Genomic DNA, 42,057 nt, shown 5'->3' with positions numbered 1-42,057 from the left:
TCCGAAGCCCTCATCAGCGTCCGCCGCGGCGCCCACGGCGGCGCCCGCGTCCACACCCCCAACGGCCACGTCGCCGCCCGCTACACCGCCCTCGTCCTCGAACACCAACACACCACCCTCGCCGACATCCACACCGCCCACACCCACCTCGAACCCGCCGCCATCCGCCTACTCGCCACCACCGCCACCGACACCCACCTCACCCACCTCACCACCCACCTCACCACCACCGACCACGCCCTCGCCACCCCCCACCCCAACCCCACCGACATCCACACCCACCACCTCNACTTCCACACCCTCCTCCTCACCACCCCCGCCAACCACACCCTCACCATGATCAGCAGCATGCTCCGCCACATCCTCGACGCCACCACCCCCGACACCCCCACCCCCGACCTCACCACCCTGCGCCACCAACACACCACCCACCACCAACTCCTCACCCACCTCACCAACCACGACCCCGACGCCGCCGAAACCCTCTGGCGCCACCACCTCACCACCACCCCCCACACCCCCCACCAACCCACCACCCCCCTCGACCTCCTCGGCGACTAGACCCCACACCGAGTCACCTACAGTCACCGAGCCACCCGGACATCGAGGCACCCGGACATCGAGGCACCCGCGGATCACGTGCCGGTCCCGCGGGGCTCGGCCAGGCCTGGGGAGGCCGTGACCGACCCGGCCGGCCGGGTCGGCCGGGTCGCCGTGACCGGCCCGACATTCCCGGCGCGCGAAACCGCAGGCCCGAAGCACGCGGGAGTCTCGGGCCGGACGTCGTCGTCAATGCGGACTTTTTTGCAGATTCCGGGAGCGGCCGCCGACTGCTCCGGCCGCCTTCCCGTAGCCGGCGGAGGCAATCCCGCACCGGATCGACCCGGCCCGCCGGGGCTCCGACCTGCATGAACGCCGACCGGATCGGTGGAACCACGCAGCGGTGGGGACGTCAAACGCGTATACGAGAGAAATTCGCCCGCAATGCGACGGTGTTCGCGGTATCGTCGTGAGCGTTCAGACTCGGACCATGCGTCGGCGTTCGGCCGAAAGGGTTCTGATGGTCGATCTTGCCCGGCTCAGCTTCGGCGCGGCCGCCGCGGAACGAGACATCCGTCGGGGGCTCGACTCCTATTTCATCGAGTCCTCCGCATACAACCAGGTGAACTCGGGGACGAAGACGATCCTGGTCGCGAACCGGGGCGCCGGCAAAAGTGCGATCTTCAAGACCATGGCGCATCGACAGCGGGACGCGGGCCGCTCGGTGATCGAGCTGGCCCCGGAGGATTACTCCTACGAGTTCCTCAGCTCCGCCATGACCCGGGAGCTGGACGGCGCGTGGGCGAAGCTGGGCGCCTATGCGACGGCCTGGAAGTACCTGATCCTCATACTGATCATGAAGGAGCTGACCCGTCGCCACGGCCGGCTGCGCCGTGGCGCGGAGAGCCAGATCCACACCTACCTGCGGGACCATCACGCGGGCGGCACGACAAGCGCCTTCGATGCCTTCGTCTCCTATCTTCGCCGGATCGAGTCGGTGAAGATAGGCCGGTACGAGGCGGGTGTGCGCACCCGGGAGCTGCAGTACCTGTACAAGCTCCAGGAGATCGAACATCTACTGCCCCCGCTGGTCCGCCTGTGCGAACGCAGCCGGGTGACGGTGCTCGTCGACGAGCTGGACCGCGGCTGGGACGCCTCCGAGGACGCCCAGGCGTTCGTCGCCGGCCTGTTCCAGGCCTGCATGTCGATCAATGATCTCTCGCCGCACCTGCGGATCTGCATGTCGCTGCGACAGGAACTCTACGACAGCATTCCCGCGATCTACGACGATGCCCAGAAGTTCCGCGATCTCATCGAGGTGATCTCCTGGGATGAGGAAGGGCTCTGNAAGATGATAGCCGGCCGCATCCGGCATACGGTCCCCGACATGAGGAGNCGCACCGACAATGACTGCTGGGGCGCGGTCTTCACTCGGCCACTGTGGTCCTTCCGGTACATGACAGACCGTTCACTGTGTCGCCCCCGGGAAATCATTCAGTACTGCAGCCACGCGCTCGACCACGCCCGTACCCACAGCCCCCGCAAGTCGGTCAGAATCACCCCGCGGGACATCCAGGCAGTCGAATCGACGTATTCGGCCGAACGGTCGCGCGACATCGCGGCCGAATACCGGTTCCAGCATCCCGGCCTGCTCGGTGTCTTCCAGACGTTCCGCGCCGGGCCGCCCGTCTGGGGCCGCGCGGACCTGGAACTGTTCCTGCTGGACCTGGCCACCGGGGCGGTCCACACGGCCCCGGAGGCCCGCTCCTGGGTCGACAGCCGAGAACCGGAGGTGATCCTCGAGGTGCTGTGGAACGTCGGTTTCCTCGTCCCCGTCGGGGACACCGCCGCCGATCCCGAGCGGGTGCCGGTCGGCGCCGCGCCCCAGCCGGCGGCCGGGACTGGCGAGGTCCGCCGGCCCCGGCGTCCGCGGCCCGCCCTGCACAGCGTCACCGAGTTCACGATCCACCCGATGTTCCACCGCTACGTCGTCGATCGGTGAGTCGATCGGTGAAAAGTCGGCGTCCGCGAATGGGCGTGCATGACGGCGAGATGACGGTGCCGGATGCCGACGGGAAGAAAGGGCCGGGGCGGCCGCACAACCATTTTCACACCGTGCAGCCAACACCCTGGTTTAGCCTTGTTACTGGGGTTACCGTGGGCCGCATGCCATCGGCGGGTCTGGCCTGGCAGACCCTTTCCGACCCCGGGGCGCTCGCGCTCGTCGACGCCGACTCCGGCCGAGCTGCCGCGCTGGCCCGGCCCCATCCGGCCGACCTGCCGATGGTCCAGATCGTCGACATCGAACGCCTCGCCTGGGGCTGGTTGGCGCCGGCGAGCCGGCCACAGTCCGAGCGGCACCTGTCCGAGCAGGTCGCCGCCGATCCGCTGAACACGATGCGCGGGCTGTGCTGGCTGATGGCGATGTGGGTCGTGGCCGTGCATCTACGCACCGGCCGCCAGCCGACCGTCCTCGTTGCGGAACTGCGCGTGCCGGGGATCTGGCAGGGACCCGAGACGCCGGCGAGCACGGCGGTCTGGGAGGACCTGGAGGATCGCATCAGGCTCGGCATCCTCGCCGCGCTCACCAGCGACGCCGACGCCGACACGCGGTTTGTGGAGACCCTTCGCCATCCCGCGGGCATCGCGCCCGTGCTGCTCGGCTACGCGCTGCGCATGCTCACGGATCTACACCGGCAGATGCTGGACCACGGCATCGATCCGCGGGAGATGGCGGGCACCCTGGCGCTCTACACCGTCGATCCTCAGGACCGCGCGACCGCCTGCTTCCGTCCGTTGACCTGACCTCCCGCCCGGCCGGCCGGGCCGAGGGGGTCCGGCGGCGTCACCGTGGAGCGCGCAGGAGGAGCCTGGTCGGCCGCGTCGATGTAGACCACCCGGGTCGTCCCACCGTGCCCGTGGATGGCGAGCAGGGTCTCCATCGTCGGATAGATCGCGATGGAGTCGTGCTCGGAGTCCCACCACAGCACGCAGGTGCCGTCGGGCGCCTGCGCCCCAAATGCCACCGCGCCCGTCCCGGACACCCCCGAGACGTCGACCTCACGCTCCAGCTCGAACCGCCGCACCTGGCGAGCAGACATCGCCACGACCTCCTTGCGGGGCACCGCACCGTACCCGTAGGCATCGCCCGTGATCCGGTTCGGCGGGCGACTCGGGCACCGGGTCCGGGTGAGGCGCCGACGCGATCGGATCAACCGGCCGACGCTGCGCATCGTGACGCCCGCCGGCCGGTTGGCCAACGGTAGCCGCTGATGTCGGGGGGGGTCACCTGTATGCCTTCATAGCACCGTCCGGGTAGCCCGACCGGGGTAGTACCTCCGGGGAAGGCCACCGGCCGGGCCTGCACCCGGCGACGCCGACCGCCTCCCCCGCGCGACGGTCAGGGACTCGAGCGGACGGTCGCCAGCCGCGCGTCCCCTGCCTCCGGGGACGTGAGGTAGCGCGCGTAGCCGGGTTCTCCCCGCAGGTGCAGCGCGAGGAAGGCCACGGTGTAGCGGTCCGCGAGCCGGTGGGCGTCGGCGGGGGCGATCCGCGGCCACCAGCAGGTGGCCGCGGAGGTCAGCGCGACCTGCATGCCCAACACGGCCGGGATCCCGGCGGCGCCGAGCAGCCCGGCCTGCCGGCAGATCTCGGTGAACGAGTTGTGCACGGCGCCGGTGACGGCGACGGTCATCCGCGGGTGGGAGTCGACCAGGAGGTTGAACGCCCGGTCGACGTTCCGGGCGATCGGCACGTTCACGTCCCGGGTACCGCCGATGAGCAGCGTCGGCACGCGCACCTGGGCGAGTGACGCCGCGGGCAACGGGGAGGTCGCCGCCGCGATCCCCACGGACGCCCGGATGCGCCTGTCCGCCGGCGCGGACAGGACGCCGATGCTGGACACGACCGCGGTGAAACCGCCGAAGGAGAAGCCCACGACGCCGATCTCGTCGCGCCGGACCCGCGACGCGACCAGGCAGGACCTGGCGGTCAGCGCGTCGATGACCGCGGAGACGTCGCGGGGCCGATCCGTCGCCAGGGCGAGCTGGCGCTCCTCCCGGCCCGCCGCGGCGTCGGTCATCGTGTCGCCGGGATGGTCGGGGGCGGCGACGAGGAAACCGTGGCTGGCCAGCGCCTCCATCAGGTAGGCCGACTGGACCCGGCTGCCGGCGCTGCCGTGGGAGAACACGACGAGGGCGAACCGACCCGGGGCCGGGGCGGCGTCCGTCACGGCGCTCGCCGAGGGGAACCCGACGTTTCCGACCAACGGGTAGAACGCCGGCCGGCCGGGCCCGCCGAGACCCGCCGGGCCGGCGGCCGCGACCTCGGGGCAGGCTCCACCGGCGCCGGATTCGGTCGCCGCGCGCGGCCCGCCGCTCGGGCCGTTCGTCCCGTTCACCCCGTTCACTCCGCTCGTCCCGCTCGTCCCGGGAAGGGGCGTGCCGGGGGCGGCGGACGCGTCCGGGCGGGCCGGGTACCACAGCGAGGTCACGAGAACACGGCCCGGGCGGCTGGAGTCGACGATCCGCACCGTGCGGTAACCGATCTGCCAGGGCCCAGGCAGGTCCGGGTCGGGCCCGGCAGCGTCGGCGGCGACCGGCGGCGGATCAGCCGGAGCTGCCGCTGCCGCTGCCGTTGCGGCTGCGGCTGCGCGCGGATCGCGGTCGCTGCCGGGCGGTCCGCCGCCTGCGCTCGCCGGCGCCGCCGGGCCCACCACGCAGCCCAGCAGGGCCAGCAACGCCAGCAGGACGACGGGCAGGGCCGCCGGGCGCCTCGCCGACGGCGTCGCGGTCCGGCGCGTCACCACGCATCCGATCACGCTACGCATCATGGCGATGACACTACCGAGTGTGTCGGAACGTCGCCGACGCATCGCCTGGGCCGGTGGCCGCATGTCGCTCGACGCACGGATTCACCGGATCCTCGTCGACGTCACCGAGCCTTCGGCGCCGCTGTGCCGGCGGCCCTGGACGGCCAAGGTCCTACGTGGTCCGTGGGGCCCTTTACCTGGTCCGTGGCCCTTTACGCCCAGCTAGCTGGCCCTGGCGATCAGACGGGCGCAGCGGGGGGCGAAGGCGTCCAGCAGGTCCTCGATCTCCTCGACGCAGCCGCCGCAGCCCGTGCCAGCGTCGCAGCGCGCGCCGATCTCGTCCACGTCGCGAGCACCGGCGGCGATCACTGTGCGCAGCGTCCGGTCAGACACCGCGAAGCATGAACAGATGAGCACCGCACCTCACCAGCCCGAGGCGGCCAGCCCACCCGGGGTTGGCCGGCAGTTGGCAGATCCTGCCGGGAGGCCGCGGCGCCAGCCCAAGCGGACCGATGCCTTAGCTAAGGCTTCCCTAATTGCAGGGTGCCATGCGGCGCCCCCTCGGCGCAAGACGGCCGTATCGCCCGTCACGGCCGGGCGCAAAGGCCCCCGCGGCCCCGGCGCGACGGCCCGGCGCGGTGCGACACGGGGGACGAACGGGCCGTCCGTCCCCCGTCCCACCATCGGCTACGCGCCCCCGGCGGCCGGCACGAGCGCGACGGCCGCGTCGGGCTCGGTGACCCGGAAGGTGAAGCTCTCCTCCAGGTACAGGTCGACGGTGTCCGCAGTGTGGGCCGCATACCCGATCGAGAGGTCCTGGCCCGACTCGAGCACGAAGTCGCCGCCACGCAGGCTGAGCACGACCGCTCCGGTGACGCCGGGGGCCTGCACGACGGGCCCGTCGAGGATGTGCTGGAGGTGGGTGAGCAGCAGGTAGCCGCCGTGCTCGGCGGTCTCGATCACCGCGGTGTAGCTGTCCGGCTCGAGGGCCAGGGCGTACGGTCCGGCGATGCCGGCGCGGCGCAGCAGGGCGACGGCCTTGGCCACGGTGCGCGGGTAGGTGTCGGTCCCCGCCGCCAGCGGGAGCTGGGGATGTGCCGACGCCTGCGTGATGCCGACCAGGCCGGCCTCCTGGTAGCCGTGGAAGACCACCGAGTTCTCGGTGACGGCGATGCGGCGCACCGCCTCCTCCAGCGGCGCGAGATCGAGGTCGTCGGCGCCGCGGTCGGCGTCGGCGAGCTGGGCGCGATCGAGGGTGAAGCCGACGCGCAGCTCGATGACCGGCTGCACCTGGCGGACCCGGGCCTGCACCCCGGCCGCCGGCGGCGAGGACAGCGCCGCCACCCGACCCAGCGGGGTGGCGGAGTACTCCCAGCCGTGCGGCCCGGCGAAGTCCACCACCTTGCGGGCGGCCAGGTTCGTCGTGAGGCGGGCCTTCGCCTCGTCGTCCACCGCCTTCCAGGCAGCGTCCGTCAGCGGGGCGTGGCCGCGCAGCAGATGATTCACTCGCCTACACCTTTCAGACTGCCGATTCCGAGGGAGCCGTCACCGGGCCCCGCCGCCTGCCGCTCCGTCACCGCGCCCGGGTCGCCGGAGCCGCCCCGATCCATGGCCTCCTGTTCGACCTCGGTCACCGGTCCGGAGGTGAACAGGTAGGTCCGTAGCTGGGTGTCCAGCACGGGATCGTGGCGACGCAGCCATTCCAGCGTCATCGCCGCGTGTTCCTTCTCCTCGTCCCGGTTGTGCGCCAGCACCTGGGCCAGTTCCGGGTCCGTCGCGGCGTCGACCCGCTGGTCGTACCAGTCGACCGCCTCGAGCTCCTCCATCAGCGAGACGATCGCCCGATGTCGGTCGACCGTCTGCGCGGAGAGCTTGTCGGGCTGCTCGTGCAGCCCCATGCTTGAGTCGCCCATGGCGTCTGCCTACCACGCCGGCCCGGCGTTACGCCGGCACGGGTGCGGTCTCGCACCCACGGTCACCGCCGTCAGCGCGACGGCAACGGGATGATCTCGACGCGACGGTTGGCGGCGCGGCCCTGCAAGGTGCCGTTGCTCGCGACCGGTTCGCGGGAGCCGAAGCCCGCGACCCGCACGAGGTCTGCGGGGACACCCCGGCTCGTCAGGTAGTCGGCGGCGGCCTGGGCCCGGTTCAGTGACAGCGCCTGGTTCAACGCGGACGGCCCCGAGGTGTCGGTGTAGCCGCCGACGAGGACGGCGAGATCCCCGCCGCGCAGGGTGCTGGCGACCTTGTCCAGGCTGGCCTGCGCCGACGGGCTCAGCCGCGCCCCGGACACCGGGAAGGTGACGTCGTGACCGTCAAGGACCGCCCGCAGGGCCGCCAGGGTTCCGGCCGTCCCGGCGGACGCCCCTGAACCAGCGGACACCCCTGAACCAGCGGAGGTGTCGCCCGGCGCGGCCGATCCCGACTGCCGGCTCCCGGCCACGGCGCGACCCGGCCTGGCGGCGGCACCGGACCCGGTGCGGGTGACGACCAGATGGTCCGCCAGCGTGGCGCCGGGGACGGTGGCGGCGGTCGCGGCCAGCACCGCCGCGCCGAGCCGGCGGCGGGCCGCCTCGTCGGGAGTGCCGCCGGCGAGGGCGACGGTCGAGCCGGACACTGTCGCGGAGTGCTCCCCCGCCACCCCGCGCAGCGCCGTGGCGAGGGCGGCAACGGCCTCCACCGGCGGCTCGGCGACCGCCGGGTCGACGAGCACCTGGCCGCGCACCGTGCCATCGGCGGCGTCGGCCACGGCGGCCAGCAGCGCGGCGCGGCTCGCCGCGTCCGGCACGGTCGCGGTGACCGACAGGCCCTGCCCGGCCACGGCGAGCACCAGCGGCCTGGCCGGCTGGGTGGCGATGACCACGTCGTCGCCGAGGCGGGCCGACGTGGTGCCGGAGACCGCGGCCGAGGCCCGCGCCTGCTCCGCGGCCGCCGCGCTGGGGAAGCGCCCGGTGACGATCGCCTCCCGCCCCTCGATGCGCACCTGGGCGTGCACACCGCCGACGGCCCGGACGGCCGCCGTCGCCCGGGCGGCCAGGTCATCCTGGATGGGCCCGCGGCGCAGCGCGAAGGCGATCAGGGCGAGCAGCAGCCAGGCCAGCACCAGCGACACGACGAACGCGAGCGGGCGAGGACGGTGCAGCCGCGCGGCCAGGGACGGGGACATCGATCGGACTCCGAGCGGGATCGGACCGGACGCGCAACCCGGGGACGGCGCGGAAGGGTCGGACGTGCATCTTTCGCGACGCTGCCCGGACAGGCGAGGTAGGGAGGGTGCGCGGCCGACGCCGGCCGCGGCACAACCTTCGCACATCGCCCACCCAGGCAACACACCGGGGGTCGCAAACCGCCCATCCTGGACACCCCGCCACGGCGTGGCCCCACCGGCAGGCGGGGCGCCGCGCCGCTTGGTCGCCCGGACGAGGCCCGTCCGAATCAGACCGCGCGCGCACCGTCCGGACGGATGGCCCGGTCCGATCGCAGGGAGTGCTCAGGCGCGGCGGGGGCCGGCACAGGGGGCACGGGCGCTGTGGCCGGTGGGCCCTGCCGATCGGGGGCCGGCGCCGCCCGTGCCGAGGAAGCGGGTTCCGCCGGCGGGGCGGGCTGGGCCGCGGTGGGCTCCGCCGGCGACTCCGGCGACTCCGGCGAGGGGGGCGACTCCGGCGAGGAGGGCGACTCTGGCGAGGGGGGCGACTCGGCCGCCTCGACGGCGCCCGAACCGGCGGTGGGATCGCGGCCGGCCGCCGTCGAGGCGGCGAGCACGACCGGCACCGGGCCTGACCCACCTGCGTTCGCAACGGCGACCGGGGCCGCCGAGCCGGCCGGTCGGGCCGACTCCCGCACCGGCACCGGCACGGCACCGACCGGGACCGTCGGGACCCGCCGCCGCCAGGCGAACACCAGCGCGACGGAACCGGCGGCGACGCCGAGGACCATCCAGCCGGCCACCGCGTCGAGCAGATAGTGGTTGGCGGTCGACATGACGACGAAGAACGTGGCCGCCGGGTAGAGCACCCCGAGGATCCGGGTCACCGGCCGGCGCCCGAAGCGCACGAGCAGGAACCCGCACCACATCGACCAGGCGCAGTGCAGTGACGGCAGCGCCGCGTACTGGTTGGTGATGCCTTCCAGTCCGTTCGGGGCGGCGCTGGCGGTCCCGGTCCACCAGCCCCAGCCCGCGAAGTGCGACATGGTGTCGGTGTACGAGGTGCCGGTGAGCAGGCGGGGCGGCGCCGTCGGGAACAGGAAGAACCCGACCAGGCAGATCAGCGTGGTCACCACGAGCGTCCAGCGGATCTGTGCGTAGTGCCGGGTGTGCCGGCGGTGCGTCCACACCAGCAGTCCCGGCGTCACCACGAAGTGCAGTGTCGCGTAGTAGTAGCAGCACACCACCGCCAGCACCGGGACGCTCTGCAGCCACCGGTTGAGGCTGAGCTCGATGTCGAGGTGCAGGAAGGTCTCGAACCGCACCAGGTCGTGGCCCATCCGCATCGCCTCGCCGGCCGAGGCGTCGGCGACGGAGCGGGTCCCGGTGTACGAGTAGTACAGGACGGCCAACATCAGCAGCTCGAGCCACCAGACCGGCAGACCGGTGGCCTGGTTGCGCAAGCGCCTCACGATGCACCTCTCGAACGTCGCACTCTTCCCAGCCGTCGCACTCGTTCGCGACGTCGTACTTTTCCCGGACGCCGCGGCCATTCCGGACGCCCCACTCTTCCCGGAGGTCGCGATCTTCCCCGAGCGTCGCGACAGCCGCAGCCGCCTCGGCGGGCACGGCCGCCGCGCGAGCCGCGGACGTCGGCCCCACCCGGTCGCGGCCCGCCGGGGCGCCGCGCCAGCGCGCACTTCATGCTTCCACTCAACAGCATGGGCCGGTTGGTGCCGTCACGGGCCGATGCGTGACCGGGTTCGGCGGGAAATTCACCGACTTCTTGCGTGCCCGTCGCCACGGCCCGTGCCTTCCCGGCCGGGTCCGCCCGCGTCGACGGGGCACGTCCCGGGACGGCGCGGGACGCCCCGGGACGGCGCGGGACCGGTGGGCCGGCCGGGCTCGCCGCGACGCCGGCGCACCCCGCAGACGCCGACGAGCCGGTCACCACCCGCGTGGGCGGTGACCGGTCGGCGCCGAGGCGGGGCCGGTCAGGCGCCGCCGGCCGCCGAAGCACCGGGGCCGCCGGCCGCCGAGGCCCCGGGGCCGCCGGGGGCGCTGGGAACGGCGGTGCTCGCCGCCGGCGGAGTGGTGGGAGCCGCCGTCTCGGGCTGGTCCGACACGGGCAGGGCACTGCCCGCCTTCCAGACCGACCACGGTACCGACCAGAAGTTGCCGAGCTGGCTGGTGTCCGGCGGGCGGCCGCTGTTGACGATGTCGACGATGTCACCAAGCCGGCTGATTCCGTAGAACCACTGGGCGTCGGCCGGGGAAGCGTTCACGCAGCCGTGGGAGACGTTCGTCCGCCCCTGAGAGGCCACCGACCAGGGCGCGGAGTGCACGTACTGCCCGCCGCTGGTGTAGTTCACCGCCCACTGGACCTTTTCGTAGTAGTAATCCGGGTTGCCCTTGGGGATGCCCACCGTCGCCGAATCCATAATCACCTCGGGCGACTTGCCGAGGACGTTGTGGGGGCCGTCCATCGACGGGGTTGTGGGCTTGCCGAGGCTCACCGGCATCGTGCGCAGCAACTGACCGTTGCGGAACACCTGCATGATGTGGGTGGCGGCGTCGACCTTGGAGATCTGCGCCGAGCCGACGACGAAGTCCATCGCCCGGTCCTTCACGCCGAGGCGTCCCCCGCCCGCGTCGTACCCGGCGAGGTTCGCCTCCACGTGCACCTTCGTTCCCGGCGTCCAGTACTGCTGCGGGCGCCAGACGACGAGCCGGTTCGAGATCCAGTTCCAGGCGCCGAGGACCGGCGGGTCGGTACGCACGGACAGCATGCGCTGCACGGCGGCGCGGTCCGGTGCGGGGGCGCTGAAGGTCAGGCTGATCGGCGCGCCGACCCCGACCGTCTGCCCGGCGACCGGATCCCAGGAGACCTTGAACGCCTTCTCCGGCACCCCGGTGACGAAACTCGTACGCACCGACTTCGTCCCGACGATCCCCGCCGCGGGGCTGGTGGTGGCGGTGACCTGGTAGCGGGAGTCGGAGTACAGACCGCCCGCGGACGTCCAGGTACGCCGGTCGGCCGAGAACGTCCCGAGCAGCACCCCCGGCTCGGTCTTCTCCGACGCGCTCGCCTCCCGGGCGACGCTCACGTCGGCCAGCGGGGCGTTGGCGTGGACGACGACGTGATCGGTGAGGGTGACGCCCCTGGTGTCGTCGCCCGGGAAGACGGTCACGCTCGCCGCGGGATCCGGCACGGCGACGCCCGCCGGCTTCGACGACCCGCCGCCGGGCGAGCAGGCGGCGACGGTCAGCGCCGTGACGAACGCGAGCGCCCCGCCGACCCACCGGCCACGCCGATGCCCGAAAGTGCCGGCCGGCCGCCGACCCGGACGGCTCGGGTCCCACCCACGAGAAACACGTGAGGGAATCATTACCGAGCGAGACATGTAATGCCCTCTTCCGAAGAACGCGACCGGCATCGTCGCCGGACGGAAGCCTAGGTCTGAACGGTACCCAGGGGTCGGCACCTCGTCCCGTCGATCACCGGACTGGCCGGTGTCAGCCGCCCGACCATCACTCCGCGTCGAGCATATAAATACGGAGGGTAGCACCCTCCGGGCATTCCCCATAAACCCCTCCCCTTTCCCCTCTTCCGACGCGCGGACACCGGATGAGGTTGCCCCCCGGGATGACAATTCGCCGACCCGTCGAAAGCGACGACCTGGACCCATCGCGCCGCCAAAGACGGCGCAACCGGTCACGCCGACGGATGGTTTTCCGCAACTCGGGGACGACCAGACGGGCCATCCGGTCGACACCAACCCAGGACCATCACGGATGATTGCGATGTCGATGGAATTCCGGCGGGAAACGCGGATTCGTTGGGTGATCGGTGATCGATGACCCGCGAACCCGGGGGTGGTGGGGCCGGCGGCGGACTGCGCCCACCCCGGCCACCACGGACCCTCGGGTGGACCCCCGGAGGATCACTGGACGGCCTCGGCACGGACGGCTCGCGGCCGACCGGCGGAAACGGCCACGAAACCCACGGACGGCCCGTGCCGTCACACCGCTGCCGCAGGATGGGCGGGGCCACGGGCCGGGGCTGGGCCACGGGCGGGGCGTCCGTGGACACCGTCGGGCCGCGCGGGTCGCGGCGCCACGTGCCGGGCCGCGCCGGGCCCGGCCGGGGACCGGACCAGACTCGTCGCTGGGCGACCCTCACCGCGAGGGAACGCACGTCCCCGCGACCAGGGAGGCTCGATGGCGATCGTGCTTGGACCGAACCAGTTCGGCAAGGCGGAGATCCGTCTCGTCCACGTGGACCGCACAGGTCCGGTGCATCACCTCACCGACCTGAACGTGTCCACCGCGCTTCGCGGCGACTTCGCCGCGGCACACCTGACCGGTGACAACTCCCACGTCCTCACGACCGATGCGCAGAAGAACACCGTCTACGCCTTCGCGCGGAAGCATGGCATCGGCCAGATCGAGGATTTCGCGATCCGGCTCGGCCGGCATTTCGTCGATTCCTTCCCGTGGATCGACGGCGCCCGGATAGAGATCGAGAAATACCACTGGAATCGGATCCTGGTCGGCGGGACGCCGCACGACCATGCGTTCAGCCGGGCCGGCGGGGAAAGACGGACGACGGTCGTCACGGTGGACGGCGACGCCGCATTCGTCGTTTCCGGACTCGCCGGGCTGGTCCTGCTCAAGTCGACCGGTTCGGAGTTCTGGGGATTTCCCCGCGACGACTACACGACGCTGGCCGAGACCACCGACCGCATCCTCGCGACCGAGGTGACGGCCCGCTGGCGTTACATCGGGGCCGGTCATGACTTCGGGCCGCTGTTCGACGGCGTCCGCGAAACCCTGGTCAGCACGTTCGCCGACGTCCACAGCCTGGCGCTGCAGCAGACGCTCTACCGGATGGGCGAGGCGGCCCTGACCGCCTTCCCGCAGGTCGCCGAGGTACGGATGTCGATGCCGAACAAGCATCACTTCCTGGTCGACCTCGAACCGTTCGGTCTGGACAACCCGGACGTCGTCTACCAGGCACCGGACCGTCCCTACGGGCGGATCGAGGCGACGGTGCTGCGCGACGACGCGCCCGACCCGGGCCCGAGCTGGCAGGCCGTCCCCGGCTTCTGCTGACCCGCGAACGGCCCGGACTGGCCCTGACGCCCACCCAGGCTCGACGCCCGCTCAGGCTCGACGCCCGCTCAGACCCCGGTGCCCGCTCAGACCCCGGTGCCCGCCCGACACAGCGCGAGCCGGTCCGCCGGGGCGACGGCCAGGGTGCGGGCCGCGTCGCCGTCGCGGACCGCGATCGCGGCCATGCCCGCGGCGTCCACGTAGAGCACCAGCTCGCCGGGCGCCACCGACCCGAACGTCACCCCGACCGCCAGCTCCGTCACGGGTGTTCCACCGGCCGCGCCGAGGGATGGGCCGGTGCCGGGGGCGGCGGCCCAGACCAGCGCCCGGCCGGGCGGCCGCAGCCCGGCATCGGCGAGCAACGCCCCCTCGGCCGCGAGCTGCACGTTGCCGAAGGTGTCGACGAGCAGCACCTCGGCCTCGAGCGCCCCGTCCGACCGCAGCCGGGCGTGCAGGGCGGGCAGGCGGACGAGCGTCGCCGGGTCGAGCGGCGCGCCGAGCGCGGTCAGCTCCGTCCCCCGGGCGAGCTCGGCGGCGGCGGGCGCGAACACGTCGCGGCCGTGGAACGTGGCGGGCACTGCGGCCGGCACCGGCAGCGTCACCGCCGCCTCGACGCCGCCGAGCCGCTCGGCCGCCGCGATCAGCAGGCCGTTGTCGGGCCCGACGAGGTCGCCGCCGGCCGCGCGCACCGCCACCGCCCGGCGCGCCGTGCCCACCCCCGGGTCCACCACCGCGAGGTGCACCCCGCGCGGCAGCGAGCCGACGGTCTGGGCGAGCACCGCCGCCGCGCGGCGCACGTCGCCCCGCGGCACGAGGTGGGTAACGTCGATGATGCGGGCCGTCGGCACTGCCCGCAGGATCACCCCGTGGCACGCCGCGACGAAACCATCCGCGAGCCCATAGTCCGTGGTGAAGCTGATGAAGGTCACCGCGCCGGGGCGTCGGCCACGGGATCAGCCCGCGCGGAGGCTTCGGCGGGCCCCGGCGGCTCGTTGCCGGGTGTCGACGAGCCCGAGGACGACGAGCCCGAGGACGACGAGCCCGAGGACGACGCGTCCGCCGGATACTCGGAGGCCGCGTCCGCAGTCGCGGACCACGCGCCGCCCGGCGCCGCCGAGGGCCGGCCGTGGACCCAGCCCGCGTCGTCGACCCAGCCCTCGCTGTCGACCACGCGGTGGGGATCGGCGGTCAGCGCCGCCGGCGCGTCCTGCACCGCCCGCACCGGATCGAAGGTGGCGGGTCGGTCCCGCTCGGGGGGCGGGCCACCGTTGGCGACGACGACCGCGACCCAGGGCAGGATGACGGCGATCGCGACGGCGATGAACCGCAGCCAGCCCTGGAAGGCGACCACGGCGAGCACGAAGCAGATGACCCGGAACAGCATCGAGGCCAGGTAACGCCGCTCCCGGCGGTGGATGTCGGACTGCCGCGACCGGCCGGCGGACGTGATGAGAACCGTCTCCCGGCGTTTGAACATCATCTGTGCACCTCGATGGTTCTCCCTGTCCGGTTCGTCCCCGCCCGCGCCTGCCCTGCCCCTCCCAATATCCTCCTCACCGGGTCGCGGGGAAAACGGCCACGATCGGGCACCGCACTGCGCCAGGGGCCCCGGACCACCCGGACCGCGGCCACCCGGCCCGCGGCCACCCGGCCTGGGCGACGCTTTCCGGCACGAAGCTGTGCGGGAACGTTCACGTAGCGGTCGGCTGGCCGTCCGCGGGACGGCTCCGTGCCCTGCCACCGTGCTCGGTGTGCGCGTAGCCGTGATCACCGAGTCGTTCCTCCCCCACGTGGACGGGGTGACGAACACGGTGTGCCGAGTCCTGGAGCATCTACGCGACCGCGGGCACGAGACGATGGTCGTCGCGCCGGCCCCGGCACCGGCCGCCCGGCGCACCGCCCCCCGCGCACACGCCGGCGCGCCCGTGCTGTGGGCGCCGTCGGCGCCGATGCCCGGCTACCCGGCGTTCCGCTTCGCCGTCCCGTGGCCCGCCCTGCCCGCGGCGCTGCGCGAGTTCGACCCGGACATCGTTCATCTCGCGGCGCCGGCCGGGCTCGGCGCGCAGGCGGTGTTCGCGGCCCGGCGGCTCGACGTGCCGAGCGTCGCCGTCTACCAGACCGACATCGCGGCGTTCGCGGCCCGCTACGGCCTGGCCACCGCCGAGCGCACGATCTGGCGCTGGCTCGCCACCGTGCACCGGCTGGCGGCGCGCACGCTCGCGCCGTCCTGGGACTCGGTCGACGCCCTGCTGCGCCAGGGGGTGCAGCGGGTCGCCCGCTGGAGCCGGGGCGTGGATCTCGAACGTTTCGATCCGGGGCACCGCGACGCCGACCTGCGCCGCCAACTCGCCCCGGGCGGCGAGCTGCTCGTCGGCTACGTCGGCCGGCTCGCCCGGGAGAAGCGGGTGGACCTGCTGGGTGCGGTCGCCGACCTGCCGGGCACCCGGCTCGTCGTCGTCGGTGATGGCCCGTCCCGACTGGCCCTCACCCGGACGCTGCCGGACGCCGCCTTCCTGGGCTTCCGCAGTGGCCGCGAGCTGTCCGCCGCGGTGGCGAGCCTGGACGTGTTCGTGCACACCGGCGTGCACGAGACGTTCTGCCAGGCCGCCCAGGAGGCCAAGGCCAGCGGGGTACCGGTGGTCGCCCCGGCGGCCGGTGGGCTGCTCGACGTCGTCGAGCACGGCCGCACCGGCCTGCACTACGCCCCGGGGGATCCGGCGGCGCTGCGCGCCCAGGTCGCCGCGCTGGTCAGCGACCCGCAGCGGCGGGCCACCATGGCGCTGGCCGCGCGGGACTCCGTCGCCGGATGCGGCTGGAGCGCGGTCGGCGACGAGCTGCTCGGCCACTACCGCGACGTCCTCGGCACCGGCGGCGGACAGACCGCGCGTCGCGGCGGACAGGCCGGCCATCGCGCCGGGCCAGGCGCGCACGGGGCGCACGGGGGGCGCGGGGCGCACGGGGGGCATCGGGAGATCGGCGCGCGCGGGGGGCCGGACGGCCGGGCCGGGACGCCCGGACGGCCCGGCCCGGGTGGGTGGGCGGCCCGGCACCTGCAGGCAGGGTCCGGCGGTGGTGCCCGGCGGGGATCGGGGGCGGCCGGGTGGCCGCCGGCAACGGGGGCGGGCGGCCGGGACGCGGCCCGACGAGACGACAGGCGGTCACCATGAAGATCGTGCAGGCGGCGAACTTCGTCGCGCCGGCCTCCGGCGGCATCCGGACGACGCTGCGCCACCTCGCCGCGGGCTACACGGCGGCCGGTCACGAGGTCGTCCAGATCGTGCCCGGGGAGCATGACGAGGTCGAGCAGCGCCCCGACGCGCTGGTGCTGCGGGTTCGGGCCCCCCGCCTGCCCGGCACCGGCTACCGGGTCATCACCCAGCCGTGGCGGGTGGCGGCCCTGCTCGACCGGGAGCAGCCCGACCGGTTGGAGGTCCACGACCGGGCGACCCTGCGTCCGCTGGGCGGCTGGGCGCGCCGGCACGGCGTGCCGTCCCTGGTCGTCAGCCACGAACGGCTCGACCGGCTGCTCGGCACCTGGACGCCGCCGGCGCTGCGGGGCGTGCTGCCGGTGACGGCGGCGGCCGACCGGGCGAACGCCTCGCTCGCCGCCGGGTTCGACACGGTCGTCACGACGACGGCCTGGGCCGCGGCCGAGTTCGTCCGGCTCGGCACGCCGAATCTGTGCCACATCCCGCTCGGCGTGGAACTCGACCGGTTCCACCCCGATCACCGCGACCGCACGCTGCGCCGGGCGTTCGCCCGGGACCGGGAGGCGCTGCTGGTCGTGGCCAGCCGGCTGGCGCCGGAGAAGCGGGTGGACACCGCCGTCGACGCCGTCGCCGAGCTCGTCCGCCGGCGGGTTCCGGTCCGCCTGGTGATCGCCGGCGACGGGGCCCACCGCGGCCGGTTGGAACGGCGGGCCGCCGGGCTGCCCGTGACCTTCCTCGGCTTCGTCGCCGACCGCGAACGGCTCGCCGGCCTGCTCGCCACCGCTGACCTCGCGCTCGCCCCGGGACCGGTGGAGACGTTCGGACTGGCCGCCCTGGAGGCCCTCGCCAGCGGCACGCCGGTGGTGGTCAACCATGCCAGCGCGCTGGCCGAGCTGGTGGTGCCGGGGGTGGGCGCGATCGCCGCCGGCAGCGGGTTCACGTTCGCCGACGCGGTCGTCGACCTGCTGTCGGTGCCGCCGGCCGGGGAGGCCGACCGGCGCGCGGCGGCGCGGGCCCGGGCCGAGCAGTTCACCTGGTCGGCCGCTGTCGCCGGCTTCCTCACCTGCCACGCCGGGTCGCCGACGGCCGACACCGCCACGGTCGCCGCGCCGGCCCCGGTGCCGCCGGCACCGCCCATGGCCGCCTGAAGGCGGCCCACCGATGGCCGCGGCCCGGTCAGGCCGGCGCCCCCCACCGGCGACACGCTTCGTCGCACTGGGCGACAGCATCACCGTCGGGCTGGGTGACGGAGTCACCATGGGCCGCGAGCACCGCCGCACCGCCACCCACGGCCGTGGCTTCGCCGCCCGGCTCGCCGAACGCCTCGGCCCGCCCGACGCCGTCGACTACACCAACCTCGCCACGACCGGCGCGACGGCCCGCGACGTGCGCACCCGCCAGCTACCGGTCGCGCTCACCTGCGACCCGCAGGTGGCCACCGTGATCGCGGGCATGAACGATGTGCTCAAGCGGACGTTCGACCCGCTGCGCGTGCGTCAGGACCTGGTCTGGACGGTGAGCCGGCTGCGCGCCGGTGGGGCGGTCGTGCTTACCGCGACCCTGCCCGACCCCGGCCGGCTGCTTCCGCTGCCGGCGCCGCTGGCCCGCGTTCTCGCCTACCGGGTCGGACGCCTCAACGCCGCCGTGCGCGCCACCGCCCGGGCCGATCCCGGGGTGCTCGTCGTCGACCTCGGCCGTCATCCGGCCGTGCGCCACCGGTCCAGCTTCGACGTCGACCGGGTCCATCCGGGGCCGCACGGGCACCGGCTGATCGCGCAGGCGTTCGCCCACCGGCTCGCCCAGGCCGGGGTACCACTTGTCGGCGCGCCGTCCGGGCCGGATGCCGCGGGCGGCGCGGACGCCGAGGTCACGGCCCCGGGTGCGCTCCGGCACTCCTACTGGCTGCTCAGCGTCGGCCTGCCCTGGCTCGCCGGTCGGTGCCTGGCCGGCGGCGACCGGCACGCCTATCACACGGAAAATCGGCTCGTGAGCCACCCTCGGCGCGCCTGAGACCCCCTCGATTGCCTACGGTAGGCAATGTGCTTCCCGCCCTGTCAGCCTCGCCCCGGTCCGGCGTCCTCACCGGCTGGGGCAACGCATGGCTTGCCGGGCTCGTCGGACTGGACGACGTCATCACGCAGGTGCACCGCGCGCTCGGCGGCGAGGCGGCGCCGCACACCCTCGGCGACGAGCCGCTTGTCCTCGGTCTCGGCGCCCTGCGCACAGCCGGCGCGCAGCGGCTGCGCCTCGTCCTGCCCGCCCCGGGTGACGTCGCCGGCCTGCCCGGCCCGCCGGAGGTGAACCGCGACGCGATCACCGCGGGTGAGGCCGTCCTCGTCGTCGGGCCGACCCCGCCGCTGCTGCTCGTCCCCAGCGTCGTCGTGCACGGTCCGGCGCTGGAGGGCCGGCTGGAGTCGGTGCACTGGCGGGTGCTGCCCGCGGCCAGGGTGCCGCCGCCCGGCGCCGGGCTGCGCGCCGCCGAGCACGACCTCAGCGACGCGATCCGCACGACCACGGCCGCCCTGGTGCATCTGGACATCGCCAGCGCCCGCCCCGAGGTACTCGCCCTGCTGCGCGACCGCGGCGAGGAGGAACCGGGGCCGGGGCTGGGCCCGGGCCACCCGTCTGCCGCCCACGCCCTGCTCGCCCGGGCGGAGCGGCTGTCGACCCTGCTGGACCTGGCGGCCCGCGACGACGGTGCCGCGGTGACGGCCCACGAGATCGCGCGGCGGTCCGCGGCCCTGCGCAGCCTGTCCGCGGCGGTGCGGCGCGCCTACGAGGCCGCCTACGACGCGTTCGACCCGTCCTGCGCGACGGTGCCGCCGCCGCATTGAACCGGCTCGGGCGCGGGCGCGGGCAGCGCGGTCCCGAGGTAACACGGCCTCAGGTGAACCGGGCCGGGAGGACCGGCGCCGCAAGGACCGGCGCCGGGTGAACCGGTGGGGCCGGTCAGTTCAGCCGGGGGCAGAAGTGGCCCGCGGGGTCGTCGGGGCGACCGCACAGGACGCACGCCGGGCGACCGGCGGCGACGATCGTGCGGGCCCGTTCGATGAAGGCCCGGGCCTGCCGGATGGACAGGCCGACCCGCAGCGAGTCGAGCTCGTCCTCGCTCTCGGGCAGCCGGATCTCCCCGGGCGAGATCCCGGCCGCCTCGACGAACACCCGGTGGCCGTCCCAGGAGACGGTGAGCTGCCCCAGGTGGAAGTCCTCCTGGAACGGCGCGTCCAGCGGGGCGAGATCGATCTCGACGTCCGAGGCGGCCGGAAGCGGTATCCCCTGGGTCTGACCGACCTGGCCGAGCAGCGTGTTCAGCCCCTCGGCGAGCGCCGTGACCTCGGTTTTCTCCAAGCCCACGGTCACGACCTGCCCCCGGCCGGCGGCCTGCAGGAAGAAGACCCTGTCACCGGGCTGGCCCACCGTTCCCACCACGAACCGCTCCGGGGATTCGAACACGTAGCGCTGCATATCTCCGATCGCTCCGTTACCTTCGTTCGCCTCGTCGTCCGGTGCTGGTTGCGTCGTTCCCCATCAGTATCGCCGCATCCGCATGCCGTCCACCCTTCGCGGCGTCCTGGATGGCGCCAGGTGACCGCCGCGGCGGCAGGCAGCAGTGCGCGGCGCACCTCTGCGGCCATGGTCCGAACTCGGTCAGCGCCCGGCGGGGCAGGTCCGGATGCCGGATCTCCTCGACGAGCTCCCGCACCAGCGCGACGAACCGCGGGTCGGTGCCCACCGTGCCGGCGCGCGCCACCGGCAGCCCGACCTGCGCCGCCCGCTGCGCGGCGAGCACGTCGAGATCGTAGGCGACCTCCATGTGATCGCTGACGAAGCCGAGCGGCACGACGACGGCGCCCACCGCCCCGGCGCCGGCGAGCTCGACCAGCCGATCGCCCACGTCCGGCTCCAGCCAGGGCACCGCCGGCGGTCCGCTGCGGCTGCAGTAGGCCAGCTCGACGGGATGGCGGACCCCGGTGACACGCTCGACCCCGGCGGCGATCACTCCCGCCACGGCGCGTAGCTGGCGCGGGTAGGCGTCGCCGTGGGGACCGCTGGCCCACGCCTGCGACAGCGGCAGGGAATGCGCGGTGAACAGCAGGTGGGCGTCGGCCTGCGCCTTCTCGGGCAGCTCGGCCAGCGCGGCGACGCACCGGTCGACCATCGGCTCCACGAAGCCGGGATGGTCGAAGAACAGGCGCAGCTTGATCAGCTCCGGGGCGGCGAGGGCCGGCGGGAGTGCGGCAAGCGCCGCGGCCAGGTTCTCCCGGTACTGGCGGCAGCCCGAGTACGACGAGAACGCCGAGGTGACGAAGCAGGCCGCCCGGCGGACCCCGGCGGCGGCCATCTCGGCGACCGTGTCGGTCAGGTAGGGCGCCCAGTTGCGGTTGCCCCAGTAGACGGGCAGGCCGGGCAGCTCCGCCCGCAGGGCCTCGGCCAGCGCACGGTTCTGGTCGTTGAGCGGGCTGCGTCCGCCGAACATCCGGTACTGCTCGGCGACGACCTCGAGCCGCGACTGCGGGACATCCCGCCCGGCCGTGACGTTGCGTAGAAACGGCAGCACGTCGTCGGGGCCCTCGGGGCCGCCGAAGGAGACCAGCAGCAGCGCGTCGACGTCGCTGGCGACCCCCAGCGTCCCGGGCGTCGCGGGCGTCACGGTCATCGCGGCACGCGGTTGGCGAGGTCGGCCGGGTAGGTCGGGAAGTAGCGGCCGATGGTCGACAGCTCGAACTCCGGCAGGATCGCTCCCGCCGGTTCCCGGGCCAGCAGGTACTCGAACGACGCGCGGACCAGGGCAATCATCCCCGGCTCGTCGCCGACGTCCGTCCCGCTCGCGGCGAGCACCGCGTCGTCGACGGTGACCCGGAACGAAAAGGAGAGACCGGGCACGCCGGGCGAGGTCTCCTCGGCGGCCTCCACGTCGAAGTCGCGGCCACCACGCGGTTCCACCCGGATCACGCTCATCGGACCCACCCCTTCGTGGCTGTGGCTGCGGCGGCCTCGGCGCCACCGCCCAGGACGAGAGCGGTGGGCCAGGACCGACGCCGGGTGACGCCGGCCGCCGCGCACGGCCACGGCTCGACGGCGCGCAGCAAGGCTTCGCCGCCCACGATATCCGTCGGCGACGTCCCTCACCCACCCGCGGGCCCGGCCGGCGTGCGCCGGCGCAGCCCGGCCCGCGGGCCGGCGCCGTGATGTGCGGCCGCGCGGGTCGGTGACCGGCTTGACGAACTGGTCCTATCGGCCGTCGGACCCGTCCGCGCGGCGGCCGTCGGAACTGTCCGCGCGGCGCGAGGGTGCGGCCGGCCGTGGCGCTCGGCCGCGGTCAACCGGGCTGGGAATCAGTGCCCCATGCTCAGTCCGCCGTCGACCGGAATCAACGCACCGCTGATGTACCCGGCCTGGGGCGAGGCCAGGAAGGCGACGAGGGCGGCGACGTCCGCCGGCTCGCCCATCCGCCCGCCGGGCACCTGGGCGGTGAGCGCCGCCCGCTGGGCCTCGGTCAGCGCGTCGGTCATGTCCGTACGGATCGGGCCGGGGGCGACGACGTTGGCGGTGATGTTGCGGGGTGCCAGCTCCCGGGCGAGGGACCGGGCGAAACCGATCAGGCCGGCCTTGGAGGCGGCGTAGTTGGACTGCCCGGGCCCGCCGGTGGACGCGACGACGGAGGAGACGAAGATGAGCCGCCCGCGGCGCATCCGCATCATCGGCCGCGCCGCCCGCTTGGCCACCCGGTACGCGCCGAGCAGGTTCGTGTCGACGACCTCCTGGAAGGCGTCCTCGCTCATCGTGGCCAACAGGGTGTCGCGCACGATGCCCGCGTTCGACACGACGATCTCGACCGGGCCGAACTCGGCCTCGACCTCCGCGAATGCCTTGTCGACGCTCTCGGTGTTGGCGACGTCCATCCGGACGCCGAGCATGCCCTCGGGGGCGGAGCCGCCGCGGCTGGCGACCGCAACCCGGTCTCCCGCGGCGGCGAGCGCGACCGCGCAGGCGGCGCCGATCCCGCGGTTACCACCCGTCACCAGGGCCACGCGACCCTCGTTTTCGACCATGGCCGGATAGTAGCCGGCCGATCCACCGTCTCCGGACCGTCCCGGCCGACGACACACACATCCCGGAGGACCGCGGGGAACCATCACCCCCGTGGTCACCCCTTGGTGGCATCGTGCCCGCGTCGGCGCCGCAGACGTGCGGTGTCCAGATCACCCTCATCCTCACGCCGCGACACGAGCTCGCGCGGTGCGGCGGTGCGGCGGTGCGGCGGTGCGGCGGTGCGGCGGTGCGGCGGTGCGGCGGTGCGGCGGTGCGGCGGTGCGGCGGTGCGGCACGATAGCAGTCATGCGGGTGACGATCCGGGTCCAACCGGGCGCTGGGCGAGCCGGCGTGGGCGGGCGCTGGACGGATCCGCGGGCGGGTGCGATGTTGATCGTCCGGGTGACCGAGCGGGCCGTCGACGGCCGGGCGACCGAGGCCGCCCTGCGCGCCCTGGCCGGCGCGCTCGGTCTGCGCCATCCGCAGGTGCGGCTCGTCCGCGGGGCCACGAGCCGGGTCAAGACCGTCGAGCTCACAGCGCCCGAGGCGGACGAACCGGCGCTGCGCGCCCGCCTCGACCGTCTGCTCGCCGCCGACGACCTCAAGGGGACGGCCAGCACCACGACGGACTGACGGGTCTCGCCCGGCCGCACGGCAGAGCCGGGGCGTCGCCGGTGGGGCGCGCACCGGCGACGCGGGGTCGGCGGAGTTCAGCCCGCGGCACCGCAACCGCCCACGGATGCTGAAATGGTGCGACCACCACGAAACGGGACGCCGGACGCGGGCCCGCCGCGCGTAGTGGACGTGTGTCGCCGATCCGGCCGGCGGCACAACCTCCGGCCCGCACCGCACGTCCGGACATTGGGAGGTCGGTGTCGTGGGACGAAGGCCGGTCATGCGCAGGCCGGAAGTCAGACCGGCGGACGCCCTGCGGGCGCATGCGGGTCGGGGGGAGCTGACCATGGGACCAGACATCCCGGATGCTCCCGACGTCCCCGACGTCCCCGACGCCGCGGACGCCGCAGACGCCCCGGACACCGCCGCGCCGGACGCCGCCCCTCGACCGGGCCAGGAGGACGGCGCGATGGCCCCGGCCCGCCCGCCCCTGCGATCCGGCGCGGACATCCAGCAAGATCGAGACGAGGACTCCATGGTGATGTCGCCGGCCGCCGCTCGCCGCCCCTGGCCCGCCGACGCCGGGGAGCCCACGGGACCACCGGCGGCGCCGGGCGCCGTGGTGCCGGCCGCGCCCCACGGGCCGGCCACGCCTGGCAGACCGGACCTGATCGCCGGTAGCGCACCGGAACCGGTCACGCCGGGCCCGCCCGGTGGGGTACTCGATCTCGCCGCGCTGGCCGCGGTGGAGCGTCGGCTGCGTGCCACCGCCACCGCGGCCGTCGAGGACGGCGTGCGCTCCGGGCGGCGCTCCCCGGCCGCCGCCCGCAGCGAGCGGGCTGGGGTGGCCGCGGCCTCGAGCATCGCCACCGTCCTGTGGTTCGACTCGCTGCGCGCCGAGGATCGGGTCAGCGTGACGCCCCGGGCCGCCGCGCTGGTCCACGCCGTCCATCACGTGCTCGAGGACGCGCGGGTGGCCGGCGACCCGATCGGCGGGCCGGCGGCGGGCGACCCGCCGGCCGGTTGGCTGCGGCCCGACGGCGCGCCGCCTCTGGCGGACTCCCGCCCCCTGCGCGTGCTGGGCGCCGGCAACGTCGGGCCGAGTGGAACGGTGTGGGCGGCGCTGGCCCGCCGGTACGCCGGCGAGCGCTTCGACCGCACCCCGCGGGGACGCCAGATCTGCCTGATCGACTACGCCGAGCTACGCGACCCGGCCGTCTGGGAGACGATCGCCGACGAGCGGGCCGCCCATCTCGGCGAGCTGCTCTGGGTGGTGATGGTGACCGGGACCAGCGTGTCCGCCGCCACCGGCGGCCCCGGCGGGATCGGCGGGCCGGGCCGCGCGGCGCGGCTGTTCGAGGCGGCCGGCTGGCAGGTCCTGACCGTGCGGTACGGCCGTCGGCTCGAGGCGCTGTTCCGGGCGCCCGGCGGCCACGCGCTGCGGTCCCGACTCGACCTGCTCACTCCGGCCGAGTTCCGGGACCTGCTGCACGCCCGCGGGGCGGACCTGCGCCGCCGCCTCGCCGGGCCGGGCACGGCCGGCGCCGGCATCAGCCGGTTGCTGGATACCCTCACCGACGAGCAGATCCTCGCCTGCCTGGGCGATCTGGGCGGGCACGACATCCCGCTGCTGATCGACGCCTTCGACGAGGTGGCCGCGGACCGGCCCACGGTGCTGTTCGCCTACACCGGCGACCGGCTCGCGCCGGAGGACGGCCCGTACCCGGCCGCGGACACCAGCCGCCGCGACCCACCCGCGCCGGCAGCCGCGCAGCTCGCCTCCCGCAACCTCGCCTCCCGCAACGGGGCCGGTGCGGCGACCGACGTCGACGGGGCGGTTGTCGCCCTGTCCCAGGATCCGGCGGCGCGGCGGCTCGCCCGCCACGTCGCGCGTTATCTCGACCGTGCTCCGGTGCCGCTGCGCAGTCCCGCCCCGGTGCCCGCACACGCGGCTGCCCGCCGCTTCCCGGAGCGGATCTCCACCCAGGAGGCGTTCGGGGACCTGCTGCGAGATCTGCCGCGGCTCGCCCCGCAGGCGGCGGCCGCGGTGGTCACGATCAGCACTCGGGCCGCCGATCCCGTGCTCGCCGGCTGGCTGGCCGCCGCCGGCGAGCCTTCCGGCGGCGGCACGGCGTCGCCCGGCAGCACCACCGACCCCGCCTCCAGGGCGGAACCGGCGATCATCGACGCGGTGGGCGGTGTGGGGGGCGGTGTGGGGGGCGCGACCGACCTGATGCGGCCGGGCGGCGCGGATGACGGCGAGGGCGATGCCCCGGCGGGGCGGCATGTGGCCGGCGGACTGTCGGCGGCGGCCTTCGGCGGGGTTCTCGGCTCGCTGGGGGTGGCGTGGAGCCGGCAGGGTCTACCGCTGCTGCCCATCGGGGTCGCCGACGAGGTGTCGGCAGGTCGGGTGCTGCCCGGCTGGCTCGCCGCCGGCAGCGCCGACGCCCGCTCGGTGCTGGCGGTGGCCGACACCGGACTCGACCCGATCACCCGCGCTCTGGCCTGGAACGGCGGCGACGGCGCCCCGGCCGGGATCGCGACGACCTGGGTGCCGGCGTTCGCCCACGATCTCGCCTGGTGCCTGCTGGCGGGGCTCGGCCGGCTGGCCCGACTCGACGGTGCCTCCAGCCTGATCCAGCTCTCCGCCCGCCCGGTGGACCAGCGGCTCGCCGAGCTCCCGGTGGACGCGGACGGCTGGCGCCGCCGTCGCGCCCTGGTGCTCGCCGGCGGCTACCGGCTGCACGAGGGCGGGCCGGCAGCCGCGATCACCCTGGTCGGTGTCGGCCCGGTCATGCCGGAGGTGCTGCGCGCCGCGGCGGAGTTGCGCTCCGGGCTCGGCCACGAGGTGACCGTGGTCTGCCTGACCTCGCCGGGAGCCGTCTTCCAGGCGCTGCAGGCCCGCCGCGGGTTGGCCGAGGGGTCGGACGCGCTGCTCGCCGAGCTCTTCCCGGCCGACCGGCGGTGTCCGATGGTCACCGTTGTCGACGGCGATCCGCGGGCGCTGAGTTTCCTGGCGGGCGTGCACGGCGATCCGATCTCGACGCTCGGCTCAGCCACGCCGCCGCCGGACGCCGCCGGGGCGGCGGTCCGGCCGGGGACCGTACCCGTCACCGTGGACGTGATCGTCGGAACGGCGTTGGACCTGCTCGACGAGACGGCGACCGCCGGCTGATCGGCGGCGGGCCGACCTCGGCCACAACGCCCGCCGGTCGGCCCACCACGGCCCGGCGCGGCCCGGCGCGGGCGGCCGCGCGTCAGACGCCGACCGCGTCAGACGCCGACCGCGTGGACGCCGCCGTCGACGTGGACGATCTCGCCGGTGGTCGCCGGGAACCAGTCCGACAGCAGCGCCACGCACGCCTGGGCCGCGGGTGTCGTGTCGTGGACGCTCCAGCCCAGTGGCGCCCGACCGTCCCAGACATCCTCGAACTGGCTGAAACCCGGGATGCTCTTGGCTGCCATCGTGCGCAGCGGGCCGGCCGCCACCAGGTTCACCCGGACGCCGCGCGGGCCGAGGTCGCGGGCGAGGTAACGGGCCGTGGACGCCAGGCCCGCCTTGGCGACGCCCATCCAGTCGTAGGACGGCCAGGCGACGGAGGCGTCGAAGTCGAGGCCCACCACCGACGCCCGGTCCCCGAACAGGGGCAGGGCCGCCCGGGTCAGGGAGGCCAGCGACCAGGTCGACACCTGCAGGGCAGTGCCGACCTCGGACCAGGCGGCCTCGACGAACGGTTTGCCGCCGAGGACCGACTCGGGGGCGAAACCGATCGCGTGCAGCACCCCGTCCAGACCGTCGACGTGTTCGAGCACCCGCCCGGCGAGACCGGCCAACTGCTCCTCGTCGGTGACGTCCAGCTCGACGACCGGCGCCTCGCTGGGCAGGCGCTTGGCAATGCGCCGCGTCAGCGACAGGCCACGTCCGAATCCGGAGAGAACCACCTGCGCGCCCTGTTCCTGCGCGATACGGGCAACGCTGAACGCGATCGATGCTTCCGTGAGAACACCGGTGACGAGAACGCGCTTACCTTCGAGAAGTCCGCTCATGGGCCGCATCCTGCCAAACATGGCCGCCCGAGTGGGCACACCCGGGCCCGGAAGTCTGCCCCCGTTCCGGTTGGACGACGCCGCGGCCGGCGCACGGCACACGGAGGGCCCCACCCGATATCGAGGGAACGTGGACCAACCGTTGCGGGCTCGTCGATGCGGCGCCGCGGTCCGGTGATCAGGAGCGGCCCAGCCGACGGCGGGTGGTGCGGGTCACCGGCTCGACGAAGCGGGCGGCCAGCGGGCCGATAATCGCCATGAGCAGCACATAGCAGGCGGCGAGGGGCCCCAGTTTCGGTTCGATGCCGGCCGCCACGGCGAGGCCGGCGATCACGATCGAGAACTCGCCGCGCGCGACGAGGGCCGCGCCCGCCCGGAACCGACCCATCGTCCCGATCCCGGCGGAGCGGGCCGCCCACCACCCCGTCATGACCTTTGTCACGACGCCGGCAAGCGCCAGCAGCGACCCGGCAAGCAGCGCCGGGGGAATGTCGGCGGGGGCCGTCTGCATGCCGAAGAAGACGAAGAAGACGGCCGCGAACAGATCCCGCAGCGGCCGGAGCACCTCCTGCGCCCCCTCGGCCACGGGACCGGACAGAGCGATGCCGACGAGAAACGCGCCGACGGCGGAGGACACCTGCATCCGCTGGGCGAGGCCGGCCACGAGCAGCGCCAGCCCCAGCGCCCGCAGCAGCAGGACCTCGTCGTCGCGGTCCGCCGACGGGTTGAACACCAGACGGGTCACCTTGTCGCTGTGCCGCAGCGCGACATAGAGGACGGCGACGAGCAGGCCGAGGGCGATCGCCACCGTCAGCGACCCACGGGCGAAGCTGTGGTGGGCCAGCAGCGCGGTCAGGATCGGCAGGTACACGGCCATCGCCAGGTCCTCGAGCACGAGGACGGACAGCACGACCGGCGTCTCCCGGTTACCGAGCCGACCGAGGTCGCCGAGGACCTTCGCGATGATCCCGGACGAGGAGATCGCCGTCACCCCGCCGAGGACCACCGCCGCCGTCGGACCCCAGCCCAGCACGAACGCCGCCACGACGCCCGGGGTGGCGTTCAGGACGAGGTCGAAGACCCCGGCGCGGGCCTGTTTACGCAGGCCGGACAGCAGCTCGCCGGCGGTGTACTCCAGCCCGAGGGTGAGCAGCAGCAGGACGACGCCGATCTCGGCGCCGACGCTGATGAACTCCTCACTGGCGCCGAGCGGCAGCAGCCCGCCGTGACCGAACGCCAGGCCACCGACGAGATAGAGCGGGATGGGGGAGATTCCGACGCGCAGCGCCAGATGTCCGAGGATGCCGAGGGAGAACAGAACTCCCCCGAGCTCGAGGAAGGTCGTCGCGGTGGAATGCACTCGATCCGGCCAACCCGCTCGTCAGCCGGAGTGGAGCAACGCGGCGACGGACGCCGTGTTCTCCGGGGTCCCGACGACGACCACGATGTCCCCGGCCTCGAACCGGAAGTCCGGCCGGGGGGAGGCGTGGACGATCTGGTCACGGACGACGGCGACGATGGAGGCGCCGGTGCGGGTGCGGGCCTGGGTGTCGCCCAGCGGGCGGCCCGCGAAGGGCGAATCGGGCAGGATCGCGATCTGCTCGCCGACCAGCCCGGCGAACGCGCTGCTGATGTCGGCCAGCTTCTCGACGATGTGCGGCGCACCCAGCAGCTCCGAGAGCGCGTCGCTCTCCTCCGCCGTGAGCGGGATGGAGTCCCGGGAGGAGTCGGGATCGTCGGGATCGTAGATGACAAGATCACGCCGCCCGTAATGATGGGACACGACCCCCAGCCGACGGCCACTGCGCGTCTGGAAGTCATGCCGCAACCCGATGCCGGGGAGCGCGGTCTCCTCGATCTCCACAACAACCCTTTCCGCGCCTTGTTGACCCGCTCGTCCGCAGGAAGCTCCTGGTGAGCCGCCTTTGCCACCCTAACCAACGATCCGGGGACGCTCCTGGTTCGCGCCGCGGGCGGGAACGCGGCTCAGCTCACGGAGCCGGACTCGGCGATTCGGGCCACGATTGTGGTGCGCGGCGCGTTGCAACGGGGTAGCGACGACGAGGTCGATGACGCCCGAACGGCATCCGCCCGGACGCCACGGCCGGAACCGGCGCCAGGAACCACCGCCACCAGCAACCACCATGGACCCGTGGGGACCGGCGCGCATCCCGTCCCACCCGCCCCACCCCGTCCCACCCCGTCCAGGGAGAGTCGCCGCCTGTGCTGACCCAAAGCGCCCGACTGCTGCGCAGGATCGCCCTCACCGTGCTGGGGATCGTGGTCCTCGGCGTCGGCATCGCGATGCTCGTCCTGCCCGGTCCGGGCTTCCTCGTCGTCGCCCTCGGGTTCTTCGTCCTGAGCCTGGAGTACGAGTGGGCACGCAGCCGCTTCGAGCGGGCCCGGCGCAAGGCCGCCGACCTCGCCGACCAGGCGGCCGCCAACCGGTTCTCGTCGGCGTTCACGATCCTGTTCGGGCTCGGCATGATCGCCGCGGGCATCGTGTGGATCGTCGTCGACACCCTGCCCGCCTCGTCGCCCTGGAGCGGCGGGAGCCTGATCTTCAGCGGGCTCGTCGTGCTGGCGACGATGATCGTCAGCCTCTGGCAGGCCAAGCAGGCGCGGGACGCCGGTCTACCCACCCCCGCCGAACTCCTCGAGCAGCACGACCAGGAGCAGCACGACCGGGAGCAGCGGGATCAGGAGGAGGAGTGGGCGGCCACCGAGCCCGTCACTGGCCCTGGGTCTCCTGGCTGATGCCGACCACGCCCGGCTGGTCGTGCACGCACTTGTACACCGCCGCACGGTCGGCCGTCGACGCCTTCGCGACGTCGTAGCGCAGCGGATACGCCCTGCTGACGGCGAGGTTGTTGCGGTCCTTCGGTTCCTGGATCGCGCGCCCCACCGAGGGACACGCGGCGCGCACGGCCTCCTTCTGCGCCGCCGTCGCCTCCGGGGTGAAGTAGACCACGGCCTCCTGCTTGGGGGGTGGCCCGCTCAGCGTCGCGTAGATCCCGAACACGATCAGACCGACGGCCGCAAGGGTGATCGCCACCACCGCCGTGCGGCGCCGGGGATCGACCAGATACCGCGCGGCGCGGGTGGCGGCGGTGGGCGGCGAAGAGGCCACGTCGTGAGTCCTGTCACATCGGGGAAGGAATTCTGGTCCGGATTACGGGTGGACCACCACGAAGTCCGGACCCCCAAACTAGCCGGCCGGCGCAGTCCGTAAGGTGAACGCCTTTGTGAGGCTCGGCGACCTCCGCCACGTGTGACCGCCTCCTCTGTCCGGCCCATCTGCCGGGCGGGGGGCGCGAGCCCGCCCCGGGCGCGCGCATCGGCACACCGTCGACCGGCGGCGCCCGCCCACGATCGGGTCCAACGACGGGCCACCCGCGATGGGCCACATCCGATGACGCCGGCAACGGCGTTCATCCCACATCCGGCGATCATCACCGTCCGATGATCGCGACCAGCGAAACCATGGGAGCGAGGAACAGGTCGTGCCATCCCTGATCGAGGACTACGCGCTGATCGGCGACACCCACTCCGCGGCACTCGTGGCGCGCACGGGCTCGATCGACTGGCTGTGCCTGCCCCGGTTCGACTCACCGTCCTGCTTCGCCGCGTTGCTCGGTGACGCCGACGACGGGCACTGGCAGATCGCCCCGGTCGAGCCGGTCCTCGGCGTCAGCCGCCGCTACCGCGGCGACACCCTGGTACTGGAGACGGACATGACCACCGCCTCCGGCACCGTGCGCATCGTCGACGCGATGTTTCCCCACGCCGGCACCCACACGGTGCTGCGCCTCGTCGAGTGTCTCGAGGGCGCCGTCCACATGCGCTCGGAGACCCGGTTCCGGTTCGACTACGGCTCGATCGTGCCGTGGGTGCGCCGCGTCGACGAGCACACCATGTCCGCCGTCGCCGGTCCCGACGCCGTCACCCTGCGCACCACCGCCCCGATGGAGGGGCACGACATGGCCACCTACGCCGACTTCCACGTCGCGGCCGGCCAGTCGGTGCCCTTCTCGCTGACCTGGACGCCGTCGCACCAGACGCCACCGCCGGTCCACGACGTCCGCCGCATGATCACCCTCACCGAGGCGTGGTGGTCGGACTGGATGGCCGGCTGCACCTACGACGGCCAGTGGCAGCCCGCCGTGCGCCGCTCGCTGATCACCCTCAAGGCCCTGACCTACGCCCCGACCGGCGGCATCGTCGCGGCCGTCACCACCTCCCTGCCGGAGCACATCGGCGGGGTGCGCAACTGGGACTACCGGTACTGCTGGCTGCGCGACGCGACCATCACCCTGCTCGCCCTGCTCGACGCCGGGTTCACCAGCGAGGCGACCGCCTGGCGGGAATGGCTGCTGCGCGCGGTCGCGGGCGACCCGTCCCGGGTGCAGATCATGTACGGCGTCGGGGGGGAACGCCGACTGCCCGAGTACGAGGTGCCCTGGCTCGCCGGCTACGAGAACTCCTCCCCCGTCCGGGTCGGCAACGCCGCCGTCGACCAGTTCCAGCTCGACGTCTACGGCGAGGTCCTCGACGCCCTGCACGTCGCGCGGGTCGCGGTCGCCAACCGGCGGCCGTCCGTGCCCGGACTCGTCCTGCCCGGCGGGCAGGCGCTCGCCGACCACCACGGCGACGACTCCTGGCCGCTGCAGACCAAGCTGATGGACTTCCTGGAGACCGGCTGGCGCAAGACCGACGAGGGCATCTGGGAGGTCCGCGGGCCACGCCGGCACTTCGTCCACTCGAAGGTGATGGCCTGGGTCGCGGCCGACCGGGCCGTGCGCGGCATCGTCGAGTCCGGACTGCCCGGCCCCGTGGAACGCTGGTCCGCGCTGCGCGACGAGATCCACACCGAGGTCTGCGCGCGGGGCTTCGACTCCGACCGCAACACCTTCACCCAGTTCTACGGCTCCCGCGAGCTCGACGCGGCGCTGCTGTACATGCCGCTGGTCGGCTTCCTGCCGGCGACCGATCCCCGGGTCGTCGGCACGGTCGCGTCGATCGAACGGGAACTGATGGAGGACGGCTTCGTCCTGCGTTACCCGACCGCCGAGGACGGCGCGGTCGACGGGCTGCCCGCCGGCGAGGGCGCCTTCCTCGCCTGCACCTTCTGGCTCGCCGACAACTACGCGCTGTCCGGACGGGTGCACGAGGCCCAGGAGCTGTTCGAACGCCTGCTGTCACTGCGCAACGACGTCGGCCTGCTCGCCGAGGAGTACGACCCCCGGCTCGGGCGGATGACCGGCAACTTCCCGCAGGCGTTCAGCCACGTGCCGCTGGTCAACACGGCGCGCACGCTCACCGACGCGCTGCGCGGGGTGCCCCGCTCGCGCACCGACCGCGCGCACCCGCCGGGCCACTTCTTCGGCTGAGCCGCCCGGCGGCGGCACGGCGGCACGGCGGTGGCACGGCGGTGGGGTGGTCCTGCGGGTCGTGCCGCGCCGGATTCGCCGCACGGCCGCCGGCCGGACTACCAGTTCGTCACACAGCGTGCATGCCGATACTTGTTCCGTACTGTCGGCGTGGCGGAGGACTCCAGCCGATCGACGAGGAGCAGGGGGCGGGGCGTGGCAGGTCGGATCGCGGTGATCGGCGGCGGCATTCTCGGACTGGCGGTGGCCCGGCGTCTTGGCCAGGTCGAACCGGGAGCGACGGTGACCGTGTTCGAGAAGGAGCCCGACGTCGCCCGGCACCAGACCGGACGCAACAGCGGCGTCGTCCACGCCGGCCTCTACTACGTCCCGGGCTCGCTGAAGGCCACCCTGTGCCGGCGCGGCGTCGGCCTGCTGCGCGAGTTCTGCGACACCCACGACCTCCGCTACGACGAGTGCGGCAAGGTCGTCGTCGCGGTCGACGACAGCGAACTGGAGCGGTTGGCCGCGATCGAGAAGCGCGCGGAGGCCAACGGAGTCCCCCGGACCCGCATGCTCGACGCCGCCGAGCTGCGGACGATCGAACCGCATGCCCGGGGGGTCGCCGCCCTGCACTCCCCCACCACCGCGATCGTCGACTATCCCGGGGTCGCGCAGGCGCTCCGCAAGGAGATCATCGCCGCGGGCGGCACGGTGCGCACCGGGGCCGAGGTGATCGGCGTCGACGAGCGGCCGGACGGGGTGCACCTGCGCCTGACCGTCGCCGGCTCCGCCAGCGCCCGACCCAACGGCAATCACGAGGTGGCCGCCCAGGACGGCGGGCGGGTCTCGGTCGTCTCCGAGCGCGTCGGTCCGTTCGATCTGCTGATCGCCTGCGCGGGGCTGCAGTCCGACCTGGTGGCGACCTTCACCGGCGAGGACCCGTCCCCGCAGATCGTTCCCTTCCGAGGTGACTACTGGCTGCTGCGCCCGCAGCGGCGGGACCTCGTCCGCGGGCTCATCTATCCGGTGCCGGATCCGCGCTACCCCTTCCTCGGCATCCACCTCACCAAGCGGATCGACGGGGAGGTCCTGGTCGGGCCCAACGCGGTGCTCGCCACCGCCCGCGAGGGCTACACGGTCGGCACCGTCCAGGGCAGCGATCTGCGTCGGACCCTCACCTGGCCGGGCTTCCACAAGATGGCCAGGACGCACTGGAAGACCGGCGCGAAGGAGATCCTGCACACCGTCAGCAAGCGGGCATTCGTCGCGGAGGCCCGGCGCTACGTGCCCGAACTGCGGACCACGGACGTGGTACGCGGTCCGGCAGGGGTGCGGGCCCAGGCCGTGGCCCGGGACGGCAGCCTCGTCGACGACTTCGTCCTGTCGCACACCGGTCGGGTCGTCCACGTGCGCAACGCCCCGTCGCCGGGGGCGACCGCCTCGCTCGCGATCGCGGAGCACATCGTCAGCAAGGTCGTGCCCGAGCGGGCGAGCTGATGTCGGCCACTCACCGGGCAGGAACCGAGCTGTCCCGACGTTGGCGTGCCGCGCGACCGGCCTCAGCGGTGACTCACCTGGACTCGGCCGCCGCCGCCCGGCCCAGCCAGGCGACTCTCGACGCTCAGATCGCCCACCTGCGGCGTGAAGGCGAACGCGGCGCGTACGTCGCCGAGATGGAGGTCGGCGAGGTCCTGCACTCCGCGCGGGCGGCACTCGCCGACCTCCTGGGGCCCGGGCTCGGCCCCGACGAGGTCGCCTTTCACCATTCGGCCAGCACCGCCTTCGCCGCACTGCTCACCGCCTGGCCGCTGCCCCCGAGAGGCAGAGTCGGGATTCTCCCGAGCGAGTACGGCTCCAACACGCTCGTGCTCGAGGCCCGAGCGCGACAGGCTCCACTCGAGCTGATCAATCTGCCCGTCGACCCGCAGGGCGTGATCGACCTCGACGCCCTCGACAGGGTGGGAATGCCCACCCCCGGGGCGGCCCGTCCGCTCGGGCTCGACGAGCTGGATCTCGTCGTCCTGCCGCATGTCCCCAGCCAACGCGGCATCGTGCAGCCGGCCGTCGAGATCGGCCGGCGCTGCGCCGCCGCCGGGGTGCCGCTCATCCTCGACGTCGCCCAGTCGCTCGGCCAGCTCGATGTCTCGCACGTCCACGCCAGCGCCTACGTGGGAACGTCACGCAAATGGCTGTGCGGCCCGCGGGGCACCGGCTTCCTCGCCGTGCGGGGGGACCTGGCCGAGCGCATCAGCGTCGCGGTTCCGAGTCTTTACAGCATGGGTCAGGGCGAGGACGGCCGGCCGATTCCCCTGCCCGGCCTGGCCCGGNTGGGCATCGGTGAAGCCTCGATAGCGTCCCGGGTCGGTCTCGCCCACGCGCTTTCCGAGCTGCTCGCCAGCGATCCCCCGCTCGTGTTCGCCCGCATCGTGTACCTCGCCTCCTATGGGCGACGCGTCCTGGACGGTGCCGGCGCATGGCGGGTGCGCGAGCAGCCGGACTCGCCGACCGGCATCGTCACGCTGGAACCACCACCCGGCGTGGACCCGGTGGCCGTCCGCGATCGTCTCTACCGGCAGGAGGCGATCCTCACCAGCGCCATCCCGGTCCAGCGAAGCCGCGATCTCGAGGGACCGGTGCTGCGGGTGAGCGCCCACGTGTACAACGATCCGGTCGAGTTCGATCGGCTCGCGGCGGCACTCAGCCGTGATCCTGGAAACTCCCCGTCGCACGCCTGAGACGGACGTGATCCCGCCCCGGCGGTTGCACTGTCGCAAGCCAGACAGGGCGACGTGGCCCGCGTGCACGTACCGCCACCCGCCCTTCTGAGAAGGTGCGACCATGTTCGGAGTGGTTCGCCCCTGCCGGCGGCAGTTGTCCGAGGACCTGCACGCGGCGTGGATGTCGCATCTCTGCGGGCTGTGCCTGACCCTCCGCGACCATCACGGCCAGTGGGCCCGGGTCGCCACGAACGTGGACGCGGTTGTCGTGTCGGTGCTCGTCGCCGCGCAGGCCGGCGCGCCGGCAGAGCGCCGCAGGGCCGGGCCGTGTCCGTTCCGCGCGATGCGCCGGATCGAGGTGCCAGCCTCCACCGAGGCGGGCCCGCGGCTGGCGGCCGCGGTGTCCCTTGCCGCCGGCGCGACCGCCGTAGGCGACCACGTTGCGGACGGCGACGGTCTCCTGCGCCGCCGCCCCGCGGCCGCGATCGCGCAGCGGGTGGCCAGCCGGGCCGTCGCAGCCGCCGAGCGCACCGGCTCCGGGGTCGGACTCGGTGTCGCCCTGCTGGAACACGCGGCGGTGGAGCAACGCGCCCGTGAGGGCGCCAGCGGCCGGGGCAGGGCGGCGCTGTTGGACGCGCTGGCTCCGACCGAAGGCGCGGTGTCCGCCGTCCTCGCGCACACCGCCGTCGTGGCCGGGTGCGACGACAACCGCGCGCCCCTCGCGGCGGTGGGGCGACACTTCGGCCGCGTCGTTCATCTGCTCGACGCCGTCACCGATCAGGCCGACGACGCCCGGTCGGGATCGTGGAACCCGCTGACGGCGACGGGAACCAGCCCGACCGAGGCCCGCCGCCTGTGCGAGGACAGCCGGCGGGACCTGGGGCATGCGTTGGCCGAGGTTCGGTTCACCGACACGGTCGATGCCCGGCTCGCCCGTCTCCTCTTCGGCTTCGGGCTCGACCACGCCGTCGACCGGGCCTTCGCGGCCACCGGACCGTCACCTGGGCCGGGCCGCCCCGGCCAGCGGCCGGACGGTCGTCCCGACGGCCGGCCGCCACACCGCCGGCGGACGGGCTCGGCCTGCCTGGTCGCCGCCGGCATGTTCCTGACCTGCCAGATGTGCGGCGAATACACGTCGCCGCTGGACGGGCGGCGAAAGGAGGGTCTGTGCAGCCGGTGCGGCGACCTCGACTGCGACTGCTGTGACTGCTGTGGGTCCTGCGGCGAGTGCGCGGAGTGCGACTGCGGCGGATGCGACTGCGGCTGCTGAGCGAGTCCGATGTTTCGGCCTCGTTGCGCAAAGCGGAACCTGGTCGTGACATCGGGTGGGGATCTGCTGAAATGGTGGACGTCGCGCGAGCGGAGTCCCCGACGCTCCTCGCGGCCGGGGACGCCCCCACGTCCCCACTGGCGGGCACCGACGCCCGTACGGCCGTGTCGAGGTCTGTCATGGCCGCAAGTCCGGGAGAACGACTGGACCACCATGAACGCAGAGGACGACACGACGGTTTCCGACATCATCACGGTTGCGGCGGTCGACGATCATCCGATCGTGCTGCGCGGTCTCGCGGACCTGCTGCACGACGTCAAGGACTTCGACCTGATCGACACGGCCTGTTCGCTCGACGCACTGCTCGCGGGGCCCGGGCGACACGCACAGGTGGTCCTGCTCGATCTCGACCTGGGCGACGGCACCGAGCCCCCGGACAACCTCCGGCGGCTGCTCTCCGACGAACGGGCCGTGGTGGTGTTCAGTGCCGCGGCGGCGCCGGCCACCGTCCGGGACGCGATGCGCGCCGGCGCCTCGGGCTTCGTTCCGAAGACCGACGACGTCGAGGACCTGGCAACCGCGATCCGGGCGGCCGCCGCCGGCACCGGATGGATCTCGCCACAGCTTGCCTTCCTGCTCCTCACCGACGACTCTCCCGACAAGCCGGACCTGTCCCCGAAGGAGATCGAGGCGCTGCGCCTGTATGCGACGGGGATGCCGCTGAAGACCGTGGCACGCAAGATGAACGTCTCCCCGGAGACCGCCAAGCAGTACATCGATCGGGTCCGCCAGAAGTACCGACGGGTCGGCCGAGACGCGGCGACAAAGGTCGACCTGTTCAAGCGGGCGATCGAGGATGGTCATCTCGACCGCCGCGCCGAGGGGATGGCCTGACCGAGGCGTCGGACCACTGGAACCAGCCGATCGTGGGGCGGCGCCCGCCCGCCGCGCCGAGCCCGACAAGGCTTCGATCGGTTTGAAAAGGTGCAGTGGGCGCCGACACCCCCATGTCAGCGCCCACCACCCCGGCGCGCACGAATCCCCGTATGCTGCGCGCGCCCTCGCGCCACCCCCCGCGTGGCGTGAGGGCGCGCGATCCGGTCAAGTGCGGAACATCTCCGGCACGTCCCCCGACCGAGCCTCGCTGCTCCCCCCGTGTGCCCTTGACCTCTGTCAGAGTGCCTGATGTCGTGGTTGCCGTCATGACCCCAAATCGACCGAACCGGGCGTCCCCCTGTTGGGGGTCACCCGCCCCACGATCGGGCCACCGCCAGCCCTGACATCAGGCCGGACGGGACGCCGGTCGCCGATCAGCGCCGCGGCTCGTCGCCGCCGGCCGCAGGCCGATGCGCGAAGCGCGCAGCCAGGCCGACCAGAAGAACAACGAAACCACAACAGGCAATCACCCACAAGCCGGGGCCGACCGTGATCGCCGTGCGCAGCCCGCTGTTGACGAACGGACCTCCCCGGTAAAGCTGGACGAGGTCGACCGCGGCGGCCAGCAAGATCATCAGCCCCGCCATGGTGGCGAGCAGGCGCCCCCACTCCCTGCGTCCGGCGGCGAGGAGAAGGCCCGCGACCACGGCGAGGATGCCGAGCAGCACCGTCAACCGCCCGTGCTGGTCGGGATCGGTTCCCCGCACGGTGAACTCCACGAACCCGTAGGCCCGCACCGTCGCCCACCGCATCCCCGACGCGATGATCACGGCGACGCCGGCGCAGACGGCCAGCGGGCCGGGTAGCCAGGCGCAGTGGGACGCGAACCGGTGCGACCACGAGCGCTCGGCCGAAGCCGCCGTCCGCGCCGACGCAGACGCAGACGTCGACACAGCGGGCGCCGAGGGCAGGTCCCACGGATGTGCGCGGGACGCTGTGGGGGATGACCACCCGTCCGGCGCGGCGCCGCCAGCCGCCGCGCCGACCTGCGGCGCCGCCAGGGAGACCGGGCCGGATCCCGCCAGGGACCAGGCAGGATCAGCCGTCGCCGCGGCCCGTGCCCGCCACGCCCGCAGCTCCGCGGCGACAATGGCCTCACGGTCGTCATCCCCGGGTGGGCGTGGGCCGGCCGCGGGTGGTGGCGTCCCGCCGTCCCCCGCGTCGCCCCGGGTGCCGCCCCCGGCGGCCACAGGTGAACCACCGCCCCCCGGGCGGGCCCACGGACTCTGCTGTTGACCGGTCACCCACGCCACCACCGTCCGACACCCCGGGAGGGGCCTGACGACCGCCCCGCACGGTCGTATCACGCGCGGAAGCCGCCCGCATGGTCGCGAGACAGAACCACCCAAACCGGGCGGATTACCGCCGGGCACCGCCTCCGGTCGGTGCCGAGCGCCGCTGCAGCAGTACGGCGCCGATCAGGGCGAGGATGCCGGACCCGAGCGTGAACATGATCCCGTTCTGCGGATGGATGGAGATCACGTCTGCCGAGATGGCCCGAAAGGACGCGAGTGTCGGCGGTCCGTAGGCCCGATCGAGCCCGGCAATCACCACGATCAGGATGGCGACCACGCGGGCGACCAGGACATCTGCGGCTCCACCGCCGATCGGCCGGCGCGCGAGCCGCGCCGCACCCAGAGCCCCCAGGATGACGGCCAGGACGAGGACAAGCCGGCCGTCCCCGACGACGAGGCCGTTGAAGGTGCGAGTCTCGTCCGCGCTGGACATCTCGCTCCAGGGCAGGACGCTGCCGATGACGCAGCCCACCGCGCCGACGATCATGGCCAGCGCGGCCGCCGGTCGGGTCCGGCCCGGCGCCGTCGCGGACCCGGTCACGGGCTCGCCAGGCCGGGGCACCTCGTGCTCCGGCACCACGCCCGGCTCAGCCGCCGAGTCGTGATCGCGTAGGCGGGACGGCGCGACGGAGCCGGCGCGGCCGCCCTCGAACGCTGCAGACGCCTCGGACGCTGCAGACGCCTTGGACGCTGCAGACGCCTTGGAGGCGTCCGGCTCCGGGTGCTGCCCCGGGTCCGTGAGACGCCAGCCGTCGTCGGTCGCCGCGAACCGCTTCGCGGCCGCGCCGTGATCATCACTCCCGCGATCTCGACGCAGTCCGACGCGCATGGTCGGCGGGTCGAGCGCCGAGTGTGCGGTCGGCAGCCGGGCCGTGCCGGCGCCGGCACGGCTCCCGGCGGCGTTTCCGGCTGCCGGTTCAGTCGCGTCGCCGATGCCGGGGGCGGGTGCGCGTTGTGGATCCGCAGTGCCCGGGCGACCGGGCCGGACGACATCCGGGGCGCCGGCGCGGGCCGAGGCCTCCCGGGCGGGCGGCCGTGCCACGGGCAGCTCACCCCCGCGTTCGTCCCCGCGCCTCGGCAGCGGATCGGGGACCCTGGGAGCGGCCGGGGTCTGCTCGGGCCCGCGGCCTCGGGACAGCCCGTCCGTCCGGCCGGCCGACTGGCGATCTGCGACGTCGCGTTCCCCGGACGGCCGGTTCGTCCCCGCGTCGGCGGACCGGACGGGCGATCGTGGCGCCTCGCGCTCGAACCACGTGGGCCGAGGTGCGGCGTCCGCCGGTGCGGAGGCGGACTGAGGCGGCGATGGCGGGGCCGCGGCGGGCGAAGCGACATCGGTCCTCGCCGGCGGCACGGGCGATGCGGGCGGCGTTGGCGGCCCGGGCGCGACGACGTTCGACCGCCCCGGGTCTCCCCCCACGGCGGCGGCAGGCGGCGGCTGCGCGGCAGGCGGCGGCGGCGCGGCAGGCGGCGGCGGCGCGGCAGGCGGCGGCGGCGCGGCGGCGCGGGGCGGCGTGGCGGCGCGGGGCGGGTCCGCCTGCTGGCCGGCGGCCGGTCGGATCTGCGGCGTCCACGGCTGCTGATCGGGGGGACGCGGCAGCTGGTGTCGGCCCGGCGCGGGTGCTGGGCCGAGCCCCGGTCGGCCAGTTCGAGAGCCGGCCTGGGGGGCCGGCGGGGCCGACGCCCGCGTCTGCGCGGCGGATCCCGGCGACGCGCCCGGAGCGGACCGGCCGGGCGCGGGGGGTGGCGCAGAGAGGTCCCGGTCGACGCGCGGTGACTTCGGGGCCCGGTCGCCGGCGCCCTGCGGCCGCGGAGCAGCGCCGGCCGCGGCAGGCGACCCGTCCGGCGCGCCGTTGTCGGCCGAGCCAGCCTGACCCGCGGCCGCCGACCGCGCCCGAGATCCGTCACCCGCGCTTCCTGCCGGTTCGACCGCACCGTTTCCCGCTGGTCTGGCCGCGCCGCCCGCATCGGTCCGGCCAGTACGGGTCGCCGACCCCGGCGACGATGCTCTGCCGGGAGCCCCGGACGACGCGGGTGCCTCGGCCGACCCGGCCGAGGCACCGGACGCGCCCGACGACGCCCCAGCCGCCCGGGACGGGCGCGCCGGTGCGCGGGATCCGGCGCCCTCGTCCTCGCGCCCGCCGCCGAAGGCACCCCCAGCGCCAACACCTCCAGCGTCGCCGGAAGCACCACCACCGCCGACAGCACCACCACCGCCGACAGCACCAGCACCCCCGGCGGAACCAGCACCCCCGGCGGCCCCGACGCCACCGGCAGCGCCCTGTCGCCCACCGTCGGCGCCACGCCCGCCAGCCCCACCGTCCGCGTCCCCGCTCGGCGGGACCGGTGACCGCCCGGGCCACGGCCCGGCCGCGGGCGCCACCCGGGCGGTGGGCTGCCCGGAGGCCGGACGCGGCGCGCCGGGCCGGGCGGCCGGCCGCTCACTGGCAGATCCGCCCCGTGGCGTGCCGGCGGCGCTTGGACGTGCGCCGGCGTTCCCCGCCGGCTGCCCCTTGGCATCCGGCGGGAGCCCGGCCCGGCCCTGGCCGGGGGGGCCGGCGGGCGCACCGGCCGCCGGCCGACCCCCGCGTGCGACGGGGTCGGGTGTCTCGCGGACGGGGCCTCCGCCCGGTCCGCGGTTGTCGCGAACGGAGGACGAATCCTGCCGCGTCGGCGGGGCGCCGGTGGGCTGGGACCGGCCTGGGGCGAGCGGCGGACGGATCGGGCTACGGTCACCCTCGGCTGAACGCGCGGCCGCTCCCGGAGGACGGGACGCGCCGGGCCCGCCACCGGCGCCGGACCGGCCGCCAGGAGACCCGGCCGAACCCGACGACCCGGCCGAACCCGACGACCCGGCCGAACCCGACGACCCGGCCGAACCCGACGACCCTGATGACCCCGACGAACCCGATGAACCCGACAGCCCAGGCGAGGCCCCCGAACCAGACCGTCCGGG

33 protein-coding genes and 6 pseudogenes are annotated in these 42,057 nt (G+C 74.1%); 19 read left to right on the top strand and 20 right to left on the bottom strand.

What is annotated here, in order from left to right:
* From UK82_RS38270 to UK82_RS16565, 6 genes and pseudogenes are all read left to right on the top strand, one after another.
* A pseudogene (locus UK82_RS38270) lies at positions 1-288 on the top strand (GntR family transcriptional regulator); the annotation flags it as partial.
* A gap of 1 nt (position 289) precedes the next feature.
* The coding region (locus UK82_RS38265; RefSeq protein WP_236706013.1) for an FCD domain-containing protein at positions 290-561 on the top strand (272 nt) is incomplete at its 5' end.
* Positions 562-1,030: 469 nt separating this feature from the next.
* A pseudogene (locus UK82_RS42795) lies at positions 1,031-1,887 on the top strand (P-loop ATPase, Sll1717 family); the annotation flags it as partial.
* A gap of 1 nt (position 1,888) precedes the next feature.
* Positions 1,889-1,935 (top strand): annotated as a pseudogene (locus UK82_RS42790) (hypothetical protein); the annotation flags it as partial.
* A gap of 1 nt (position 1,936) precedes the next feature.
* Positions 1,937-2,542 (top strand): annotated as a pseudogene (locus tag UK82_RS38260) (hypothetical protein); the annotation flags it as partial.
* A 164-nt stretch (positions 2,543-2,706) separates the two neighbouring features.
* On the top strand, positions 2,707-3,345 hold the full coding sequence (locus UK82_RS16565; protein WP_044884678.1) for a hypothetical protein: 639 nt from the start codon (positions 2,707-2,709) through the stop codon (positions 3,343-3,345).
* Here the strand turns inward: UK82_RS16565 and UK82_RS16560 are convergent.
* The 8 genes from UK82_RS16560 to UK82_RS16525 form a co-directional block, all read right to left on the bottom strand.
* Positions 3,306-3,641, bottom strand: a complete 336-nt coding sequence (locus tag UK82_RS16560; protein WP_055408045.1) for a hypothetical protein — start codon at positions 3,639-3,641, stop codon at positions 3,306-3,308. The genes UK82_RS16565 and UK82_RS16560 overlap by 40 nt on opposite strands.
* Before the next feature lie 299 nt (positions 3,642-3,940).
* Positions 3,941-5,344: a dienelactone hydrolase family protein gene (locus tag UK82_RS16555; RefSeq protein ID WP_236706012.1), complete on the bottom strand. Its 1,404-nt coding sequence runs from the start codon at positions 5,342-5,344 to the stop codon at positions 3,941-3,943.
* A gap of 228 nt (positions 5,345-5,572) precedes the next feature.
* Complete coding sequence (locus tag UK82_RS16550; protein WP_044884679.1) at positions 5,573-5,767, bottom strand: bacterioferritin-associated ferredoxin; 195 nt, start codon at positions 5,765-5,767, stop codon at positions 5,573-5,575.
* 270 nt (positions 5,768-6,037) lie between these two features.
* Positions 6,038-6,856 carry a family 1 encapsulin nanocompartment shell protein gene (locus UK82_RS16545; RefSeq protein ID WP_044884680.1) on the bottom strand — a complete coding sequence of 273 codons (819 nt, stop codon included), beginning with the start codon at positions 6,854-6,856 and terminating at the stop codon, positions 6,038-6,040.
* Positions 6,853-7,263: an encapsulin-associated ferritin-like protein gene (locus tag UK82_RS16540; protein ID WP_044884681.1), complete on the bottom strand. Its 411-nt coding sequence runs from the start codon at positions 7,261-7,263 to the stop codon at positions 6,853-6,855. Before UK82_RS16540 ends, UK82_RS16545 begins: the two co-directional genes overlap by 4 nt.
* 71 nt (positions 7,264-7,334) lie before the next feature.
* Positions 7,335-8,516: an OmpA family protein gene (locus UK82_RS16535; protein WP_055408020.1), complete on the bottom strand. Its 1,182-nt coding sequence runs from the start codon at positions 8,514-8,516 to the stop codon at positions 7,335-7,337.
* A gap of 269 nt (positions 8,517-8,785) precedes the next feature.
* Positions 8,786-9,967 carry a phosphatase PAP2 family protein gene (locus tag UK82_RS16530; RefSeq protein ID WP_055408018.1) on the bottom strand — a complete coding sequence of 394 codons (1,182 nt, stop codon included), beginning with the start codon at positions 9,965-9,967 and terminating at the stop codon, positions 8,786-8,788.
* 522 nt (positions 9,968-10,489) lie between these two features.
* Entirely contained in the window at positions 10,490-11,899 is a 1,410-nt protein-coding gene (locus tag UK82_RS16525) for an Ig-like domain-containing protein (protein WP_236706011.1), read from the bottom strand.
* Between the two features lie 817 nt (positions 11,900-12,716).
* Between UK82_RS16525 and pucL the strand changes: the two genes are divergently transcribed.
* Complete coding sequence (gene pucL, locus UK82_RS16520; RefSeq protein ID WP_044884684.1) at positions 12,717-13,610, top strand: factor-independent urate hydroxylase; 894 nt, start codon at positions 12,717-12,719, stop codon at positions 13,608-13,610.
* Positions 13,611-13,696: 86 nt separating this feature from the next.
* Here pucL and UK82_RS16515 read toward each other — a convergent pair whose 3' ends face one another.
* Both UK82_RS16515 and UK82_RS16510 read right to left on the bottom strand, forming a co-directional pair.
* Entirely contained in the window at positions 13,697-14,539 is an 843-nt protein-coding gene (locus UK82_RS16515; RefSeq protein ID WP_044884685.1) for an S-adenosyl-l-methionine hydroxide adenosyltransferase family protein, read from the bottom strand.
* Entirely contained in the window at positions 14,536-15,090 is a 555-nt protein-coding gene (locus tag UK82_RS16510) for a DUF3099 domain-containing protein (RefSeq protein ID WP_055408016.1), read from the bottom strand. Before UK82_RS16510 ends, UK82_RS16515 begins: the two co-directional genes overlap by 4 nt.
* A 271-nt stretch (positions 15,091-15,361) precedes the next feature.
* Here UK82_RS16510 and UK82_RS16505 point away from each other — a divergent pair.
* From UK82_RS16505 to UK82_RS16490, 4 genes and pseudogenes are all read left to right on the top strand, one after another.
* Positions 15,362-16,480, top strand: a pseudogene (locus tag UK82_RS16505) (glycosyltransferase family 4 protein); the annotation flags it as partial.
* Positions 16,481-16,773: 293 nt separating this feature from the next.
* Positions 16,774-17,967: a glycosyltransferase gene (locus UK82_RS16500; RefSeq protein WP_044884769.1), complete on the top strand. Its 1,194-nt coding sequence runs from the start codon at positions 16,774-16,776 to the stop codon at positions 17,965-17,967.
* Between the two features lie 13 nt (positions 17,968-17,980).
* Positions 17,981-18,829: an SGNH/GDSL hydrolase family protein gene (locus UK82_RS16495; protein WP_044884687.1), complete on the top strand. Its 849-nt coding sequence runs from the start codon at positions 17,981-17,983 to the stop codon at positions 18,827-18,829.
* A gap of 29 nt (positions 18,830-18,858) precedes the next feature.
* Positions 18,859-19,653 (top strand): hypothetical protein, encoded by a 795-nt coding sequence (locus UK82_RS16490; RefSeq protein WP_173667302.1) that lies wholly within the window; start codon positions 18,859-18,861, stop codon positions 19,651-19,653.
* 115 nt (positions 19,654-19,768) lie between these two features.
* Here the strand turns inward: UK82_RS16490 and UK82_RS16485 are convergent, their stop codons facing one another.
* The 4 genes from UK82_RS16485 to fabG form a co-directional block, all read right to left on the bottom strand.
* On the bottom strand, positions 19,769-20,284 hold the full coding sequence (locus tag UK82_RS16485; protein ID WP_011605634.1) for a DUF3090 domain-containing protein: 516 nt from the start codon (positions 20,282-20,284) through the stop codon (positions 19,769-19,771).
* 16 nt (positions 20,285-20,300) lie between these two features.
* Entirely contained in the window at positions 20,301-21,476 is a 1,176-nt protein-coding gene (locus UK82_RS16480; RefSeq protein WP_055408012.1) for a ferrochelatase, read from the bottom strand.
* Positions 21,473-21,778, bottom strand: coding sequence for a hypothetical protein (locus UK82_RS16475; protein ID WP_044884689.1), 306 nt, complete (start codon positions 21,776-21,778; stop codon positions 21,473-21,475). Before UK82_RS16475 ends, UK82_RS16480 begins: the two co-directional genes overlap by 4 nt.
* Positions 21,779-22,155: 377 nt before the next feature.
* Positions 22,156-22,872: a 3-oxoacyl-ACP reductase FabG gene (gene fabG, locus UK82_RS16470; protein WP_035920461.1), complete on the bottom strand. Its 717-nt coding sequence runs from the start codon at positions 22,870-22,872 to the stop codon at positions 22,156-22,158.
* Positions 22,873-23,158: 286 nt separating this feature from the next.
* Between fabG and UK82_RS16465 the strand changes: the two genes are divergently transcribed.
* Both UK82_RS16465 and UK82_RS16460 read left to right on the top strand, forming a co-directional pair.
* Positions 23,159-23,485 (top strand): DUF167 family protein, encoded by a 327-nt coding sequence (locus tag UK82_RS16465; RefSeq protein WP_044884690.1) that lies wholly within the window; start codon positions 23,159-23,161, stop codon positions 23,483-23,485.
* 262 nt (positions 23,486-23,747) lie between these two features.
* The gene (locus tag UK82_RS16460; RefSeq protein ID WP_396230573.1) at positions 23,748-26,642 is read left to right on the top strand and encodes a pyruvate dehydrogenase; all 2,895 of its coding nucleotides are present in this window, start codon (positions 23,748-23,750) and stop codon (positions 26,640-26,642) included.
* Positions 26,643-26,740: 98 nt separating this feature from the next.
* On the opposite strand, the gene fabI is transcribed toward UK82_RS16460, so the two are convergent.
* The 3 genes from fabI to UK82_RS16445 form a co-directional block, all read right to left on the bottom strand.
* A complete protein-coding gene (gene fabI / locus UK82_RS16455; RefSeq protein WP_044884692.1) occupies positions 26,741-27,514 on the bottom strand; it encodes an enoyl-ACP reductase FabI in 774 nt (257 codons plus the stop codon).
* A gap of 178 nt (positions 27,515-27,692) precedes the next feature.
* Entirely contained in the window at positions 27,693-28,874 is a 1,182-nt protein-coding gene (locus UK82_RS16450; RefSeq protein ID WP_044884693.1) for a cation:proton antiporter, read from the bottom strand.
* A 21-nt stretch (positions 28,875-28,895) separates the two neighbouring features.
* Positions 28,896-29,378 carry a cation:proton antiporter regulatory subunit gene (locus tag UK82_RS16445; RefSeq protein ID WP_044884694.1) on the bottom strand — a complete coding sequence of 161 codons (483 nt, stop codon included), beginning with the start codon at positions 29,376-29,378 and terminating at the stop codon, positions 28,896-28,898.
* Positions 29,379-29,737: 359 nt separating this feature from the next.
* Between UK82_RS16445 and UK82_RS16440 the strand changes: the two genes are divergently transcribed.
* Positions 29,738-30,271 (top strand): PGPGW domain-containing protein, encoded by a 534-nt coding sequence (locus tag UK82_RS16440; protein WP_055408009.1) that lies wholly within the window; start codon positions 29,738-29,740, stop codon positions 30,269-30,271.
* Here UK82_RS16440 and UK82_RS16435 read toward each other — a convergent pair.
* Complete coding sequence (locus tag UK82_RS16435; protein ID WP_055408008.1) at positions 30,246-30,644, bottom strand: hypothetical protein; 399 nt, start codon at positions 30,642-30,644, stop codon at positions 30,246-30,248. The two genes, UK82_RS16440 and UK82_RS16435, sit on opposite strands and share 26 nt — an antisense overlap.
* A gap of 373 nt (positions 30,645-31,017) precedes the next feature.
* Between UK82_RS16435 and UK82_RS16430 the strand changes: the two genes are divergently transcribed.
* The 5 genes and pseudogenes from UK82_RS16430 (at position 31,018) to UK82_RS16410 (ending at position 37,767) form a co-directional block, all read left to right on the top strand.
* On the top strand, positions 31,018-32,904 hold the full coding sequence (locus UK82_RS16430) for a glycoside hydrolase family 15 protein (protein WP_044884697.1): 1,887 nt from the start codon (positions 31,018-31,020) through the stop codon (positions 32,902-32,904).
* A gap of 195 nt (positions 32,905-33,099) precedes the next feature.
* Entirely contained in the window at positions 33,100-34,383 is a 1,284-nt protein-coding gene (gene lhgO, locus UK82_RS16425; protein WP_044884698.1) for an L-2-hydroxyglutarate oxidase, read from the top strand.
* Positions 34,383-35,213 (top strand): annotated as a pseudogene (locus tag UK82_RS16420) (aminotransferase class V-fold PLP-dependent enzyme); the annotation flags it as partial. The gene lhgO and the pseudogene UK82_RS16420, both read left to right, overlap by 1 nt.
* A gap of 511 nt (positions 35,214-35,724) precedes the next feature.
* A complete protein-coding gene (locus UK82_RS16415; RefSeq protein ID WP_044884700.1) occupies positions 35,725-36,873 on the top strand; it encodes a DUF5685 family protein in 1,149 nt (382 codons plus the stop codon).
* Positions 36,874-37,086: 213 nt separating this feature from the next.
* Positions 37,087-37,767, top strand: coding sequence for a response regulator transcription factor (locus tag UK82_RS16410; RefSeq protein WP_044884701.1), 681 nt, complete (start codon positions 37,087-37,089; stop codon positions 37,765-37,767).
* Between the two features lie 416 nt (positions 37,768-38,183).
* Here the strand turns inward: UK82_RS16410 and UK82_RS16405 are convergent, their stop codons facing one another.
* Together UK82_RS16405 and UK82_RS16400 are read right to left on the bottom strand one after the other, a co-directional pair.
* Complete coding sequence (locus UK82_RS16405; RefSeq protein ID WP_052681030.1) at positions 38,184-38,999, bottom strand: hypothetical protein; 816 nt, start codon at positions 38,997-38,999, stop codon at positions 38,184-38,186.
* 169 nt (positions 39,000-39,168) lie between these two features.
* Positions 39,169-40,146, bottom strand: a complete 978-nt coding sequence (locus tag UK82_RS16400; protein ID WP_236706009.1) for a hypothetical protein — start codon at positions 40,144-40,146, stop codon at positions 39,169-39,171.
* Between the last annotated feature and the right edge of the window lie 1,911 nt (positions 40,147-42,057).

The organism is Frankia sp. ACN1ag (assembly GCF_001414035.1).
GTDB lineage: Bacteria > Actinomycetota > Actinomycetes > Frankiales > Frankiaceae > Frankia > Frankia torreyi.
Note: the sequence above shows the minus strand (reverse complement) of the source record. Positions and strands in the feature narration are given on the sequence as shown.

What these genes read in the sequence shown, in the direction of transcription:
- UK82_RS16565 (WP_044884678.1), top strand. Translation starts at nt 2,707, where the DNA reads ATGCCATCGGCGGGTCTGGCCTGGCAGACCCTTTCCGACCCCGGGGCG.
- UK82_RS16560 (WP_055408045.1), bottom strand. Translation starts at nt 3,641, where the DNA reads ATGTCTGCTCGCCAGGTGCGGCGGTTCGAGCTGGAGCGTGAGGTCGAC.
- UK82_RS16540 (WP_044884681.1), bottom strand. Translation starts at nt 7,263, where the DNA reads ATGGGCGACTCAAGCATGGGGCTGCACGAGCAGCCCGACAAGCTCTCC.
- UK82_RS16535 (WP_055408020.1), bottom strand. Translation starts at nt 8,516, where the DNA reads ATGTCCCCGTCCCTGGCCGCGCGGCTGCACCGTCCTCGCCCGCTCGCG.
- UK82_RS16525 (WP_236706011.1), bottom strand. Translation starts at nt 11,899, where the DNA reads ATGTCTCGCTCGGTAATGATTCCCTCACGTGTTTCTCGTGGGTGGGAC.
- pucL (WP_044884684.1), top strand. Translation starts at nt 12,717, where the DNA reads ATGGCGATCGTGCTTGGACCGAACCAGTTCGGCAAGGCGGAGATCCGT.
- UK82_RS16510 (WP_055408016.1), bottom strand. Translation starts at nt 15,090, where the DNA reads ATGATGTTCAAACGCCGGGAGACGGTTCTCATCACGTCCGCCGGCCGG.
- UK82_RS16500 (WP_044884769.1), top strand. Translation starts at nt 16,774, where the DNA reads ATGAAGATCGTGCAGGCGGCGAACTTCGTCGCGCCGGCCTCCGGCGGC.
- UK82_RS16495 (WP_044884687.1), top strand. Translation starts at nt 17,981, where the DNA reads ATGGCCGCGGCCCGGTCAGGCCGGCGCCCCCCACCGGCGACACGCTTC.
- UK82_RS16485 (WP_011605634.1), bottom strand. Translation starts at nt 20,284, where the DNA reads ATGCAGCGCTACGTGTTCGAATCCCCGGAGCGGTTCGTGGTGGGAACG.
- UK82_RS16480 (WP_055408012.1), bottom strand. Translation starts at nt 21,476, where the DNA reads ATGACCGTGACGCCCGCGACGCCCGGGACGCTGGGGGTCGCCAGCGAC.
- UK82_RS16475 (WP_044884689.1), bottom strand. Translation starts at nt 21,778, where the DNA reads ATGAGCGTGATCCGGGTGGAACCGCGTGGTGGCCGCGACTTCGACGTG.
- fabG (WP_035920461.1), bottom strand. Translation starts at nt 22,872, where the DNA reads ATGGTCGAAAACGAGGGTCGCGTGGCCCTGGTGACGGGTGGTAACCGC.
- UK82_RS16465 (WP_044884690.1), top strand. Translation starts at nt 23,159, where the DNA reads ATGCGGGTGACGATCCGGGTCCAACCGGGCGCTGGGCGAGCCGGCGTG.
- UK82_RS16460 (WP_396230573.1), top strand. Translation starts at nt 23,748, where the DNA reads ATGCGCAGGCCGGAAGTCAGACCGGCGGACGCCCTGCGGGCGCATGCG.
- fabI (WP_044884692.1), bottom strand. Translation starts at nt 27,514, where the DNA reads ATGAGCGGACTTCTCGAAGGTAAGCGCGTTCTCGTCACCGGTGTTCTC.
- UK82_RS16415 (WP_044884700.1), top strand. Translation starts at nt 35,725, where the DNA reads ATGTTCGGAGTGGTTCGCCCCTGCCGGCGGCAGTTGTCCGAGGACCTG.
- UK82_RS16410 (WP_044884701.1), top strand. Translation starts at nt 37,087, where the DNA reads ATGAACGCAGAGGACGACACGACGGTTTCCGACATCATCACGGTTGCG.